At 65.2% G+C, this 55,939-nt stretch carries 55 protein-coding genes (1 of these 55 cut by a window edge); 15 read left to right on the forward strand and 40 right to left on the reverse strand.

The features are described 5' to 3' along the window. On the forward strand, window positions 1-198 hold a 198-nt coding region (locus tag U5A65_RS31225; protein WP_321948799.1), incomplete at its 5' end, for a hypothetical protein. Between the two features lie 145 nt (window positions 199-343). Here the strand turns inward: U5A65_RS31225 and U5A65_RS31230 are convergent. The 6 genes from U5A65_RS31230 to U5A65_RS31255 form a co-directional block, all read right to left on the reverse strand. Continuing rightward, on the reverse strand, window positions 344-1,435 hold the full coding sequence (locus U5A65_RS31230) for a porin (protein WP_321914933.1): 1,092 nt from the start codon (window positions 1,433-1,435) through the stop codon (window positions 344-346). A gap of 87 nt (window positions 1,436-1,522) precedes the next feature. After that, window positions 1,523-2,065 carry a hypothetical protein gene (locus U5A65_RS31235; RefSeq protein ID WP_321948800.1) on the reverse strand — a complete coding sequence of 181 codons (543 nt, stop codon included), beginning with the start codon at window positions 2,063-2,065 and terminating at the stop codon, window positions 1,523-1,525. Between the two features lie 301 nt (window positions 2,066-2,366). Then, window positions 2,367-5,420 (reverse strand): efflux RND transporter permease subunit, encoded by a 3,054-nt coding sequence (locus U5A65_RS31240; RefSeq protein WP_321948801.1) that lies wholly within the window; start codon window positions 5,418-5,420, stop codon window positions 2,367-2,369. After that, on the reverse strand, window positions 5,417-6,556 hold the full coding sequence (locus U5A65_RS31245) for an efflux RND transporter periplasmic adaptor subunit (RefSeq protein WP_321948802.1): 1,140 nt from the start codon (window positions 6,554-6,556) through the stop codon (window positions 5,417-5,419). The genes U5A65_RS31240 and U5A65_RS31245 overlap by 4 nt, the downstream gene beginning before the upstream one ends. Before the next feature lie 5 nt (window positions 6,557-6,561). After that, window positions 6,562-8,034 carry a TolC family protein gene (locus U5A65_RS31250; RefSeq protein ID WP_321948803.1) on the reverse strand — a complete coding sequence of 491 codons (1,473 nt, stop codon included), beginning with the start codon at window positions 8,032-8,034 and terminating at the stop codon, window positions 6,562-6,564. A 153-nt stretch (window positions 8,035-8,187) separates the two neighbouring features. Beyond that, the gene (locus U5A65_RS31255) at window positions 8,188-9,105 is read right to left on the reverse strand and encodes a class I SAM-dependent methyltransferase (protein ID WP_321948804.1); all 918 of its coding nucleotides are present in this window, start codon (window positions 9,103-9,105) and stop codon (window positions 8,188-8,190) included. Between the two features lie 366 nt (window positions 9,106-9,471). On the opposite strand from U5A65_RS31255, the gene U5A65_RS31260 reads away from it, so the two are divergent. Beyond that, the gene (locus U5A65_RS31260; RefSeq protein WP_321937558.1) at window positions 9,472-9,768 is read left to right on the forward strand and encodes a hypothetical protein; all 297 of its coding nucleotides are present in this window, start codon (window positions 9,472-9,474) and stop codon (window positions 9,766-9,768) included. Between the two features lie 430 nt (window positions 9,769-10,198). Here the strand turns inward: U5A65_RS31260 and U5A65_RS31265 are convergent, their stop codons facing one another. Continuing rightward, window positions 10,199-10,423 carry a hypothetical protein gene (locus U5A65_RS31265; RefSeq protein WP_321948805.1) on the reverse strand — a complete coding sequence of 75 codons (225 nt, stop codon included), beginning with the start codon at window positions 10,421-10,423 and terminating at the stop codon, window positions 10,199-10,201. Window positions 10,424-10,751: 328 nt separating this feature from the next. Between U5A65_RS31265 and U5A65_RS31270 the strand changes: the two genes are divergently transcribed. Beyond that, window positions 10,752-11,831, forward strand: coding sequence for an MBL fold metallo-hydrolase (locus tag U5A65_RS31270; RefSeq protein WP_321948806.1), 1,080 nt, complete (start codon window positions 10,752-10,754; stop codon window positions 11,829-11,831). A 137-nt stretch (window positions 11,832-11,968) separates the two neighbouring features. Here the strand turns inward: U5A65_RS31270 and U5A65_RS31275 are convergent, their stop codons facing one another. The 7 genes from U5A65_RS31275 to U5A65_RS31305 all read right to left on the reverse strand — a co-directional run bounded on the left by U5A65_RS31275 (window position 11,969) and on the right by U5A65_RS31305 (window position 21,875). Further along, window positions 11,969-12,910 (reverse strand): electron transfer flavoprotein subunit alpha/FixB family protein, encoded by a 942-nt coding sequence (locus tag U5A65_RS31275; RefSeq protein ID WP_321948807.1) that lies wholly within the window; start codon window positions 12,908-12,910, stop codon window positions 11,969-11,971. A gap of 10 nt (window positions 12,911-12,920) precedes the next feature. Further along, the gene (locus U5A65_RS31280) at window positions 12,921-13,670 is read right to left on the reverse strand and encodes an electron transfer flavoprotein subunit beta/FixA family protein (protein ID WP_321948808.1); all 750 of its coding nucleotides are present in this window, start codon (window positions 13,668-13,670) and stop codon (window positions 12,921-12,923) included. Window positions 13,671-13,737: 67 nt separating this feature from the next. Continuing rightward, window positions 13,738-14,892, reverse strand: a complete 1,155-nt coding sequence (locus tag U5A65_RS31285; RefSeq protein WP_321948809.1) for a CaiB/BaiF CoA-transferase family protein — start codon at window positions 14,890-14,892, stop codon at window positions 13,738-13,740. Window positions 14,893-15,027: 135 nt separating this feature from the next. Further along, window positions 15,028-16,701 carry an electron transfer flavoprotein-ubiquinone oxidoreductase gene (locus U5A65_RS31290; protein ID WP_321948810.1) on the reverse strand — a complete coding sequence of 558 codons (1,674 nt, stop codon included), beginning with the start codon at window positions 16,699-16,701 and terminating at the stop codon, window positions 15,028-15,030. A 43-nt stretch (window positions 16,702-16,744) separates the two neighbouring features. After that, window positions 16,745-18,535 carry an acyl-CoA dehydrogenase gene (locus U5A65_RS31295; RefSeq protein WP_321948811.1) on the reverse strand — a complete coding sequence of 597 codons (1,791 nt, stop codon included), beginning with the start codon at window positions 18,533-18,535 and terminating at the stop codon, window positions 16,745-16,747. 217 nt (window positions 18,536-18,752) lie between these two features. Continuing rightward, window positions 18,753-19,757, reverse strand: coding sequence for an AraC family transcriptional regulator (locus tag U5A65_RS31300; RefSeq protein WP_321914915.1), 1,005 nt, complete (start codon window positions 19,755-19,757; stop codon window positions 18,753-18,755). A gap of 123 nt (window positions 19,758-19,880) precedes the next feature. Continuing rightward, window positions 19,881-21,875, reverse strand: a complete 1,995-nt coding sequence (locus tag U5A65_RS31305) for an acetoacetate--CoA ligase (protein WP_321948812.1) — start codon at window positions 21,873-21,875, stop codon at window positions 19,881-19,883. A gap of 607 nt (window positions 21,876-22,482) precedes the next feature. Between U5A65_RS31305 and arcD the strand changes: the two genes are divergently transcribed. The 4 genes from arcD to arcC all read left to right on the forward strand — a co-directional run bounded on the left by arcD (window position 22,483) and on the right by arcC (window position 27,301). Then, a complete protein-coding gene (gene arcD, locus U5A65_RS31310; protein WP_321948813.1) occupies window positions 22,483-23,964 on the forward strand; it encodes an arginine-ornithine antiporter in 1,482 nt (493 codons plus the stop codon). A 13-nt stretch (window positions 23,965-23,977) separates the two neighbouring features. After that, entirely contained in the window at window positions 23,978-25,237 is a 1,260-nt protein-coding gene (gene arcA / locus U5A65_RS31315; RefSeq protein ID WP_415765940.1) for an arginine deiminase, read from the forward strand. 47 nt (window positions 25,238-25,284) lie between these two features. After that, window positions 25,285-26,295, forward strand: a complete 1,011-nt coding sequence (locus tag U5A65_RS31320; protein WP_321914911.1) for an ornithine carbamoyltransferase — start codon at window positions 25,285-25,287, stop codon at window positions 26,293-26,295. A gap of 76 nt (window positions 26,296-26,371) precedes the next feature. Further along, window positions 26,372-27,301: a carbamate kinase gene (arcC, locus tag U5A65_RS31325; RefSeq protein WP_321914910.1), complete on the forward strand. Its 930-nt coding sequence runs from the start codon at window positions 26,372-26,374 to the stop codon at window positions 27,299-27,301. A 127-nt stretch (window positions 27,302-27,428) separates the two neighbouring features. On the opposite strand, the gene U5A65_RS31330 is transcribed toward arcC, so the two are convergent. The 4 genes from U5A65_RS31330 to U5A65_RS31345 form a co-directional block, all read right to left on the reverse strand. Beyond that, entirely contained in the window at window positions 27,429-27,683 is a 255-nt protein-coding gene (locus tag U5A65_RS31330) for an RNA-binding protein (protein WP_110387579.1), read from the reverse strand. Window positions 27,684-27,769: 86 nt separating this feature from the next. Then, a complete protein-coding gene (ppk2, locus tag U5A65_RS31335) occupies window positions 27,770-28,591 on the reverse strand; it encodes a polyphosphate kinase 2 (protein WP_321914909.1) in 822 nt (273 codons plus the stop codon). A 133-nt stretch (window positions 28,592-28,724) separates the two neighbouring features. Continuing rightward, window positions 28,725-29,168 (reverse strand): PRC-barrel domain-containing protein, encoded by a 444-nt coding sequence (locus U5A65_RS31340; RefSeq protein ID WP_321948814.1) that lies wholly within the window; start codon window positions 29,166-29,168, stop codon window positions 28,725-28,727. 539 nt (window positions 29,169-29,707) lie between these two features. Further along, window positions 29,708-30,349 carry a GNAT family protein gene (locus U5A65_RS31345; RefSeq protein ID WP_321948815.1) on the reverse strand — a complete coding sequence of 214 codons (642 nt, stop codon included), beginning with the start codon at window positions 30,347-30,349 and terminating at the stop codon, window positions 29,708-29,710. Between the two features lie 185 nt (window positions 30,350-30,534). Between U5A65_RS31345 and U5A65_RS31350 the strand changes: the two genes are divergently transcribed. After that, on the forward strand, window positions 30,535-30,978 hold the full coding sequence (locus U5A65_RS31350) for a thioesterase family protein (protein ID WP_233881541.1): 444 nt from the start codon (window positions 30,535-30,537) through the stop codon (window positions 30,976-30,978). Window positions 30,979-30,990: 12 nt separating this feature from the next. On the opposite strand, the gene U5A65_RS31355 is transcribed toward U5A65_RS31350, so the two are convergent. From U5A65_RS31355 to U5A65_RS31365, 3 genes are all read right to left on the reverse strand, one after another. Next, window positions 30,991-31,308: a YnfA family protein gene (locus U5A65_RS31355; RefSeq protein WP_321914906.1), complete on the reverse strand. Its 318-nt coding sequence runs from the start codon at window positions 31,306-31,308 to the stop codon at window positions 30,991-30,993. Between the two features lie 77 nt (window positions 31,309-31,385). Then, window positions 31,386-32,189: a phosphonoacetaldehyde hydrolase gene (phnX, locus tag U5A65_RS31360; RefSeq protein ID WP_321914904.1), complete on the reverse strand. Its 804-nt coding sequence runs from the start codon at window positions 32,187-32,189 to the stop codon at window positions 31,386-31,388. 54 nt (window positions 32,190-32,243) lie between these two features. Next, on the reverse strand, window positions 32,244-33,404 hold the full coding sequence (locus U5A65_RS31365) for a 2-aminoethylphosphonate--pyruvate transaminase (protein WP_321937574.1): 1,161 nt from the start codon (window positions 33,402-33,404) through the stop codon (window positions 32,244-32,246). 138 nt (window positions 33,405-33,542) lie between these two features. Between U5A65_RS31365 and U5A65_RS31370 the strand changes: the two genes are divergently transcribed. Further along, window positions 33,543-34,400, forward strand: a complete 858-nt coding sequence (locus U5A65_RS31370; RefSeq protein ID WP_321914902.1) for a LysR substrate-binding domain-containing protein — start codon at window positions 33,543-33,545, stop codon at window positions 34,398-34,400. A gap of 20 nt (window positions 34,401-34,420) precedes the next feature. Here the strand turns inward: U5A65_RS31370 and U5A65_RS31375 are convergent, their stop codons facing one another. Then, a complete protein-coding gene (locus tag U5A65_RS31375) occupies window positions 34,421-34,642 on the reverse strand; it encodes a hypothetical protein (protein ID WP_158757792.1) in 222 nt (73 codons plus the stop codon). 287 nt (window positions 34,643-34,929) lie between these two features. On the opposite strand from U5A65_RS31375, the gene U5A65_RS31380 reads away from it, so the two are divergent. Beyond that, the gene (locus tag U5A65_RS31380) at window positions 34,930-35,601 is read left to right on the forward strand and encodes a phosphoribosyltransferase (RefSeq protein WP_321914901.1); all 672 of its coding nucleotides are present in this window, start codon (window positions 34,930-34,932) and stop codon (window positions 35,599-35,601) included. 67 nt (window positions 35,602-35,668) lie between these two features. Here the strand turns inward: U5A65_RS31380 and U5A65_RS31385 are convergent, their stop codons facing one another. Beyond that, a complete protein-coding gene (locus U5A65_RS31385) occupies window positions 35,669-35,965 on the reverse strand; it encodes a YciI-like protein (protein WP_321948816.1) in 297 nt (98 codons plus the stop codon). A gap of 215 nt (window positions 35,966-36,180) precedes the next feature. Here U5A65_RS31385 and U5A65_RS31390 point away from each other — a divergent pair, with 215 nt between their 5' ends. The 3 genes from U5A65_RS31390 (at window position 36,181) to U5A65_RS31400 (ending at window position 37,986) form a co-directional block, all read left to right on the forward strand. Continuing rightward, complete coding sequence (locus tag U5A65_RS31390; RefSeq protein ID WP_321937579.1) at window positions 36,181-36,507, forward strand: PsiF family protein; 327 nt, start codon at window positions 36,181-36,183, stop codon at window positions 36,505-36,507. 319 nt (window positions 36,508-36,826) lie between these two features. Further along, complete coding sequence (locus U5A65_RS31395; protein ID WP_321914898.1) at window positions 36,827-37,270, forward strand: hypothetical protein; 444 nt, start codon at window positions 36,827-36,829, stop codon at window positions 37,268-37,270. Between the two features lie 128 nt (window positions 37,271-37,398). Next, window positions 37,399-37,986: a YSC84-related protein gene (locus tag U5A65_RS31400; protein ID WP_321948817.1), complete on the forward strand. Its 588-nt coding sequence runs from the start codon at window positions 37,399-37,401 to the stop codon at window positions 37,984-37,986. Window positions 37,987-38,019: 33 nt separating this feature from the next. On the opposite strand, the gene U5A65_RS31405 is transcribed toward U5A65_RS31400, so the two are convergent. From U5A65_RS31405 to mltG, 10 genes are all read right to left on the reverse strand, one after another. After that, a complete protein-coding gene (locus U5A65_RS31405) occupies window positions 38,020-39,087 on the reverse strand; it encodes a glycosyltransferase family 4 protein (protein WP_321914896.1) in 1,068 nt (355 codons plus the stop codon). A 264-nt stretch (window positions 39,088-39,351) separates the two neighbouring features. Continuing rightward, complete coding sequence (locus tag U5A65_RS31410; RefSeq protein WP_321948818.1) at window positions 39,352-40,518, reverse strand: AAA family ATPase; 1,167 nt, start codon at window positions 40,516-40,518, stop codon at window positions 39,352-39,354. Between the two features lie 105 nt (window positions 40,519-40,623). After that, on the reverse strand, window positions 40,624-42,030 hold the full coding sequence (gene otsA / locus U5A65_RS31415) for an alpha,alpha-trehalose-phosphate synthase (UDP-forming) (protein WP_321914894.1): 1,407 nt from the start codon (window positions 42,028-42,030) through the stop codon (window positions 40,624-40,626). Between the two features lie 100 nt (window positions 42,031-42,130). Beyond that, on the reverse strand, window positions 42,131-43,423 hold the full coding sequence (locus U5A65_RS31420) for a mechanosensitive ion channel family protein (RefSeq protein ID WP_321937583.1): 1,293 nt from the start codon (window positions 43,421-43,423) through the stop codon (window positions 42,131-42,133). 185 nt (window positions 43,424-43,608) lie between these two features. Beyond that, window positions 43,609-43,971, reverse strand: coding sequence for a Rap1a/Tai family immunity protein (locus U5A65_RS31425; protein ID WP_028207010.1), 363 nt, complete (start codon window positions 43,969-43,971; stop codon window positions 43,609-43,611). Between the two features lie 94 nt (window positions 43,972-44,065). Beyond that, window positions 44,066-44,791, reverse strand: a complete 726-nt coding sequence (locus U5A65_RS31430; protein ID WP_321914890.1) for an ankyrin repeat domain-containing protein — start codon at window positions 44,789-44,791, stop codon at window positions 44,066-44,068. A gap of 67 nt (window positions 44,792-44,858) precedes the next feature. Beyond that, window positions 44,859-45,644, reverse strand: coding sequence for a TatD family hydrolase (locus tag U5A65_RS31435; RefSeq protein ID WP_321914889.1), 786 nt, complete (start codon window positions 45,642-45,644; stop codon window positions 44,859-44,861). A 41-nt stretch (window positions 45,645-45,685) separates the two neighbouring features. Further along, window positions 45,686-46,729: a DNA polymerase III subunit delta' gene (locus U5A65_RS31440; protein ID WP_321937587.1), complete on the reverse strand. Its 1,044-nt coding sequence runs from the start codon at window positions 46,727-46,729 to the stop codon at window positions 45,686-45,688. 87 nt (window positions 46,730-46,816) lie between these two features. Then, entirely contained in the window at window positions 46,817-47,437 is a 621-nt protein-coding gene (gene tmk, locus U5A65_RS31445) for a dTMP kinase (protein WP_321937588.1), read from the reverse strand. Further along, complete coding sequence (gene mltG / locus U5A65_RS31450; protein ID WP_321948819.1) at window positions 47,438-48,448, reverse strand: endolytic transglycosylase MltG; 1,011 nt, start codon at window positions 48,446-48,448, stop codon at window positions 47,438-47,440. A 77-nt stretch (window positions 48,449-48,525) separates the two neighbouring features. On the opposite strand from mltG, the gene U5A65_RS31455 reads away from it, so the two are divergent. Further along, entirely contained in the window at window positions 48,526-49,569 is a 1,044-nt protein-coding gene (locus U5A65_RS31455; protein ID WP_321948820.1) for a folate-binding protein, read from the forward strand. A gap of 91 nt (window positions 49,570-49,660) precedes the next feature. Further along, the gene (locus U5A65_RS31460; protein WP_321948821.1) at window positions 49,661-50,515 is read left to right on the forward strand and encodes an NRDE family protein; all 855 of its coding nucleotides are present in this window, start codon (window positions 49,661-49,663) and stop codon (window positions 50,513-50,515) included. A 7-nt stretch (window positions 50,516-50,522) separates the two neighbouring features. Here U5A65_RS31460 and U5A65_RS31465 read toward each other — a convergent pair whose 3' ends face one another. The 7 genes from U5A65_RS31465 to pncA form a co-directional block, all read right to left on the reverse strand. Continuing rightward, window positions 50,523-51,485, reverse strand: coding sequence for an alpha/beta hydrolase (locus U5A65_RS31465; RefSeq protein WP_321948822.1), 963 nt, complete (start codon window positions 51,483-51,485; stop codon window positions 50,523-50,525). A 23-nt stretch (window positions 51,486-51,508) separates the two neighbouring features. Continuing rightward, complete coding sequence (locus U5A65_RS31470) at window positions 51,509-52,390, reverse strand: SDR family oxidoreductase (RefSeq protein WP_321948823.1); 882 nt, start codon at window positions 52,388-52,390, stop codon at window positions 51,509-51,511. An 89-nt stretch (window positions 52,391-52,479) separates the two neighbouring features. Next, window positions 52,480-53,478, reverse strand: coding sequence for an NADP-dependent oxidoreductase (locus U5A65_RS31475; RefSeq protein ID WP_321937596.1), 999 nt, complete (start codon window positions 53,476-53,478; stop codon window positions 52,480-52,482). Between the two features lie 111 nt (window positions 53,479-53,589). Beyond that, window positions 53,590-54,036, reverse strand: coding sequence for a PaaI family thioesterase (locus tag U5A65_RS31480; protein ID WP_321914932.1), 447 nt, complete (start codon window positions 54,034-54,036; stop codon window positions 53,590-53,592). A gap of 89 nt (window positions 54,037-54,125) precedes the next feature. Next, window positions 54,126-54,428 carry a Dabb family protein gene (locus U5A65_RS31485; protein ID WP_321914880.1) on the reverse strand — a complete coding sequence of 101 codons (303 nt, stop codon included), beginning with the start codon at window positions 54,426-54,428 and terminating at the stop codon, window positions 54,126-54,128. A 174-nt stretch (window positions 54,429-54,602) separates the two neighbouring features. After that, the gene (locus U5A65_RS31490) at window positions 54,603-55,781 is read right to left on the reverse strand and encodes an acetyl-CoA C-acyltransferase (protein ID WP_321937598.1); all 1,179 of its coding nucleotides are present in this window, start codon (window positions 55,779-55,781) and stop codon (window positions 54,603-54,605) included. A 53-nt stretch (window positions 55,782-55,834) separates the two neighbouring features. Continuing rightward, window positions 55,835-55,939: the 3' portion of a bifunctional nicotinamidase/pyrazinamidase gene (gene pncA / locus U5A65_RS31495; protein WP_321948824.1), read on the reverse strand. The gene runs 531 nt beyond the window's last position; 105 of the gene's 636 nt are visible here — the last part of the coding sequence; the start codon falls outside the window, past its right edge — the gene reads right to left on this strand; its stop codon occupies window positions 55,835-55,837.

Below are 55,939 nucleotides of genomic sequence, written 5' to 3' on the forward strand. Positions count from 1 at the left end.
GCCCTGCAAGGCGGGCATCGGCCGCGATTCGACCGCAAATTTGCCCGGACCGTTGTAGACCAGTGCTTTCATGGCGCCTCCATCGACAAATGGAAATACGCCGGCTCGCCAAGCGCCCTCCTTTCGGTGCGCTGGCGTCCGGCGAGCCCGTCTTCCGCTGCAAGGTTTGCATATTTCGATGCACGGCGACTGCCGTGAGCGGAATCGAAAAAGCGACAACATCGCCCTTGCAATCACGATCGTAGTACTTACGACCGAGGGACCGCTATCCAATGTCCGATGGCCACGAAGTGATGGCGTGTACGTCTACGCGCTGCGCATGGTCTCGTTGCGCACGCGAACGCTAGAACAGATGCCGGATGCCGACCTGCACGCCGAATTCGCTCTGACCGGGTCCAGGCGTGAGGAACGAACCCGTCGTAATGCTGGCGCCCGCCATCTTGAACTGCGCGGTACCGTAGTTCTTCAATTCGGATACCGTGCCGTAGAGCCGCGTCCCCTTCGAAAGATCGTAGTTGACGATTGCCCCATATTGCAGGGCGTCGTTGCCAAGGTGCGTGCTGTCCTTGGTGTAGGCAGCACCCGCGCCCACGCTGAAGAACGGCGAGAACCGGTAGTCGGCCGAAAGCGAATACGTGCTGTGCCAGTCCCCGGCCGTGTTGCCAACCGGACCCACCGTCGGGTCATATTTGCCCGCGGGGTTGCTGAGCGCGTTGCCGGTGGTCGCGGAAATCACGTCGTTGGCGCGGAAGTAACCGACGTAGATACGCCCCCACCCGTAGTCGAGATTGCCGCCCGCCATGAATTCCTGCACACGGTTGGAGGCCGTGGCATTCGCCGCATTCAAATACGCGAGCGCGAGATAAACCGGACCCTGGGTGGTCTGCACGCCGGCCTGATACACCGCATTGCCCGCGAGCGTGCCGGGCTGTCCGCCCACTGAATAGTGCAGCTCGACCTGCGTGCCCACGAACTTCGGCGAGATCCACGCAATATCGTTGTCCACGCGCGCCAGCCAGTTCGCGAAGTTGTTGTAGCCCGAGGCGTAAGTGGCCGCGCTGAAGGCGTCCATATTGCCGCTCCAGGCGAACATCGGCGTGTTCTGCCGGCCGAAGCGCACCTCGCCGAACCCACCGCCCACACCGACCCACGCCTGTCGATCGAAGAAGCGATAGCTGTTCTGCAACTTGCCCGTGCCCGGATCGAAGCCGCTCTCCAGCGCGAAATTCACGCGGTAGCCCCCGCCTAAGTCCTCCGTGCCGCGCAAGCCCCACCGGCTCGTCATCAAGCCGTTATTGCCGAGCACGGCGAGCGACGTGGTCTTGCCGGCGACTTTCGTGTTCTGGTAGCCGGCGAACACGTCCAGCACGCCATAAAGCGTCACCGACGATTGCGCCATTGCCGGCGTACTGGCGATGATCGCCGCACTGATCACCGACAAACTAAGGATTCCTCTATTTAACGGCATCGTCATATTCCCCTGTTGTTGACTTTTTGATAGATCGGTGACGGTATTAAGGCGTCAGCGTGCGGGCCCGGTCGCGAGCATGCGCTTGACCACGAGTGCGAGCGGCACGGTGAAGCAAAAGTGCGACATGAAACCGCCGATGATGACGACCGGGTCGTAGTAGTTAGGATGGTTGTCGGATGCGATGCTGATCGCCACGTGCATGACGATCCAGGCAATGATCGCGTAAAAGAGCGCGACGAACGTGGCCTCGTAGCCGCGGCGGCGGAAATACGGCCAGATCGCGGCGAACAGCACGCCCCAGCCAATGGCGAAGAAGAAATGGATGGCAGTCCCGAGGAAATACGCCCAGATGCCGAGCGCCTCCTGTACGCCCTTGCCGAACACGAGGCCGGTGGCGTTGCGGGGAATGCCCGCAAGCGGCATGAGATGCTGGGCGCCAACCCAGATCAGCGCCTCGTAAATCCAGATGATCACCGCGCCCGTCAAGCCGCCGGCAATGCCGGCGCGCACAATTGCACCGAGAGTCGGCTTGCCGTCGATTGCCGTTCTCGTTCCTTGATATCCACCCTCACCTACGCTTGCATTGCCGCTCATCGCCATCTCCTCTTGTATTCCTGCACGAAATGATTTTTCGTCAAGATAGAAACGGTGAAAGCGGAAAACTACATCGGGTTAACGGCAAGCGAGGGGCGCTCCGCAAGCAAAAACGCGCGCGCAAGGCGTGCCCGTGGCTCACGACGAGCCGCGCAGCGCCAAGCTGGGCAAGGCTTCGCGCGGACTATCCCTCGAAGGCGGGAGTCCGGCAGACCAGGTTAGCGACCCGGCCGCCGATAAGAGAAATCGATACGGCGGAAACGACTTCGCAACGCCACGTCTGCAAACGCACTGCCGCCGCTCACCTGCCCTCCTTCAGCCTCAGCAGGAGGCGTAGCAGCACCGGAAGCACCAGCAGCACGAGCGGCATCTGCACGATCAGGCCCGAGATGATCGCAACGGCGAGCGGTTGCTGCATCGCGGAACCCTGGCCGATTGCGAAGGCAAGCGGCAGCAGCGCAAGAATGGCTGCGATGGTCGTCATCGCGATGGGCCGCAGGCGGTTGCGGCCCGCAGCCTGCAACGCCTCCTCGAGCGGCATGCCTTCGTCGCGCACGAGCCCCTGAAACTCGGAGACATAGAAGATCGCCACCTCCGTCACGATGCCGACGATCATCGTCATGCCCATCATCGCGGAGATGTTCAGCTCGATGCCCGTCACCCACAGGCCGATGAAAACGGCGCCGGTGGCGAGCAGCGGCATCGCCATGACCGCGAGCGCCACACGAAAGCGTTCGTAGAGGAACAGCAGCAAGCCGAACACCAGCGCCACGGCTGCGCCGAATACCGCGAGCAGGCCTCTGAACGCGATCTGCTGTTGCTGGTACAACCCGCCAAGCTCGTAATAGACGCCCTTTGGCAGCAACGCGGAATCGGCGAGCGCGCGCTGCACGTCGGCGATGGTCGAGCCGAGGTCTCGACCATCAATGCGCGCCGTCACCGCCACCATGCGCTTGAGGTTGTCACGGCTGATCTCGGGCTGGCCGCTCACATGCACCGGGTCGGCAACGCGCGACAGCGCGAACACATGCCCGTCCGGCGCGCGCAACGGCAGGCGTGCGAGTTCGGTGTCCGTCATTTGCAGCGCGCCTTGCGCACGCACGCGCACGCCGACCGTCTTCGGGCCGTTCTGGAACTGCGTGGCGACGTTGCCGTCCAGCAGATCCGAGACCTGCTGCGCGATGGCCTGCGGGTCCATGCCCTCGGCGGCCGCCGCATCGGGACGGATGCGCAGGTCGATGGCGTCGCCGGCAGGGTTAATGCCGTCGTTCACGTCGACGATGCCGCCAATCTTGCCGATGCGTGCGGCCACACGCTGCGCCGTCTTGTCGAGCACGTTTTGGTCGTCCGAGTAGATCTTGATCTGCACGGGCTGGGGAACCGCCGTGAGGTCGCCGATCAGGTCCTCCATCAACTGCGCAAGCTCGACGCTCACACCAGGCACGTTTGTTTCGATCTGCGAACGGATCTCCTCCATCACGGCGTCGATCGGCTCCCGGCTGCCCGACTTCAGCCGCACGAAAAAGTCACCCTTGTTGGGCTCGTTCAAGTCGCCGCCCAGTCCCGCGCCGGTGCGCCGCGAATAGGTGGCCACATTCGGATTCGCGCGAATGATCGCCTCGATTTGCTGCATCAGACGATCGGTTTCCGTGATCGACGTTCCCGGCTGCGTGTGATAGTCGAGCACGAAACCGCCCTCGTCCATCGACGGCATGAAGCCGCTCCCCACGCGCGTGAACGCAAGCGCCGACAGCAGCGCGAGCGGCACGACAAGCGCGAGCACCCACATGGGCCGCGCGCTCACGCGCGAGACGAGCCGCGCATAGGTCCGGTTCAGCCATGCGGCGAAACGCGTTTCGCGATGCTCCTCGGCGTCTTGCGGCGTGAGCCAGCGGTCGCAAAGAATCGGAATGGCAAGCCAGGTCACCAGAAACGAAATAAAGAGCGCGCTTGCCATTGTCACGGAAAGCGCCTTGAAAAACGCCCCCGTGACGCCCGAGAGAAACGCCAGCGGCACGAAGATGATCAGCGTTGCCGCTGAAGAGCCGGCGAGCGGCCGCGTGAATTCGAGCGCCGCGCTCATCACGCGGCCATGGAACGCCTGCGCGCCGGCTTCGCGCATGCGCCGCGCGATGTGCTCGATCATCACGATCGCATCGTCGATCACGAGGCCCACTGCCGCCGCCATCCCGCCTAGCGTCATGATGTTGAAGCCCATGCCGAACACGTCTAGCAGCAGAATCGTCGCGGCCATCACCACCGGCACGAGCGCCACGGCAATGAGCGTGATCTTCGTGTTGCGCAGGAACACGAAGAGCGTGAGCGCCGCGAGCACGATGCCAATCATGATGGCATCGCGCACGCTCGTGGCCGAGGCGATCACGAGTTCGCTCTGGTCGTACCAGTTCGCGAGCTTCACGCCTTGCGGCATCTGCGCGCCAAAGTCCTTGATGCGCGCGCGAATCGCTTGCGCCATCGCCACGCTGTTCGCGCCAGGCTGCTGAAAGACGTTGATCAGCACGGCGTCGTGACCATCGGCAGTCACGCGAATCCATTGCGGCACGGTCCCCCGAGCGACGGTGGCGACATCGCCGAGACGGATCTGCGTCGCGCCCGCGGAGGAAACGACTACGTTTTTCAGCGTATCGAGCCCGCTGAATGCCGAATTCGCTACGACGAGATAGAGCTTGTGGTGGTCCTCGATGCGGCCGGTGGCCATCAGCACGTTGCCCGCACCGATCGCGCGCGAGACATCGGCGACCGAAAGCTTGTACGCCGCGAGGCGCGCGGGATCGACGGCAACCTCGAGCTCGTCTCGCGCCCCGCCCGTCACGTCCACGCGTGCCACGCCCGCAACCGAGGAAAGCAGCGGACGCAACTGGAACTGCGCGAGATCGTAGAGTTGCGAGAGCGACAATCGCGACGACGTCAGGCTGTACGCGAGGACCGGAAACACCGTCGGATCCATGCGCCGCACCTGCATCGTGGTGCCGGGCGGCAGCGTGGCAAGGATCTCGGCGATGGCCGACTGTGCCTGCAACGTGGCTTGCGCCATGTCCGTGCCCCAGTCGAAATTCAGCGAGATCTCAGCCGCGCCGCGGCTCGTGCGGGATTCCACGTCGCGCACGTTCGGCACGCGCCGCAACGCCTCTTCCACCGGCATCGTGACGAGCGTCGCCATCTGTTCAGCGGGACGATCGCCCGCGTCGAGCGAGATCACGGCGCGCGGGAAAGACACGTTCGGAAAGAGCGAGATCGGCAGACGCAGCGCGGTGAGCGCACCGGCAAGCGCGGCAAGCGCGATCACGAACAGAAGCGAGCGCCGATGGCGCTGCATCCACTGGCTGAACGTCATCGCTTGCCGCCTTGCGCCACGCGCACGGCCATGCCGTCTTCGAGTTCGTAGTTGCCGACGACCACGAGCGGCCGCGAGGCGTCGAGCGCACCATCCACGCCGTACGTATTGCCATGCTCGACTTTCACGATCACATCGACGCGGTGCGCCTTGTTGTTCGGCGCAACCTGATACAGATAGCTGCCCTTCGCGTCCTGAAGCACCGAGGCGCGCGGCACGTTCCACCACGTGCCGGTCTGCGTGTCGATGTCGGCCCGCACGCGCGTGCCTGGCAGGAACGCGGTGCCCGTGAGCGGTACGTTCGCACCGACATTCACGAGCTGACTTTGCGCATCGATCACTGCGCCAACGAGCACGACGCGCCCTTGTGCACGCTGCGAACCGAGCGCGGCGGACAGCGGGCGCAACACGACGCGGTCGCCGGCGCGCAGCGTGAGCGCGTCGGCCGGTTCAACGCCTAGCGTTACGTTCGCGGCATGGCTCGCGGGACCATCGGTTGCAACAAGCTGGGCGAGCGCCGTGCCCGCCTGGATCTGGTCGCCCGGCACGGCGGCAAGCTGCGCGACCACGCCGGCCACTGGCGCGGTGACGGTTTTCGAACCCGCGGCAATGCCCGTCGCGCGTTGTGCGGCGAGCGCCTGCTGCGCATCGTCGAGCGCCTTTTGCGCGGCGGCCAACTGCGATTGCGTGGCAAGACCGTCGTGCAAAAGCGCGCCGGTGCGCGCGAGTTCGCCACGGGCGAGCGTCGCGGCGCTCTGTGCCTGGGTATAGGCGATCACGGCGTTCGGATCGGCTTGCACGACGAAGAGCGGCGCGCCGCGCGCGACGGTTTGTCCGGACTGTACGAGCACGCGCGTGACGCGTGCGAGATACGGAAGGCTGACGGTCGTGGCGTTCGAGGCGGCCGATGCAACCGAGCCGAAAGCGACAACGGTTTGAGAAACCGGCTCGCGCGTCACGTGCACGACCTGCACGGCAGCAGAAGGCGCAGGCGCGCTGCCCGTCGTGCCGGTGTCGTCTGCGCGCGCGGCATGCGGTGCGAACAGCACTGCGCTGGCAGCGAGCGCGGCCGCCCCGCCGAGTACGCAGACGGCGACACGCGTACGCGTGCCGCAAAGGAAGCGTTGGTCAGTCATAGGGATCAACGTGCGACGAAGGTGTTGGAGGACGCGCTCTCAGCAGTGGCGCCTCGCGCGGGTGGAGTCCGATACGGATCGGAAATCGCACTGCCGAGCAGCGCCTGGAGACCAATGCGTTGTTCCGCTAGCGCTTCGCGCGCGGTAGCGGCGTCGATACGACGCGCGAGCGCCGCGCTTTGCGCATCGACGTACTGCCCTAGCACGATGTTGCGCGCCGCATAGGCGTTGGCCGCCTGCGCGGCGGCGCGCTCGAGCCCCGGCAGCGCAGCGTCGTCCTGATCGAGCTGACGCGCGGCGATCGCGCTGTCCGCACGCAGGTGCGCGATATCCGCGTAAGCCGCGTTCAGGCGGGTCTGGTATTCGTCCGCCAGGCGCTGTCGCGTTGCTTGCTCGATGGCGATATTGCCGCGATTGCGATTGAATACCGGCAACGTGAGATTGATTGCGAAGCCGCTCGTGTAGATTTCCGAAGTGTCGCGCTGCCGTGTAAAGCCCACCGAGAGGCTCGGAAACTGGCTCAGGATTGCGGCGCGGTACTTCTGCTCCTGCGCTTCGTAGCCGGCCTGAAGCGCAATCAGATCGGGACGGCGCTGCGCCAGCATCGCAATGGCGGAATCGAGTGTGCCATCGGCTAGCGGCGTGACTGTCGCGTCGCCCGCAAGCGCCAGCGTCGTGTCGGGCGCGAGTCCGAGCAGCGCGTTGAGGTCGTGGTGCGTCTGCTCGCGCGCGCGTTGCATATCGGTGTATTGCTTGCGCGCGTCTTCGTATGCGGTGAGCGACGCAGTGACAAGGTCAGCCGTCACGTTGTGCTCGCTTGCCGCGCGCGCGGTGCGTTCGTAACGCGTGCGGGCCAGCTCCGTCTGCTGCCCGAGCAGCGGCAACACCTCGTCCTGGAAGCGCGCTCTCACGTATAGTTGCTTGGCCTGCGCCACGACCTGCCACTCCTGCCAGAGCAGACCGAGGTCGGTCTTGCGAACCGTGGCGTTGGCGGATTTCGTGTTCGCGCCACGCGTGAGAATCGCCATCACGTCCATGCTCAGGCCATAGCTGAACGCGCGCGAGAGCCCCACAGCGCCTGGATAGTCGCTGGAAATGCTCACCTGTGGGTCTGGCAGGAGTCCTGCCGAAAACGCCTGCGCTTGCGCAATGCCAAGATCGTCGCGCGCAAGTTTCAGGTCGGGATTATTGGCGACGGCCAGCATCGCGACGTCTTCGATGTCAAAGCCGTCCGTCGGATCGAAGCGATGTGCTGCAAGCTCGGGCAACGGCATTTTCGCGGGATCGATCTGAACCCGTGCAAGCGCGTCCTGCTTGATCAACGAAGGCCCGGTAGCCAATGGCTGCGCCATGTAGCTTGCGCATCCGGCAAGCAGCGCGGCGCCCGATGTCAAAGCGACGAGCGTGGCACGCGAGCTAACAGGAATGGAGAGACGAAAGACGCGCGGCAACGTCGCGCGAGACTGCGGACTGGGCAAAATGCACTCCTTGAGCCAATCCCGCGCTGCATGAATGCGCGAGCCTGAACCTGAACGCAGACACCACACGTTCGTGGCGTAGCGTCAGGCATGCGGCGCATTCTGCAGGGTATACGCTTATGCAATCCTTAAGCAGGCGTTCGGGTGCGATACCTACGGCTTTTTCGCCGTCAGATACGCAATGCGCTCCGCGCCGAGCTGCGCCCCGCTTTCGAAAATCGCACGCATGCGAGCTTCCAGGTACATGCGCTCATCGCCGGTAAACTCCTTCTCGAAGACCTCTTCCAGACTGGGCGCCAGCGGGTGAGGCGAGGTACGGCGAAACGTTTCCCAGGGAAGGCTGTCTTCCGTTCGCACTTCGATGTGCAATTCCAGATGAATGTCTGTGAATCCCGCGTCGATCGCGAAGCGCACAAGGTCGCGCTCACCGTAGTTCGTAATCGGCAGCGCGCGCGCTTTCTCCTCCGTGTCGGGGAACTGTGCCGCCCGGCATCGAAGCAGCAAGGGAAAGAACGGATCCTCAGTGTTGAATGCACGGGCATCGACCAGTTGCTTGAGCATGCAGACCTCAAGCGCTTCGTCGCGCAAAATCGGCTCCGCGATGGCAAAGCGAGCGCCTGGCTTGAGTATTCGATAGAGCTCTCGCATCGCAGCGGGCTTGTCTTCCACATACGCGAGAACCGCGCGCATCGTGGCGGCATCGACCGCGTCATTGGCAATGCCTTCCAGCTTCTCGGCGCTGCCGTGCGTGAATGCGCACTGCCCTCTCACACCCAGACTTCTGGCGGTCTCTTCCGTGTGCCGCAGCAACGCAGGCGAAACATCGGTCATGAGCACCCTCAGCGAGGCGCCGGCCCGTTCGATCGCGCGAAACCCCACGAGACCATCACCCGTGCCGATGTCGGCCAGTGTCATGCCCGGACGAAGGCGAACGTAATCCAGGACGCGGTCTGCGTATTTCGTGATCTCAGCACGGACCTCGTGCTCATGGGCGCGATCGCCGCCATGACGCTGCCGGAGCACCCATGTGGACCAGTTATCGTGAGTCACGTTGTTCGTAAGCGGCAGCAAGATAGATTTCCAGAGAAAACTTGAAAGATCTGCGGGATGGTAGCTTTGGATTCTGATGAACTCCTTATCGAAGCGATATTCCCGACGTGGAGTCCCTATTTTTTCGATGGCAAAGTTTTACCCGCCTTTTACCTGAATAAAAGTCGCTTTCATTCCAGAAATTGCGGGCGAAGGCTTCGACAGGCAGGCGTACCAAGGCTTGAGGGCGAGGCATTATGAATGGCGTCGACGCAAATTGAACCGTAGCTTATGCGAGCCTTAATTTGATTCCTTTTCACGAAATAAATACTGCTTAAGTATTTGGAAGGTGCTCCGATAAACCGTGCGCTGTTCGCGGTTTTTCTCTCTTTCTTTGGAGACCTTCTAATGACAATCCAGGCAGTTTCTAGCCAACCCGCCACTGCAACTGTGGCGAATACCGGCGCGCAGAACCAGCAGGCGACTGCCGCTGCGCAACCGGCCAGCACGACGCAGACGCAGTCCACTACGACGACACCGAGTTCGACGTCGTCGGCTTCCTATGCCGTCACGATCAGCAACGCCGCACGCGCTGCATTGGCCGAAGCCACCGAATCATCGGTGCAGACCGCGCAAGAAGCCAACCGCGGAGATCATCAGGCTCAACGCCTGCTTGCGAAGGAGCAGGCCAACAAGATTGGATGACGAGCGAAGCATGTGACAGAGGCTGTCTGACGACCGCTATGCACGCGCGTTTGTGATCCGCTTGCACGTCGCGCGAAAGCCGCGACGTGCAAGCCTGCCGCTTTTCAGCACAATCGCTACACACGCTCCTTACGAGGCAGCAAAAACATTCTGTTGCGATAACTATTCTTATCACAATGCATCGATAACTTATGAAAACTCGCCGCTCCAGAAACGTGCCAGAGTCGGCCGCCGCGTAGCCTGCAAGTGGCGTCCTGAACGCGAACCAGGGGATTGCCTGCGCCGCGGCCAGCCATGGCAGCCGCAGGACGAGCGAAGAAGACGGGGAATGATGTGAGCGGCGCCATGCGCCCGGCGGCGCCACGCAGAACTTCATCTGCTGCATGTGCCGCAAAGAGATTGCGCGAACGCGCTTATCGCATGCGCGATTTCAGGACGCGAACGCGAACGCCGCGTCTACCGGAAGATTTTCGAGCGCACGGCTGCCGTCGCGCAGCGCTTCGCTCTCGCCGTTGAAGGCCGTTTCGCTGTACGCGATGAGCTTGAAGCCACTACCCGCGCTGCGAGGGATGGTGATGCCCCAATGCCACCCTCCTTCCTGTTCGAAGACGTGCAGCTTTGGCGATGCATGCGATAGGTTTGATCGAGTCGTCATGTCACGCCCTCCTTTGCGAAAGCGTCGAGGTAGCCGGCAGACCAAGTCAGTGTAGGCATCATTTTGTTGCGGCGCAATAAATATCGACGTTGAGGGGCGATGCTACGCCATCCGGCGTCGTCATCTGGCAACAAAGCGAAACAGGCGGCAACGAGACGCAACAAGCGGAAACAAAAGTAAACAGGTGTGGGCAGTACGAAATCGTGCCTCAGGCTCGCGCGTCATGCACTCTGCCCCCCAAACGAAGGTGGGCGGCCACGCCGCGTTCGCGCTATCCTGCGCGATGCGCGCAAGTTTGCGCGCCCCATTTCCTTATGTGCCACGAAGCATGACCGAACGCACCGAAGACCTCTCCCACAGCCCGCAAACGGCGCTGCGCTACCCTTACGCAGAACCGCCTGCGCCCGGTTCGACCCTCGAGATCGCGCCGGGCGTGCGCTGGCTGCGCATGCCGCTGCCCTGGGCGCTCGACCACATCAACGTGTGGCTCATCGACGAGGCCGACGGTTGCGCTGTCATCGATACGGGCGCACGCACGGACGCTGCCACGGACGTGTGGCGCGCGATCCTCGCGCAAGGCGGCGAGGCGCGAGCGGCCTCCCGCGTGACGCGCGTGCTGGCCACGCATATGCACCCCGATCATGTGGGCATGGCCGGCTGGCTCACGCGTGCATTCGACTGCCGGCTCTGGATGACGCGCACCGAGTACTTCAACTGCCGCGTGGCCGCCGCCGACACGGGCCGCGAAGCGCCCGCCGACGCGCTCGACTTCTATCGCCGTGCGGGCTGGAGCGAGTCGGCAATCGATGTCTACCGTGCTCGTTTTGGCCGCTTTGGCCAGTATATCCACGCACTGCCAGAAAGCTTCCGGCGCCTGCAGGACGGCGAGGTCGTGCGCATCGGCGCGTACGACTGGCGCGTGATCGTCGGCATGGGGCATTCGCCGGAACACGCCTGCTTCTACTGCCCGGCGCTCAAGCTATTCGTTTCCGGCGACCAGGTGCTCCCACGCATCTCCTCGAACGTCTCGGTTTATCCGATCGAGCCCGACGCGGATCCCATGGCCCAGTGGTACGCCTCGTTCGACAAACTGCAACGCGAAGTGCCCGACGATGTGCTCGTGCTTCCCTCGCATAACGACTGCTTTTACGGGCTCCACGCGCGCATCGAGCGTTTGCGCCAGGGGCAGGACAAGAGCCTCGCACGTCTGCGCGCAACGCTCGCCGAACCACGCCGCGCCGTGGACGTGTTCGGTGCGCTGTTCGCGCGGCGCATTGGCGAGGACGATCTCGCGCAGATGAGCCTCGCGACCGGCGAGAGCCTTGCGTGCCTGAACTACCTGACCTACCGCGGCGAAGTGAAACGCGAACTGCGCGACGACGGCATGTACTGGTATTCACTCACGTAAAAAAACGCGGGCATAAAAAATGGCAGGCAAGGCGCATCGCACCCTGCCTGCCACAAGCCGCATCGACGGCACGCACCGGAAAACCCGGAAAATTTTCGGCGCGGCCAGTGACGCTTGCACTGGCCGCAACGCTTCGCCTAGAGCGTCGCCACCAGTTCAGGCACTGCCTCGAACAGGTCCGCTTCGAGGCCGAAATCGGCCACACTGAAGATCGGCGCTTCGGCATCCTTATTGATCGCCACGATCACCTTCGAGTCCTTCATGCCCGCGAGATGCTGGATCGCGCCGGAAATGCCGCACGCGATGTACACCTGAGGCGCGACGATCTTGCCGGTCTGCCCCACTTGCCAGTCGTTCGGAGCGAAGCCGGCATCCACGGCTGCGCGGCTCGCGCCAAGCGCGGCGCCGAGCTTGTCGGCGAGCGGCGTGAGCACGGCGTTGAACTTCTCGCTGCTGCCAAGCGCCCGACCGCCGCTCACGACGATGCGCGCATCCGCAAGCTCGGGCCGCTCGCTCTTCACCACAACGCGTTCGACGAACGCGCTCAGGCCGCTGTCCGCAACCGCTGCGACACTTTCGACCTGTGCGGCGCCGCCCTGCGCCGCTGCATCGAAGCCCGTCATGCGCACCGTGACGATCTTCACTGCTTCGGCGCTTTGCACGGTCTGAATCGCGTTACCCGCATAGATTGGCCGCTCGAACGTGTCCGCGCTCACCACGCGCGTGATCTCGGAGATCTGCGCGACGTCCAGCAGCGCGGCCACGCGAGGCGCGACGTTCTTGCCCGCACTCGTGGCGGCAAAAAGGATGTGGCCATAATTGGCGGCCACGGCCAGCACTTGCGCGGCGACGTTTTCGGCGAGCGAATCGGCGAGTGCCACGCCATCGGCGTGGAGCACCTTCGCAACCCCCGCAATGCGCGACGCTGCCTCTGCCGCGCCTGCCGCGTTGTGACCCGCCACCATCACGTGCACGTCATCGCCGCATTGGAGGGCGGCCGTCACCGTGTTGAGGGTGGCCGACTTGATCGAGACGTGGTCGTGCTCGGCGACGACCAGAACCGGTTTACCAGCAGTCATTTGCTTTCCTTCAGATCACTTTCGCTTCGTTCTTCAACTTCGCGACGAGCGTCGCGACGTCGGGCACCTTGACGCCGGCCGCGCGGCCCGCGGGCTCCGCGGTCTTGAGCGTGGTGAGGCGCGGCGCGACGTCCACGCCGAGTTGCGCGGGCGTGGTCGCGTCGAGCGGCTTTTTCTTGGCCTTCATGATGTTGGGGAGCGTCGCGTAGCGCGGCTCGTTCAGGCGCAAGTCGGTCGTCACGATGGCCGGCAGCGCAAGCTGCACGGTCTCGAGGCCGCCGTCGATTTCGCGCGTCACGCGTGCTTTGCCCTCTGCGATCTCGACCTTGCTCGCGAACGTCGCCTGCGGGCGCGCGGTGAGCGCGGCCAGCATCTGGCCCGTCTGGTTGCAGTCATCGTCGATGGCCTGCTTGCCGAGGATCATGAGTTGCGGCGCTTCCTTCTCGATCAGCGCCTTGAGGAGCTTGGCGACGGCGAGCGGTTCGAGCGCGGCGTCCGTTTCGATCAGCACGCCACGGTCGGCGCCGATCGCCATGGCCGTGCGCAGCGTCTCCTGGCAGGCGGCGGGACCGCACGACACGGCGACCACCTCGCTCGCCACGCCCTGCTCCTTCAGCCGCACGGCCTCCTCAACGGCGATTTCGTCGAACGGATTGATGCTCATCTTGACGTTCGCGAGATCGACGCCCGAGCCGTCCGCCTTGACGCGAACCTTCACGTTGGCGTCCACCACGCGTTTGATTGCTACCAACACCTTCATGTCTTCCTCCAGATCGATACATTCGATGCCGCTGCTCGATACGCACAATCGCGCCGTGCAGCGTCACTTACTCCTGATAACCGAGCCCATGCTCCCGCATGCGCGCAATCGTCCCTTCGTCGAAGCCCCAGTCGAGCAGCGCGGCAAGGCCCTGTTCGCCTCGCGCCGGTGCCTGGCGGCCGATGGCCGAAGGCGTAGCCGAGAAGCGCGGCGCGGGCGCCGGCTGCACGACGCCGTGCGCCTCGACGAAGCTTGCGCGCGCAACGTTGTGCGGATGCCTCGGTGCTTCGGAAAAGCCCAGCACGGGCGCGACGCAGGCGTCGCTTCCCTCGAACACGGCGCACCATTCGTCGCGTGTACGCGTGAGGAACGCCGCCTCGAAATGCTGCCGCAGCACGGGCCAACCGTTACGGTCGTGCTGCTTCGGCAGGTCGGCATGGGCAAGCCCGAGTTTGTCGAGCAACTGCGCATAGAAGCGCGATTCCACCGCGCCCACCGCCATGTAGTGGCCATCTTTCGTGAGATAGCTGTCGTACCAGGGCGTGCCGCCGTCGAGCAGATTGCTCTCGCGTGCTTCGCGCCAGTTGCCGGACGCGATCAGCCCCCACACGATCGAGCCGAGTTGCGCCGCGCCCTCGACCATGGCCGCGTCCACCACCTGGCCCGCGCCGCCGCGCTGCACGTTGCATAGCGCCGCCACCACACCGAGCGCGAGCAGCATGCCGCCGCCGCCATAGTCGCCCACGAGGTTCAGCGGCGGCACCGGCGCCTCTCCTGCGCGCCCGATGCCGGAAAGCACGCCCGATAGCGCGATGTAGTTGAGGTCGTGGCCGGCGCGCTGTGCGAGCGGCCCGCTCTGCCCCCAGCCGGTCATGCGGCCATAGACGAGTTTCGGATTGCGCGCGAGCGCCGCTTCGGGGCCGAGACCCAACCGCTCCATTGCGCCGGGGCGAAAGCCCTCGATGAGGACATCGGCCTCGGCAATCAGGTCCAGTGCGACCTGTGCCGCTTCGGGACGCTTGAGGTCGAGCGTGATCGAGCGGCGGCCGCGCCCCGTCACATCCACATGCACGCCATCGCGCTTCGGCCCGAGATCGTCGGGGGCAACGGGCCGGTTCACGCGGATGATGTCCGCCCCCATGTCGGCCAGCAGCATCGTGCCGAAGGGAGCCGGGCCGATTGCCTCGAACTCCAGCGCGCGAAAACCGCTCAATACGCCCATTCCCTGTCTCCGTTGCGTTGTTGCCGTCACGATGAACATACGGCAAACCGTCGCAGTTGAACCCACCCGGTAGCGGTGGGTGGAGCCGGCGCAAGGGAATGGTTCTACAAGGGGCGCGAACGCGCGGCCCCGCGCTTACATGTTCGGATAGTTCGGACCGCCGCCGCCTTCCGGCGTGACCCACACGATATTCTGCGTCGGGTCCTTGATGTCGCAGGTCTTGCAGTGCACGCAGTTCTGCGCGTTGATCTGCAGACGATGGTCGTCCTGCTCGTCCTTCACGAACTCATAGACGCCTGCGGGGCAAAAGCGCGCCTCGGGGCCGGCGTAAGTCGCGAGGTTGATACCGACGGGCACGCTCGCATCCTTGAGCGTCAAGTGTGCGGGCTGATTCTCTTCGTGGTTCGTGTTCGAGATGAACACCGAGGAGAGCCGGTCGAACGTGAGCTTGCCGTCAGGTTTCGGATACTCGATCGGCTTGCATTGCGAAGCCGGTTTCAGCATCTCGTGATCGCGGTGCTGGTGATGCAGCGTCCACGGCACGTTGCCGCCCAGCAGCTTCTGCTCGATGCCCACCATCAGTGTGCCCAGGTACAGGCCCTTGCTCATCCACTGCTTGAAGTTGCGCGCCTTGTACAGCTCCGTGTAGAGCCACGACTGCTTGAACGCTTCCGGGTAGGCCGCGAGTTCATCGCTCTGGCGGCCGGCCTGCACGGCTTCGAACGCCGCATCGGCCGCGAGCATGCCGGTCTTGATCGCCGCGTGGCTGCCCTTGATGCGCGAGGCGTTCAGGAAGCCCGCGTCGTCGCCCACGAGCGCGCCGCCCGGGAACACGAGCTTGGGCAGCGACATCAGGCCGCCTGCGGTGATCGCGCGTGCGCCATACGACACGCGCTTGCCGCCTTCGAGGTACTTGCGGATTTCCGGGTGCGTCTTGTAACGCTGGAACTCTTCAAACGGCGAAAGGTACGGGTTCTGGTACGCGAGACCGACGACAAAACCCACCATCACCTGGTTGTTGTCGGTGTGGTAGAGGAACGAGCCGCCATACGTATCGGATTCGAGCGGCCAGCCGGCCGTGTGGATCACGAGGCCCGGCTGGTGCTTCGCCGGATCGATCTCCCACAGTTCCTTGATGCCGAGGCCGTAGACCTGCGGGTCCGAATCCTTGCCCAGCTTGAACTTCTCGTTCAGTTGACGGCCCAGGTGACCGCGGCAGCCTTCGCAGAACAGCGTGTATTTGGCGTGCAGCTCCATGCCGAGCTGGAAGTTCTCGGTAGGCTCGCCGTCCTTGCCGACACCCATGTTGCCGGTGGCGACGCCCTTCACGGAACCATCGTCGTTGTAGAGCACTTCAGCAGCCGGAAAACCGGGGAAGATTTCCACGCCCAGCGCCTCGGCCTGCTGGCCCAGCCAGCGCGTGACATTGGCGAGGCTGATGACGTAATTGCCGTGGTTCTTGAAGTTGTCGGGCAGCGCCCAGTTCGGCACGCCCTTCGCGCCGGTCTCCGTGAGAAACAGGAACTTGTCCTCAGTCACGGGCACGTTCAGCGGTGCGCCCTGTTCCTTCCAGTCCGGCATCAGCTCGTTCAGGGCACGCGGATCCATGACCGCGCCCGAGAGGATATGCGCCCCGATTTCCGAGCCCTTTTCCAGCACGCAAACGCCGATTTCAGCGCCTTTTTCCGCGGCCAGCTGCTTCAGACGGATCGCAGCGGACAGCCCGGCGGGGCCACCGCCGACGATCACGACGTCGTATTCCATCGACTCACGTGGGCCGTACTGCGCAATCAGATCACTCGACGACATATCCTCTTCCTTGCTTGCTAACTGAGCGCCCTAAACCGCTCTATCAAAACTGCACTTCGCTCAGCGCGAGCACGCCAGCGTCGCCCTTTGCGGCCAGGATCGACGTTTCGAGGGCGCCTGCCTGCGGGAGAATGTGCTCTGCGTAGAACTGCGCGATCGCGATCTTCGCGCCGTGGAACTCGGCGTCGTTCGCGAGTTCGCGTTGCGACACGAGCAGCGCGCGCGCCATTTGCCAGCCGCACAGCACGATGCCCGCAAGCTTCAGATACGGCACGCTGCCAGCGAACACCGCGTTCGGGTCGCTCTTGACGTTCGCAACCACGTAGTCGACGACATTCGCCAGCGAACGCGCGCCCTTTTCCAGCTGCTCGCGCATCGATGCCGCTGCCGCGCCGCCGGCCTGCCCGAGTTCTTCGGCAGTGCGTGCGATCTCGCCAAGCAACGCCTTCGCCACCGCGCCGCTGTCGCGCACCGTCTTGCGGCCGACCAGGTCGTTCGCCTGAATCGCCGTGGTGCCTTCGTAGATCGCGAGAATGCGCGCGTCGCGGTAGTACTGCGCGGCGCCCGTTTCCTCGATGAAGCCCATGCCGCCATGCACCTGGACGCCGAGGCTCGTCACCTCGTTGACCATTTCCGTGCTCCAGCCCTTCACGATCGGCACGAGGTATTCGTAGATCGCGAGATTGCGGGCGCGCACTTCAGGGTCGGCGTGGTAGTGCGCGTTGTCGCTATAGGCCGCGGCGACATAAGCGAGCGCACGGGCGCCTTCGGTCATCGCGCGCATCGAGCCGAGCATGCGGCGCACGTCCGGATGATGAATGATGGTCGCCGACTGCTTGAGCGAGCCGTCGACGGGGCGGCTCTGCACACGCTCCTTCGCGTACGCCACGGCCTTCTGGTACGCGCTTTCCGCGACGCCCACGCCCTGCATGCCCACGCCAAAGCGCGCCGCGTTCATCATGATGAACATGTATTCGAGGCCGCGATTCTCCTCGCCCACGAGATAGCCGATCGCGCCGCCATGGTCGCCGTATTGCAGCACGGCCGTCGGGCTTGCCTTGATACCGAGCTTGTGTTCGATCGACACGCAATGCACGTCGTTGCGCGCGCCGAGCGAGCCGTCGTCGTTCACGAGGAACTTCGGCACCACGAAGAGCGAAATGCCTTTCACGCCTTCGGGTGCGTTGGGGGTGCGCGCCAGCACGAGGTGAACGATGTTCTCCGCCATGTCGTGCTCGCCCCACGTAATGAAGATCTTCGTGCCGAAGACCTTGTACGTGCCGTCACCCTGCGGTTCGGCGCGCGAGCGCACGAGTGCGAGGTCGGAGCCGGCCTGCGGCTCGGTGAGGTTCATCGTGCCGGTCCAGTCACCCGAGATGAGCTTCGGCACGTAGCGCGCCTTCAGTTCCTCGCTGCCCGCGGTGAGCAGCGCCTCGATGGCGCCGTCGGTCAACAGCGGGCACAGCGCGAACGAGAGGTTCGCCGCGTTGAGCATTTCGATGCAAGGCGTGGCGATCAGCTTGGGCAGCGCCTGGCCGCCGAACTCGGACGGATGCTGCAGACCCTGCCAGCCGCCCTCGACATACTGGCGGAACGCGAGCGCGAAGCCCGGCGTTGCCGTGACCTCGCCGTCGCGCCAGCTGCTCGGCGTGCGGTCGCCTTCCACGTTCAGCGGCGCGATGACTTCGCCGGAGAGCTTCGCGCACTCGTCCAGCACGGCCTGTGCGGTGTCGAAACCAGCGTCCTCGAAACCCGGCAGGGTTGCGACGGCGTCGATGCCGGCCAGCTCTTTCAGCACGAACAGCATGTCCTTGACGGGGGCGTTATAGCTCATGATCGGTCCTTCCAGTCACTCAGGGGTCAAAATGGATGCGCCGCCGGGCCAGGGATGTCTGGGTGGCCACGTTGCGGCAGTACAGGACGGATCGTAGCGGCAATCGGTCGCCATACCACTGTCCAAACCGGACCACATGGTGACAATTCTGGCCACGCTATTGGCCGCTGTGCCCACCCATCATGGGTGGGCGTGCGCGCTTTGTGGCGGGCGGCGCTCAGCCGCGGCGGCGATACGTGCCGGGCGTGCTGCCGGTCCAGTGGCGAAAGGCGCGATGGAAGGCGCTGGGGTCGTCGAAACCGAGATCGCCGCCGATGGCCGCGATCGTGTCCTGGGTGTCGGTGAGGCGCTGGATCGCCACGTCGCGGCGCAGTTCGTCCTTGAGCGCCTGGAACGTGGTCTCCTCCGCGGCGAGGCGGCGGCAGAGCGTGCGGACCGAGCAGTGCAGGCTGTCGGCCGCCGCTTCGATGGTCGGCAGGTCGGGCAGCTGCGCGGCAAGGTACTGGCGCACGTTGTGGCTCACGAGCTGCTCGCTGAACGTTTCGAAGATCCAGTCGCCGGGCGAGCGCGCGAGAAACGCGCGCAGGTTGCGCTTGCTCTGCCGGATCGGCATGTCGAGATAGGCCGCGCTAAAGCGCATCAGCGTGGCCTCGCTGCCAAAGCGCACGGGCCCATGGAAGAAGTAGCGGTGATCGAGCGCGTGCGGCGGCTGCGCACAGGCGAAATCGACCTGCAGAAGCGGAATGCGCTGGCCGATCAGCCAGGAACACACGCCGTGTGCGAGCTTGAGCGTCAGTTCCTGCCCGAGCGGCCCGATCGCGCCATACGCGGCATTGGCGCGTAATGCCACCTGGGCCACGAGCCCCTGGCGGCGCGATTCGAGCCGGAAATCGTCGAGCACGATGTGGAAAAACTGGTCGAAGCGATGCAGCGCGGTTTCGAGGTTGCGCGCATCGAGCAGGCTCAGGCAGAGAAACTTGAGCGTGCCGCTGCGCAGCGGCCGGCTGAAGATGCCGGGCATCTCGTCGTCGAGTTCGATGGCGAGCGTCTGGTAGAGCGTGGAGAACTGCTCTTCCGTCACCCGGCCACCCGGCTTGGCGAGCAGTTCCAGCGCGATGCCCGCCTCGTTCAGATAGCGGCGGATCACGGCGGGCTCGGCACCGGCGCCGGCGAGAAAGCCGTTGACGAGCGAGATAGGAACGGTGGCGCTAGGCGATGGCATGCGTTGACAATGGAAGGCCGCGGAAACGGGCCGACATAGGCGTCAGCCCGCGCGCGCCATTCTAAATCGGCGCGGCCGAAACGGCGCTGCCGCGCCCCGAAGTCTTGCGCTGTCGCGGGCCGCTTAGTGCGCTTCGCCCCTCGCCTGCGCAAATTCAGCAAACCACGCGAGACTTTCCGGGTTGGCCATGGTGTCCGGATTGGCCACCTTCTCGAGCGGCTGCCCGAGCAGAAGCCGCTTGATCGGCACCTCCATCTTCTTGCCCGAGAGCGTGCGCGGAACGGCCGCTACCTGATGGATCTCGTCGGGCACGTGGCGCGCCGAGAGCGCCTCGCGCACGCGCGCGCGAATGCGCTGCGCGAGCGCGTCGGTCAGCTCGACACCGGGGCGCAACACCACGAAGAGCGGCATTGACGAGGCGCGCCCCAGGTACTCCAGATCGACCACGAGGCTGTCCAGCACCTCCGGCACCGACTCCACTGCGCGATAGAGCTCGCTCGTGCCCATGCGAATGCCGTGGCGGTTGATGGTGGCGTCCGAACGTCCGTAGATGATCGCGCCGCCCCGGGGGGTGATGCGCAGCCAGTCGCCGTGGCGCCAGATGCCAGGAAACATGTCGAAGTAGCTTTCGCGGTAGCGGCGGTTCGCTTCGTCGCGCCAGAAGTAGAGCGGCATCGAAGGCATGGGCGCGGTACACACGAGTTCGCCGACTTCGTCGATGCGCGCGTGCCCGGCCTCATCGAACGCCTCGACTCGCGCGCCAAGGCAACGGCACTGCATTTCGCCGAGATAAACCGGCAAAGTCGGCACGCCTGCGAGGAAGCAGCCCGCGAAATCGGTGCCGCCCGAAATCGCGTCGATCCACACCGGCCCCACGTGCTCGAGTATCCATGCGTACGCTTCGGGGGGCAGCGGCGAGCCGGTTGAGCCGACCGCGCGCAGGCGCGAGAAGTCCGCCGCCGCGCGCGGCTCGACGCCGGACTTCAGGCATCCCTGGAAATACGCCGCCCCGGCGCCGAAGAACGTGACGCCCGTCTCGCCCACGAAGCGCCACAGCGTCTGCGCATCAGGGTACGTGGGGTTGCCGTCGTAGAGACAGAGCGTCGCCCCCGCGAGCAGGCCGCCCACCTGGCAGTTCCACATGATCCAGTTCGTGCTGGCATACCAGTGGAAACGGTCGCCGGGGCGCAAGTCGAGGTGCAGCGCAGTGAGCTTCACGTGCTCCACCACGATGCCGCCGTGCGAATGCACGATGGCCTTGGGCATGCCCGTCGTGCCCGACGAATAGACGATCCACAGCGGATGGTCGAACGGCACGCTCTCGATTTGCAGCGGGACGTTTCCCGCGACCGCGTCGCGCCACGCCGTCGCGTGCGGATACTCCTTCACGTTGGCGTCGGGATCGAGCTGCGGGACGAACACGAGGTGCGCCACGCTCGGCAACTCGCGCAGCAAATGGTGGATCAGTTCGCGCCGGTCGTGTGGCTTGCCGCCATAGCGATAGCCGTCCACGGCGAACAGCACCTTGGGCTCGATCTGCCGGAAGCGGTCGAGGACCGCGAGCGGGCCCATGTCGGGCGAGCACACCGACCAGATCGCCCCCACGCTCGCCGTGGCAAGAAATGCCACGACGGTCTCGGGCGTATTCGGCATGAAAGCCGCCACGCGGTCGCCGCGGGTCACGCCCATACGCCGCAGCGTGGCCGCGCAAGCCGCCACCTGGCGGCGCAGCTCCGCCCAGCTCAATTCGCGCGTGCGCCCGGCCGTCGGGCCGCTCTCGCTGCGCGACACGATCGCGGGTCGTGCCTCGCTCGCAAGCTGGAAAGCCCGTTCGACGTAGTTCAACTCGACGCCGGGAAACCAGCGCGCGCCGAGCATCGCGGCGTCGGCGAGCGCCACGCCGCGCGGCTCGCGCGAGGGAATCTGCGCCCAGTCCCAGAGCGCGCACCAGAAGGCGTCGACGTCCTCGACCGACCAGCGCCATAGCGCGTCGTAGTCGTCGAACGCCAGACCGCGCGTATCGCCGAGCCACTTCATGAACTGGGTGATGCGGGCCGATTCGACCTGCTTCGGCGTCGGAGTCCAGGCCGGAGGGGATGCGGTGAGCGTTTCGTTCATCTCGTTGCGCGGGCGCTTGCGGGTTTGTCTGACCTAATGGTGCCGGAGCCAGTGCGCCTCGAACAATTCAGGGAAACCAGTGGAAGACGCTCGCTTACATTCACTCACGGCGATGTCCGCTAACGTCACGCGTCATTGCATTGTCAATCCGTATTCATTTTTAATATTTCGAATAAAAGCCTGGATTGAATACGCTCGCGTGACCACCATTTTATTTCCGGACTCAATCAACGAATATTCCAATTCGTATGCTGTGTTGTACCGCACAAATCAACCAAATCTCGGATTCTCCTCACCGCGCACAACACCTGTTCTGCGGGGAGATCATGTTTATGACTTAGCCCGTACGCAATTGGCATATGAGCTGTCATAAAAATGCAATGCGCTAATGCCTTTAATTTCGCTAATTCCCGCCAATTCTCCTCTCCCTATCGGACCAAGGTCTTATTGTCAGATCGCGCGCCCACTATCAGATTGAGCGCGTAGCGGCGCGGGTTGCGCTCTCGCGGCATGCGACGCGCGCTGCAGACGCAGGCACAAAGCAAGTTGACGGGTTGGCGCGCAGCGCGAGATCTGCGGCCCTGCCGGCTCGTACAGGAGACCGCGCATGTCCGAATCGACGTCTACGCCTCGCCCCGCCGCAAAACCCGATAGCGCCGCCGCGCCAGCCGCCGCCAACAGGCTGCGCCTCGGCGCGCTCACCGCCCTCGTCGTGGGCTCGATGGTGGGGGGCGGTATCTTTTCGCTGCCGCAAAACATGGCGGCCAGCGCCGACGCCGGAGCGGTGCTGATCGGCTGGGCGATCACCGCGGTCGGCATGCTCATGCTCGCGTTCGTGTTCCAGTCACTGGCCGTGCGCAAGCCCGAACTCGACGGCGGGGTGTACGCCTTCGCGAAAGCCGGCTTCGGCGACTACATGGGCTTTGGCTCGGCGTGGGGCTACTGGATCAGCGCGTGGCTCGGCAACGTCGGCTACTTCGTTCTCCTGTTCAGTACGCTCGGCTACTTCTTCCCGGTCTTCGGCGAGGGCAATACGCCGATCTCCATCATCTGCGCCTCGGTGCTGCTCTGGGCGCTGCACTTTCTCGTGCTGCGCGGCATCAAGGAAGCCGCGATCGTCAACCAGATCACCACGGTCGCGAAGCTGGTGCCGCTGTGCCTCTTCATTATTCTCTGTGCGTTTGCGTTCCGCTCCAGCACCTTCACGGCCGACTTCTGGGGACAAATGAATCCCAAGCTCGGCAGCGTGACGAACCAGGTTCGCAACATGATGCTCGTGACCGTGTGGGTGTTCATCGGTATTGAAGGCGCGAGCATCTTCTCCGCGCGTGCGGAGAAGCGCAGCGATGTCGGCAAGGCCACGGTCATCGGTTTTGTTGGCGTGCTGCTTTTGCTCGTGCTCGTGAACGTGCTGTCGCTCGGTGTGCTCACGCAGCCCAAACTCGCCGCCCTGCAGAATCCTTCGATGGCAGGCGTGCTCGAAAACGTGGTCGGCCACTGGGGCGCGATTCTGATCAGCGTGGGGCTGGTCGTGTCGCTCGCGGGCGCGCTGCTCTCGTGGGTGCTGCTGTGCGCCGAAATCATCTTCTCGGCCGCGCGCGACCACACGATGCCAAACTTCCTGCGCAAGGAAAATGCGAAGCACGTGCCGGCCAACGCGCTGTGGCTCACGAACGGCATGGTGCAGATCTTCCTCGTCATCACGCTGTTCTCGAAGGGCACGTATCTCTCGCTCATCTATCTCGCGACCTCGATGATCCTGCTGCCCTACTTCTGGTCGGCGGCCTACGCATTCCTGCTCGCGCTGCGCGGCGAAACGTACGAAACCGACAGCGGCGAGCGCAGCAAGGACCTCGTCATCGCGGGCGTTGCCGTGATCTACGCGATCTGGCTCATTTACGCCGGCGGTCTCAAATACGTGCTGCTCTCCGCGTTGCTCTACGCGCCAGGCATCGTGCTGTTCGCGCGCGCAAAACGCGAAGTCGGCCAGCCCGTGTTCACGAACATCGAGAGGTTCGTTTTCGCCGCTGTGCTGATTGGCGCATTGGTGGCAGCTTTCGGCCTGTACAAGGGCTTTCTCACCCTCTGATTCGAGGAGTCTCATGATGAGTACGGACACTGTCGCCTTTGGCGTCAATTCCGAGGCGGGCAAGCTGCGCAAGGTCATGGTGTGCTCACCCGGACTCGCGCATCAACGCCTCACGCCCAGCAACTGCGACGAACTGCTATTCGACGACGTCATCTGGGTCAGCCAGGCGAAGCGCGACCACTTCGACTTCGTGACGAAGATGCGCGAACGCGGCGTGGAAGTCCTCGAGATGCACAATCTGCTGACCGAAGCGATTCAGAACCCGGAAGCGCTCAAGTACATCCTCGATCGCAAGATTCGCCCGGAAACCGTGGGCGTTTCGCTGGCCGGCGAGGTGCGCAGCTGGCTCGAAGGGCTGGAGCCGCGCCGCACCGCGGAATTTCTGATTGGCGGCGTGGTGGCCGAGGATGTTCCGGACAGCGACCAAAGCAAGATCCTGAAGGAGTTCCGCAGCTACCTCGGCTATTCGAGCTTCGTGCTGCCACCGCTGCCCAACACGCTTTTCACGCGCGACACGACATGCTGGATCTACGGCGGCGTATCGCTGAACCCGATGTACTGGCCGGCGCGGCGGCAGGAGACGCTGCTCACCACGGCGATCTACCGCTATCACCCGCAGTTCGCCGGCAAGGACTTCGAGGTCTGGTACGGCGACCCCGACGAGGACCATGGCGCGGCCACGCTGGAGGGCGGCGACGTGATGCCGATTGGCAACGGCGTCGTGCTGGTCGGCATGGGCGAGCGCACGAGCCGCCAGGCCATCGGGCGTCTGGCGCAGAACCTTTTCGCCAAAGGCGGCGCAAAGCGCGTCGTCGTGGCGGGCCTGCCCAAGTCGCGCGCAGCCATGCACCTCGATACGGTGTTCAGCTTCTGCGACCGCGACCTCGTGACGATCTTCCCGGAAGTCGTCAACGAGATCGTGCCGTTCTCGGTTCGCCCCGACGACAAGAGCCCCTCGAAGCTCGACCTGCGCCGTGAGGAAAAGCCCTTCGTGGACGTGGTGGCCGAAGCGATGGGCCTGAAGGCCCTGCGCATCGTCGAGACGGGCGGCAACGCGTTCGCGGCCGAGCGCGAGCAATGGGACGACGGCAACAACGTGGTGTGCCTCGAACCCGGCGTCGTGATTGGCTACGACCGCAACACCTATACGAATACGCTGCTGCGCAAGGCCGGCGTGGAGGTCATCACGATCACGGCGAGCGAACTGGGCCGCGGGCGCGGCGGCGGCCACTGCATGACGTGCCCGATCGTGCGCGACGCCATCGATCTCTGAGCGCCGCACCAAACCGCAACCCACTGCATTCGCAACGGAGAAACGACATGGCTTTCAATCTGCGCAACCGCAGCCTGCTTAGTCTGATGCATCACAGCACCCGCGAGCTGCGTTATCTGCTCGACCTCTCGCGCGACCTCAAGCGCGCCAAGTACACGGGGACCGAGCAGCAACACCTCAAGGGCGTCAATATTGCGCTGATCTTCGAGAAGACTTCCACGCGCACGCGCTGCGCGTTCGAAGTCGCGGCCTACGATCAGGGCGCGAACGTCACCTACATCGATCCAACCTCCTCGCAGATCGGCCACAAGGAGAGCATGAAGGATACGGCACGCGTGCTGGGCCGCATGTACGATGCGATCGAGTATCGCGGCTTCAAACAGGACATCGTCGAGGAACTGGCGAAGTTCGCGGGCGTGCCCGTGTTCAACGGCCTGACCGACGAATACCACCCCACGCAAATGCTCGCCGACGTGCTCACCATGCGCGAGCATTCCGACAAGCCGCTCACGCAAATCAGCTACGCGTATCTCGGCGACGCGCGCAACAACATGGGCAACTCGCTGCTGCTCGTCGGCGCGAAGCTCGGCATGGACGTGCGCATTGCGGCGCCGAAGTCGCTCTGGCCGCATGACGATCTCGTGGCGGACTGCAAGAAGTTCGCCGAGGAAAGCGGCGCGCGCATCCTGCTCACCGAGGACCCCAAGGCCGCCGTCAAGGACGTCGATTTCATCCACACCGACGTGTGGGTCTCGATGGGCGAGCCCATGGAAGCCTGGGGCGAGCGCATCAAGGCGCTGCTGCCGTACCAGGTGAACATGGCGCTCATGAAAGCGAGCGGCACGCCGCATACGCGCTTCATGCACTGCCTGCCCGCCTTCCACAACAGCGAGACCGTGATCGGCAAGCAGATCGCCGACAAGTATCCCGAGCTCAAGGGCGGTGTTGAGGTCACGGAGGAAGTGTTCGAGTCGCCGCTGAATCTGGCCTTCGAGCAGGCGGAAAACCGCATGCACACGATCAAGGCGATTCTCGTGTCGACGCTCGCCGACATTTGAGCCACGCCGCTCGACGGGGCGCGTGTGCAGTGCGCGCGCCCCACTTCACCGATACGCCTAACCTTGGGAGTCAGACATGCGAATCGTGATTGCGCTCGGCGGCAACGCGCTGCTGCGTCGCGGCGAGCCGATGACGGCGGAGAACCAGCGCGAAAACGTGCGCCTCGCGGCCACCCAGATCTCGCAGATCGCACAGGGTAACGAACTGGTGATCGCGCACGGCAACGGGCCGCAGGTCGGCCTGCTCGCGTTGCAAGGCGAAGCCTACAAGGACGTGCCCAGCTACCCGCTCGACGTGCTCGGCGCGCAGACCGAAGGCATGATCGGCTACATGATCGAGCAGGAACTCGGCAATCTCCTGCCGTACGAGGTGCCCTTCGCGACCATTCTCACCCAGGTCGAAGTGGACGCGAACGATCCGGCGTTCCAGCATCCGAGCAAACCGATCGGCCCGGTCTACACGAAGGAACAGGCGGAGCAGCTTGCCGCCGAACGTGGCTGGGCCATCGCGCCGGATGGCGACAAGTTCCGCCGTGTCGTGGCGAGCCCGCGGCCGAAGCACATCTTCGAGATCCGCCCCGTGAAATGGCTGCTGGAGCGCGGCACGATCGTGATCTGCGCGGGCGGCGGCGGCATTCCGACGCTTTACGGCGAAGGCCACAAGCTGGGCGGCGTGGAGGCCGTGATCGACAAGGATCTGTGCTCCGCCCTGCTCGCGCAGGAGCTGGAAGCAGACATGCTCATCATCGCCACCGACGTGGACGCCGCTTACGTCGACTGGAGCAAGCCCTCGCAAAAGGCGATTGCAAGCGCGCATCCCGACGAACTGGAGAAGCTTGGCTTTGCGGCCGGGTCGATGGGACCGAAGGTCATGGCGGCAGCCGAGTTCGCGCGTAACACCGGCAAGGATGCAGTGATTGGCGCGCTGCCCGATATCGTGGCGATTACCCAAGGCAAGGCGGGCACGCGCGTGAGCACGGAGAAGCCGGGGTTGATCTTTTATTGACGCCGGCCTGAGTTCAGGCCTGACTTCGGCCCGAGTTCGAGCGCCCTGAAACGGCGCCTGAAAACGCAGGGCGCGCACCGCAGCTGACAAAGCCGTGGTACGCGCCCTGTTGAGTGTTGGCGCCCGCCTACTCCTCGCGCGCCGGCGGCATGACCTGAGCGCTGATGGTGTGATCGCGCCAGAACAGGTTGTTGATGCGGCCCTGCAACCTGCGCAGCCCCTCTTCGCTCGCCGCGTGGAAGGTGAGCAAGGCGCCGGGACGCCCCGCCCCCTCGATGCGCTGAATCGCGTCGTACGGCGGAAAACCGTAGCGCTCCAGAAACTCGTTGATTTCGGCGTCCGTGACGTGTTCGTCGATATTTCCCAGCAGCAGTTCGGCCATGGTCTACCCCTCGTGAGCGTTCAATCGTGATGATAGTGTGGTTTGATCCGCCGCGACGAGAAGCCGCGCCGGATCGCGCGCGCCGCTCAGTACTTCTCCTGCACGTACCGGTAGGGGTAGTCCGGGTCGCGGTAACCATGTGGCTTCTGGCGATCGGGCAGCGTGACCTTCTCGCGCGGCAGCGCCTTGTACGCAATGGTGTTCAGAATATGATTGATGACGTTCAGGCGCGCGCGTTTCTTGTCATCGGATCGGACAACGAACCATGGGGATTCCGGCGTATCGGTCATGTCGAACATTTCGTCGCGCGCGCGTGAATAGTCGTACCAGCGGCTATACGACAGCAGGTCCATCGGCGAAAGCTTCCAGATCTTGCGTGGGTCGTTGATGCGCCCTTCGAGGCGCCGCGTCTGTTCTTTCTGGCTCACTTCGAGCCAGAACTTGATGAGGATCGTGCCCGAGTCGATGATGGCGCGCTCGATGAGCGGCACGCCGCGCAGGAATTCCGTCGCCTGTTCCGGCGTGCAAAAGCCCATCACGCGCTCAACGCCCGCACGGTTGTACCAGCTGCGGTCGAACACCACGATTTCACCGGCAGCGGGCAACAGCGGCAGGTAGCGCTGAAAGTACATTTGCGACTTTTCGCGCTCCGTGGGCGCGGGCAGCGCGAATACGCGAAACACGCGCGGGCTCACCCGTTCGGTGAGCGCCTTGATCGTGCCGCCCTTGCCTGCGCCGTCGCGCCCTTCGAACAGGATGCATACCCGCAGGCGCTTCTGGACCACCCACTCCTGCAAGCGAACGAGTTCGCCATGCAAGTGCTCGAGCTCCTTTTGATAGGCTTTTTCGCTGAGTTTTTCCGCCGGCTGCGTTGCGCTCGCGGCCTTGACTTCCTCTTTCTTCGCCATTGAATTGCTCCCCGCTTCGGACGCCTCCCACGAGGCATCCTTCCACTATGGTGTGTGGACGTGGCGCGCGCAATAGGACTTTGGACTAAGGCGCTGGCCGGCTTGACCTCCAGCAAGCGCGCCCGCGCGCGCGTCAATCGTGCGCGTAGTTGAACTCGGGCATGGCCTTTAGCTGCGCCTTATCGGTCTGCAGTACGATCTGTTTCCTGTCGATGCGCAGATCGTTGAACGGTACGGCCACGAGATGCTTGCCCATGCCGAGGAAGCCGCCCACGGAGAGAATGGCGAAGGCGCCTTCGTCAGGCGATTCGAGCACGATGTCGTCGATTGCGCCGATCTTGCCGCCGCTATTGTCGTAGACATCGGAGCCTACGAGCTTCGACGCGCGAAAGCCTGTGCCCGACTGCACCGTGGCCATGCGCTGCACGGCGATCGATTGCGGTGCGCCCTGCGCGAGCGCGGCAGAAGGCGCGCCCAACGTGCACCCAAGCGCGCACGCAAGCGCGACGACGCATGCCGATGTGTGCCGGCATGCCCGGTCACGCGACTTCAGCGGGCGATTCGATTGTGTCGTCATGGTATCCCCCTCCCTTGTGCAAATGGACGATGAATACCGCGCCAATGCAAGCGCTGTACCCGGGGGCCCACGTTCACCATGAGGAGTCGCTTACGGAGTACGGTTGCGCCTACACGGCGCGCAATCGCGCCGGGACCAGCGCGGCGCGGCGGATGTCCCACTGCTGCCCGCGCGGATAGCCGCGCGCCACTCACAGATGACTGCAAAGGTCCGTGCGCGAATCGCGGCAACGTGCGTTCCAGGAGCGTGTTGTGCGGCACGGCGCTTGCGCTTCGCAGGGCAAATGGATTTGCGTGGATTCGCGGTGCCGCAGCGCATCACGCACACGCATCCTGCAACGCGGAGAGGTCTATGCGTTCGAACTTCCTTCTTGCCGCTCGCTTTTTGCGTGGTCCCGAGGCCCATCTGCCGACAGAGGAGCCCGATAATCCGCGTCGCCCACCGCCCCCTCCGGTTTCGGACCCCGAGCCGCCGCCGGTACCCGAAGGCGATCCGCCGACTGAAGCGCCACCCGAGCGGCTGCGCCGACGCGGCAAGGCTCAGCCGGCGGCTTGTAACCGCCGCAACAAGCCAGCCTTCACCTCGGGCCACTCGTCCTCGATGATGCTAAAGCGCATGGAATCGCGCTTGCGGCCATCCGGCATGATGCGTTCACGGCGCACCACGCCCTCTTCTTTCGCACCCAGGCGCAGGATTGCGGCACGCGACTTTGCGTTGAGCACGTCGGTCGTGAACTGCACACGCACGAAGCCGAGCGTTTCGAAGGCGTAGCTGAGCATCAGAAACTTCGCCTCGGTATTCACGACAGTGCGCTGCGCCGAGGCAGCGAGCCACGTCGAGCCGATTTCCAGCTTGCGGTTCTCACGGTCGACCTTCCAGAAACGCGTGCTCCCCACCACGCGATCACTGGCGCGCAGCCGGATCGTGAACGCAATGACGGTGCCGGCACGCACGCCATCGAGCGCACGGGCAATCCAGGCATCGACGGTAGTGGCACCAGGCACCACCGTCACCTTGAGGTTCCAGAGTTCGCCGTCCGCCGCCGCGGCGACGAGGCGTGGCGCGTCTTGCGCGCAGAGCGGATGGAGCGCGACCGTGCGGCCGTTTAGTGTGGGCAACTCGTTCGGCGCGGGGGGCGTATCGGCGGCGGTGCGGGATGCGGGGCCAGCTATGTCGGTCATGGCGGGAATCGATGAATATGGCGAGCGCGCAAGGTAGTCTCGGGCGAAAGGCTCACGCATTCTAGCGCCGGGCTGGCACCGGGGGCGACGCGTCAGCCGTTACAATCGCGCCTGCCAACGCGCCCCGGCGCCCATGCCCTACAAGCCCGCTGGCGTCGCCCGTCCCCAATTTTTCGCATCGCATCATGGCCCGCATCGAGCTCCACTTTCCCGAAGACCAGTTCTATTACTCGACGCACCTCACAGTGCGCGTTACCGACATCAATTCGGCCAATCACCTCGCGAACGATTCGATGATCTCGATGATTTCCGAGGCGCGCGCGCGTTTTCTGTTCGACGCGGGCATCGAGGGCATGAAGGACGCGCACACGAGCATCATCGTGACCGATCTGGCCACGACCTATCGCGCCGAAGCCTACGCGCGCGACGCGCTCTGCTTCGAAGTGGGCATCATGGATTTCAACAAGTACGGCGGCGACATCATCTTTCGCATTACGCGGCCCGCCGACGGCGCGCTCATCGCCATGGCGAAATCCGGCTTCGTATTCTTCGATTACGAAGCGAAAAAGGTCGTACCGATGCCGCAGGCCTTTCGCGACAAGTTTCCGCAGGTCAATACCGTCGGTTGAGGTTCGCGCCGTTCAACGCGGCTGGAACATGATGAGCGCCATGCCGGCCAGCGTGAAGCCGATGCCGGCCCAGTCCCAGGGGCTTGGCCGGATCGCCTCGACGGCCCAGAGCCAGAGAATCGCCACGCACACATAAACGCCGCCATAGGCCGCATAGGTGCGCCCGGCGGCCGTGGGATGCAGCGTGAGCAGCCAGGCGAAAAGCGCAAGCGAAACAGCGGCCGGCAACAGAAGCCACGCGCTCGCGCCTTCGCGCAGCCACCGGTAAGGCAGATAGCAGCCGACGATCTCGGCGAGCGCGGTCACGACAAAAAGTAGAAACGTCTTCATGGGCGGCGGCCAATGACAGGGGCGCCCATGTTAGCGCAGGCGACGGGGTCGCCTGCAAAAGCCGCGCGAGATACAGCTTACGGCCGCTCGCCGCGGGCAAGCCGCGATTCGATCTCGTTCACCACGGGCAGCAGGTCGGCGACGCTGTCGATCACATAGTGCGCGCCCGCCGCGCGCAGACGCTCTACGGCCGCGGCGCGCCGGCGTGCGAATTCATCGGGGGCGAGCGCGTGGACTTCTTCCTCGGTCAGGCCGAAGGCGTTGCCGCTCACGGCGACCCCGACCGCCCACGTGCCGCCGTTGATGCCCTCTTCGATGCCGACTTCGGTGTCGTCCACCTTGATCGCATCGCGAGCGAGCCACACGCCGAGTTGCGGCAGCGTGCGGTAGATCATGTAGGGCGATGGCCGGCCCTCGGGCGTGTCGCCGGTGCAGACGATGCTGTCCGGCTCGAAGCCCTGTGCCTTCGCGCCCGGCACGATCTGGTCGATGATCTCCCGCGTGTAGCCGGTGGTCGAGCCGATGCGCACGCCATCGGCGCGCAGCGCGGCGGTCACGGCCGCCACGCCTGGAATGACGTCGCTGTACTGCGCGGCCACGGCAACGTTCTTCGGCACGAAGACGTCGTACACGGCGTCGATATCGGCCTCGCCCGGCGCGTGGCCGTAGCGCGCTTCCCATGCCGCCGCGACGCGCGGCAGCGCCATCAGCGCCGCGATGTGCGGACGCTTGGCCATGCCCATCGGCCCGCGCGCCTCGTCGATCGTGACCGGCACGCCGAATTGCTCGAAGGTCTCGACGAAGGCGCCCATTGGCGCGCGCGAGCCGTAGTCGACCACGGTGCCCGCCCAGTCGAAGATCACTGCCTTGACGTGTTTCATTGCATGCGTCCTGCCAAATAATCGGTGGTCTGTACTCTTAACAATAGGCGCGCATCAAGCGGCGAGCGCTTCGCGTGCGCCGAGATCGACTGGCGCGGGCGCGGCACTCGCCACGCCGAGCGCGCGCAGCGCTTCGCCGCATGCGGCCACGACGCGGCGCATGACGGTTTCGTCGAGCGCACCGATGCAGCCGATGCGAAAACTCTCCACACTGGTCAGCTTGCCCGGATAGATGATGAAACCCTGTGCCTTCATGAGCTCGTAAAAGCGCGTGAAGTCGAATGCGGGATCGGCCGGCGAAAAGAACGTGACGATGATGGGCGAGCGCCAGGATTCGGTCAGCAGCGGCTCGAAACCGAGCTCGCGCATGCCCTCGACGAGCACGTCGCGGTTGTGCGCATAGCGTGCAAGTCGCCCAGGCTGACCGCCTTCGAGCGCGTGCAGCCGCAGCGCCTCGATGAACGCGGCCACGGCATGCGTGGGCGGCGTGAAGCGCCACTGGCCGGTGCGGTTCATGACATCCCACTGGTCGTAGATGTCCAGCGCGAGCGAGTGGCTCACGCCCTTTGCGCGGCTCAGGACTTCTTTTTTCGCGATCACGAAGCCGAAGCCCGGCACGCCCTCGATGCACTTGTTCGCCGACGAAACGAACGCGTCGCAAGGCAGCGCGCGCACGTCGAGCGGAACGGCACCGAACGCGCTCATCGAGTCGATCAGGAGGCGCCGCCCCTGGCGCGCCGTCACGGCCGCGATCTCCTCGATCGGGTTCAGAATGCCGGAGCTGGTCTCGCAGTGCACGACGACGACATGCGTGATGTCCGGGTTCGCGACCAGCAGGCGCTCGACGTCCGCGGCGCGAGGCGGCAGGTAGTCGCCGGTATCGTGCACGGTGTGCTGGCGGCCCAGGTAGCGCAGCGTCGTGGCAATGCGCTTGCCATACGCGCCGTTGGCGAGCACGAGCGCGTGGCCATCGCGCGGCACGAAGCTGCCGAGCATCGCCTCGACACAATAGCTGCCACTGCCCTGCAACGGCACGCAGTCATAGTCACCACGCTCGTCGCCCGCGATCTGGAGCAGCGCGGCGCGCAACTGCGCGGTCATGGCGCGGAAGTCGGCGTCCCACGAGCCCCAGTCGCGCTGCATCGCGGCCTTGGTCGAGGCCGCGGTGGTGAGCGGTCCGGGGGTCAGGAGATACGGCTCGGCGGGGGTGGTCATGCGGGCTCCGGTGGGCGTCAGGGCTGTCAATGGCGACACGTTAGCGCAGCGCCATCCATCGGTAAAATCGATATAATCGATGTCGATATAAGCCTGACTTATCCCTTGCCGTTTCCCCTGTTACCGGAGCGCTTCGACATGCAATACGCGCAGTTGCGTGCTTTTCACGCGGTCGCCGAACACGGCGGGTTCTCACGCGCCGCGCAGGCGCTCTCGCTCACGCAGCCGGCCGTATCGGACCACGTGAAGCGGCTCGAACAGGATTTCGGGGTCAAACTCTTCGAGCGCGGGCCGCGCGGCGTGGAACTCACGGAACTCGGGCGGCGGCTATTCGCGGTGACGCGTCAGATGGTGGGCTGCGAGCGCGACGCGCGGCGGCTGCTCGAAGCGGCGGGCGCGCTCGAATCGGGCGAACTCGCCCTCGCCGCCGACGCGCCGGACCTCGCGATCAAGTTGATCGGCGCGTTCAGGCGGCGCTATCCCGGCGTGGTGATCAAGCTCTCGATCGCGAACGCGACTGAATGCATGCGCCGCGTGCTCGCGAGCGAAGCCGACGCCGCGATCACGGCCGCGCGCCAGGTGCACAGCCGGTTGCAGGCGCGCGTGCTGCGCGAGGAACCGCTGGTCGCGGTGGTGCCCGCGGAGAGCCCCGCCGCGAAGAAGCGCCGCATGACCTATGAGGAACTCGTGCGCGAACCCATGGTGTTTCGCGAAACGCATTCGGTCACGCAGCAATTGCTCGAAGCCGAACTCGTGCGCAAAGGCTTGCAGGTCCAGCCCGTGCTCTATGTGGATGGGCGCGAGGCGCTGCAGACGGCCATCGCGCAAGGCGTGGGCGTGGGCGTGATCGCGCATGCGGAATTCGGCGAGTCACGGCGCATTCGCATGCTGCCGCTCGTGGACTGCCAGGTGCGCATGGTCGAATCGCTCACGCGCCTCGCCGACACGTCCTCGTCGAACCTGCTCGACGCGCTCTTTGCCACGCCGCTCGATTAAGGAGCGCGATGACCGGGCCTTCAGGAGACCACGATCGCCGTGCCGACCGCATGGAGCAGATCGCGCAGCGTCTCGGCCTGCTCCATGCGCGCGCCGTGCCGCAGGTGTATGCGCACGGCTCGGCCCGCGATGCCGTCGACCGGGCGCGCGAGCCATAGCTCGACGGCAAGCCCGAGGCCGTCAGGCGCATCGGGCACGACCGGTTCGACGACGCGCGGATTGAAGGAGGCGGATTCGGACATGGCGAGACCTCGTCGGTAGCGGGATCGACTTCATCGTAGCGAGGCAGCACGAGCGCGCCAAACGAGAAATCCGCGTATGCAAATGAATGCCGCCAGGCTTTGGATCGCGCTGGCAGTGGCATGCGCGAGCCGCTCGCACCATTCGCACCATTCGCACCACTCGCACGGTGTGCGGCGTGCTGGCTGCGTGCGCGGCGTTGCTTTACGAGCAGCGTGCGCCTGTGAGTGGCAAACTGAACGCATCGTTGTGCGGCGGTTTGCCCGCAACGGAATCGGAGGATCTCCTCATGGAACGCCCCTTTACCGACCGCCGCGAGGCGGGCCGCTTGCTCGCCGGTCCGCTCTCGGCCTACGCGGGCAGACGCGACGTGATCGTGCTCGCGCTCCCGCGCGGCGGCGTGCCGGTAGGCTATGAAATCGCGAAGGCGCTGCACGTGCCGCTCGACGTTCTGCCCGTGTGCAAGCTCGGCCTGCCCTGGCAGGCGGAACTCGCCATGGGCGCGCTGTCGTCGAACGGCGCACAGTACGTGGACAGCTCGCTCGTGCGCAGCGCCGGCGTGAGCGAAGCGCAGTTGCAAAGCGCCATGGCGCTCGCGCGTATCGAGCTTGGCCGGCGCGAGGCGCGCTATCGCGGCGAACGTGCGCCGCTTGCCGTGGCGGGCCGGGTCGCGATTGTCGTCGACGACGGGATGGCCACAGGTGCGTCGCTCAAGGCCGCGGCGCTCGCACTTGCCACGCTTGGCCCGGCGCGCATTGTCGCGGCGCTTCCGGTCGCGCCCGCCGGCTCGCAAGAGCGCCTGAGCGGCGCCGTGGACGAATTCGTTTGCGCACGCATGCCCGAGGCGTTCTACAGCGTCGGCCAGTTCTACCTCGACTTCGATCAGGTCAGCGACGAGACCGTACGCGACCTGCTGGCGCTAGCGGCCGCTGAGGACGCAAACGGCGAAGCGCCAGTCTGAACCTCGCCCGCTGTTTGTGCTCGCAGTCGATCGCACCCAGCCGCGCCCTATTGCACCCTGGCGCACCCTATCGCACCGGATTCGAAGCCGCTTCGCCCACCACCGTTTGCCAGGGCCGCACGCGCCACCGCTTCACTAGCCCTGAGCGCACATACGGGTCGGCGCGCGCGAACGCTTCTGCGGCGGCCGGGCTTTCGCCCTGGAAAAGCAGCAGCGCGTTGTCGACGGGATCGGCAATGGCTCCCCCGAGCAGTAGTTCGCCGCGTTCGGCGGCGGCCCAAGCGAGCGCCAGATGCGCGCTGCGGTGTTCGGGGCGGCGTTCGAGATAGTCGTCTGCAAGCTCGTACATCAAGAGGTAATGCATGCGTGTTCTCCGTGCTGTTGCGGCCGCGTCGGACGAGGTTGGCTGAGTCGACGGCCGATAGCGAACATTGTGCAGCAGCGCGCGCGTCAACCGAACACATCGCCGCATCGTTTTAATGGCGGCTTTGCCATAATGGCGGCGCACGCAAGACGCACCGTCCACAAGCGGCCAGGCCGCACGGTAACTCAGAACGACCAAACTCAAGGGAGTGAACGATGAAGATGCAATCCGTCATTGCTGCAATCGTGCTGGGCGGCGTGCTGGCCGCGCCGGCGTTCGCGCAAACCGCCGCGCCTGCTGCGCCCGCCGCGCCCGCTGCGAACAGCCAGCAAAACAAGATGAAGGCGTGCAACGCCCAGGCCGGCGACAAGAAAGGCGATGATCGCAAGGCTTTCATGAAGCAGTGTCTTTCGGCTGCCGGTGTTCCGGCTCCGACGATGACCCAGCAGGAGCGCATGAAGGCGTGCAACGCCCAGGCCGGCGACAAAAAGGGCGACGACCGCAAGGCTTTCATGAAGACGTGCCTTTCGACAAAGAGCTGAGCGAACCGAATTCAGGCACCCTTCTGAACGGCAGGTCCCACGCGCCGCAGCGTTTGCTGCGGCGCGTTTTTTTATGCGTCGGTTTTGTGCGCTGCAGCGTTCGCTCGATCTGCGCGCGCCCGGGTCTTCGGTTGTGCGAATCATCGTGGAAGGAGGCGAAGTCACCTGAAAACGCGCGGATTTGCGTAATCCAGCGCATTCAGCCTGGTCGTTTTTCTCCTATGATGGCTGGAGCGGCGGCCCCTGCCTGCGAAATCACCTATTAGCCATCGGGCAGCCGAGTTGACGTTGATGCCAAAGGCATCGAACGGAGGCGCAGATGGCATGGAGACACAAGAACCGCTGGTTTCGCCGCTGGCTGATGGTGATCACCTTCTGGCTTGTCCCGGTGATGATCGTCGCGGTGCGCGAGGTTCAGGACGAGATGGCGTACAACCGCGCGGACTTGCAGCGCGCGCTGACGACCTGGACCTTCACCGACGCCGAGCGTGACGCCGGCGCCGCGCTACGCTGCCACGGCACGCCAGACACCGCGCGTGCGGCCGGTTGCCCCGCCGCAGTGCTCGCGGCGAACGCGCAGCGCCAGCAGGAAGCGCGCGATGAATACGCGGTACGACGCACCACGCTCGCGGGCTATTTGTGGCACGCGTTCGTCGGTTACTGGGTCGTGCCCGCTGCGGTGCTGCTCGCGTTCGGCGTGCTGATCGGCGGCGTGAAGCGCGCCCTGCGGCGGCCCACGGCCAAACCGGTGCCGGAGCACTAGCTTCTTTCGTGCATGCGCCACCGCGCAGCGTTTGTGCTGCGCAGCCTCAAAGTGCGGAGCGGGACGTTCAGGTATAACAAACGGACGCCGTGACATCACGGCGCCCGGAAACCAGAACGGAGAATAAAATGGCCGTATCCCGCTTCATTTTGAAGGCTTCTGTCGCTATCGCCGTCGGCGCCGCGGCACTCTCGGGCTGCACCACCACCGGCAGCCAGGCACCGAACGCCGCGACCAACGCGTCGCGCGCCGACTCAATCAACTCCGACGTCGACGCTACGCTTTCGCGTCTCTATCAAACCGTGCCAGGCTCGCGCGAACTGGTCAGCAAAGCTCGCGGCATCCTCGTGTTTCCGCGCGTGATCCAGGCGGGCATTGGCGTAGGCGGCGAGCACGGCGACGGCGCGCTGCGCGTGGGCGGCAGCACGGTTGGCTTCTACAGCACGTCGTCGGCTTCGGTCGGCGCAACGCTCGGCGTGCAGTCGAAGTCGGTCGTCTATCTCTTCATGACGGAAGACGCGCTCGCGAAATTCCGCAATTCGAGCGGCTGGTCGGCAGGCGGCGACGCATCGGTCGCGCTCGTGAAGGTCGGCGCGAACGGCTCGATCGACACCACCACGGCCACCAAGCCCGTGCAGGTCTTCGTGCTCACCAACAGCGGGCTGATCGGCGACCTCTCGCTCGGCGGCACGAAGATCACGAAGCTCGACCTTTAAACGCGCGTAAGCGCGCCCGTTACGTCCGCGGGCTCAACTCGCGGACGTATCGATCACCTTGAAGCGCGAGCGCTTGTTCGCGCGAATCACGGCCTCATACGCCTGCACGTACTCCTGCGCCATGCGGTGCGAGGTGAAACGCTCTTCGAAGCGGCGCCGCACACCGGCACGCGTCACGCGCGAGATGCGGTTCACCGCCGCCACGGCACCAATCTCGTCCTCGACGATAAAACCCGTCACACCCTCTTCCACCACCTCCGGCACCGCGCCGCGATTGAACGCGACCACGGGCGTGCCGCATGCCATCGCCTCGATCATCACGAGGCCGAACGGCTCCGGCCAGTCGATCGGGAACAGCAGCGCATGCGCGCCGGAGAGGAATTCGGCCTTCTGGCTGTCGTTGATCTCGCCCACGTACTCGACGTGCGGCAGCGCGAGCAGCGGCTTGATGTCGCGCTCGAAATACTCGCGGTCCGCTTCGTCGACCTTGGCGGCGATGCGGATGGGCAACCCACAACGCCCGGCAATGCGTATTGCCGTGTCGACGCGCTTTTCCGGCGAAATGCGGCCGAGAAATGCAAGATAGCGCTGCTCCACGGGCTGCGGCGTATAGAGCGTCTCGGGCAAGCCGTGGTAGACCGTGCGCAGCCAGCGCGCCTGCGGCATCGGCTGACGCTGTGAGTTCGAGATCGAAATGACGGGCGCGGTGTTGAACGTATCGAACACCGGCTGCTGTTCGGGCAGGTCGAGGCGGCCGTGCAGCGTCGTCACGAACGGCGTTTCCTGGCGCTTGAACACCGAAAACGAGTAGTAGTCCATATGGAAGTGCAACACATCGAACTGGTCGGCCTGACGGCGCACCATTTCCATGAGGAGCATGTGCGGCGCGATGCGGTCGCGAATGCCGGGGTCTAGCCGCAGCGCGCGCGGCCACACGGGCTCGAGCTTCGCGCTCGTGAGCGAATCGCCGCTCGCGAACAGCGTGACGTCGTGCCCGAGTTCGACCAGCGCTTCGGTGATGTATGAAACAGCGCGCTCGGTGCCGCCATAGAGCTTGGGCGGGACCGATTCGGTCAGCGGGGCGATCTGCGCAATTCTCATCGAGTGTCTCCAGGAAACGGGGCCGCGTTGCCCGTTCTTGCGGTGCTGGACATTCTAAGGCAGCCGGACCCGGCCTCCGCGGCCCGGGCTTACCCCGGGTAAGCACGGATTGTTGCGGGGTTGGGTCCGGTCAGGCCTGCGCGACGGGCAACTGTCCCATTCGGCTATCCCCATTATTCGGCAAGCGGGCGACGTGCGCCGTCAGTCTTTCAATTTCTATACGGTGTTACATGCCGAAACAATCCCTGCGTTTGCCCTGCCGGCCTACCTGGCGGGCCATTTCCATGCCGGCGCGTCGAGCGTGTCCGGATCGGCGAATCCGGTTGCGCCGAGGCGCCGCTCGAGCACGACGGACTGGCTGCCCGCCTCGCGCTCCAGTGCCGCCACGAGCCGCGCCGCGTGCGAGACCACGATGACCTGTGAGTGCCGCGACGCCCGCGCGATGAGCCGTGCAAGCGACGGCAGCAGGTCCGGGTGCAGGCTCGTCTCGGGCTCGTCGAGCACCAGCAGGCCGGGCGGCCGCGGGCTCAGCAGCGCCGCCGCGAGCAACAGGTAACGCAAGGTCCCGTCCGAGAGCTCCGCGCCGCGCAGCGGCCGTAGCAACCCCTCCTGGCGCAGCGCCACCTCGAAACGGCCCTCGTGATTCACGATCTCCACGCGCGCGCCCGGAAAGGCGTCGCCAATGGCGGTGTCGAGCGCCTGCCCATCGCCGATCTCGCGGATCGTTTGCAGCGCGGCGGCGAGGTTGGCGCCGTCGTCGGCTAGCACTGGCGAATGCGTGCCGATCTGCACCTGGCGCGCGCTCGCGTGTTCGTCGGTGCGGAAGTGGTCGTAGAAGCGCCACGAGCGGATCTGCTCGCGCACGGCGATCATTTCAGGCGCGCTGCGCGGGTCGGCGTACTCGGTCATCATGCTGTCGAAGCTCGCCACGGGCTGCGCGAGCGTCGTCCATTCGCCCGATGCGTCGCGGATGCGGATCATCGGCCCCTGGCGGTCCACGAGCAGCGCCGAAGGCCGCAGGATCGGTCCGCTCCAGATGCACTCGCGCTTGATGACCGGGTCCAGCGAAAACTGCGAGGTGGACGAAGGCAACGGCAATCCCAGGTCGATCGCGTAGCCAAAGGCGTCGCCCGCGAAACCAAGGCGCAGGCTCACCGCGTCTTTGCGCACCGTGCCCTGCACGGCGTACTCACCCGCTGCGACCGCGCGCGAGAAGCGCTCGGGGCCCGCCCATAGCGTCGATTGCAGGCCGCCTTCGCGCGCCAGCGACGGAATCACGCCGCCGCGCGCCGTGAGCGCGAGCAGGCGCAGCGCGCGATAGAGATTCGACTTGCCGCTGCCGTTCGGGCCGGTCACGACGTTGAGCGCGCCCAGCGGCACGATGAGTTCGCGCAGCGAGCGGTAATTGGCGATGGCGAGCGTAGTCAGCATGAACGTGCGTGGCGAGTGCCTTGGGTGATGCCTTGGTGGTGCCTCGATAAGCCACGCATCATACGCAATCGTTCAGCCACGCGAACCGCCTGTGCCCTGCATCCGTCAGCGCGGCTGGGGCACTGCCGCGAGATCGCGCAGGAAGCTGTCGCGCCACACGCCCAGATCGTTGCGTCTGAGCGCCTCCATGTTGGTCTGATAGCGCGCCTGGCGTTCTTCGAGCGGCATCGAGAGCGCGCGCTCCAGCGCTTCCGACATACCGGCCGCATCGTGAGGATTCACGAGCAACGCACCGGAAAGTTCAGCCGCGGCGCCCGCGAAGATCGAGAGCACGAGCACGCCCGGATCGGCGGGATTCTGCGCGGCCACATACTCCTTGGCGACGAGGTTCATGCCGTCGTGCAGCGGCGTCACATAGCCGATTTGCGACTCGCGAAAGAGCGACATCAGTTTCCAGCGGTCGTACTGCTGGCTCAGATAGCGGATTGGCGTGTAATCGAGGCTCGAATAGCGGCCGTTGATGCGCCCCGCCTCGCGCTCCAGTTCCTCGCGTATGACCTTGTAGCTCGCGACGTCCGAGCGTGTGGGCGGCGCGATCTGCACGAGCGTGACCTTGCCGCGCCATTCGGGCGATGTTTCCAGCAACTGCTCGAACGCGTGGAACCGCTCGACGAGCCCCTTGGAGTAGTCGAGCCGGTCCACGCTCATGATGAGCTTGCGCCCTTCCAGACTCTGCTTGAGATCGAGCACGTGCTGGCGGCTTTCATAGCGCGCAGCCTGCTCGGCGATTTCATCGGGAAACACGCCGATGCGGTAGACACCCGTGCGCAGTTTGCGGCCGTACGCTTCGACCTCCCCATGCTCCGGATTCTCCGCGCGCGCTCCCACCTTGCCGCGCGCCTCGCGCGCAATGTAGTCGTGAAACGCCTGCTGGTCGTTTTGCGTCTGGAAGCCCAGCAGGTCGTAGCAGCACAGCGATCTGACGAGTTCCTCGTGCGGTGGAATGGTCTGCAGCACTTGCGGCGAAGGAAACGGAATATGCAGGAAGAAGCCGATACGGTTGCGCACGCCTTCCGAGCGCAGCGCTTCGGCGAACGGAATCAGGTGATAGTCGTGAACCCAGATGTTGTCGTCCGGGTGAAGCAGCTTCATGAGCTTGTGCGCGAGCCACGCGTTCACGCGCCGGTAGCCCGCATATTCGTCGCGCTCGTAGCGCGCAAGGTCGTTGCGGTAGTGGAAGACCGGCCACAGCGTGGCGTTCGAGAAGCCGCGGTAGTACTGATCGTAGTCCTTGCGCGTGAGGCCGACCGTTGCGAAGGTGACGGGGCCGTCTTCGACGAGCGTCGGCCCCGCGTTCGCCACCGTCTCGCTCACCACGTCGCCACTCCAGCCGAACCACACGCCGCCCGCGTCCTTCAGCGCGCCGAACACGCCAACCGCGAGCCCGCCCGCCGAGCCTTTGGTTTCGGTCGGCGTCGCCACGCGGTTCGAGACGACTATCAGTCTGCCCATCTTGCCGTTCCTCCTCCTGTCCTCGCACTGCTGCATCGACTGCGCAATGGATTGCCCGAGCAGCATGCCGCCGTTGTGCTCAGGTGACCTTCGCTGCGGTTCAGGCTCCCTCGCGGCGACTTTCAGTCGCCGGCTCACGGGCGCTGGCGGCTTCGGTCGCGTTGGCGTCCGCCGCCGCCGCCTGGCGACGCACCTCCAGTTCCTCGCTATCCCCCGGCACGCGTGTGCCCGTCACGGGATCGGCCTCAGTATGAGCCGCCGTGCTCGCCGCAGCCTGCCGCGCCGGGCGCCGCACGAACGACGACACGTCGCCGCTGCTGCTTTCGAGTTCCGCGGAAACCTCGGCGCGCGCACGCGGCAGGAACTGCGGATAGTGCTCGTTGACGAAATCGAGCAGCCCTTCGCGCACGCGGCAACGCAAATCGAAGTTCAGGCCCGAGTCGCGCGAACTCACGAGCACGCGCACCTGCATGGCGCGCTCGTTGGCGTCGGTGACCTGTAGAACCTGCACGCGGCGGTCCCATTCGGGCGCGCCGTCGACGATGCGCGCGAGCGCCTCGCGCAGCGGCGCGAGCGGCATGCGGTAGTCGAGCCACAGAAACACCGTGCCGATGATCTGCGAACTGCTGCGCGTCCAGTTCGCGAACGGATTCTCGATAAACCACTGCAGCGGCACGATGAGCCGCCGCTGGTCCCAGATCCGCACCGAAACGTAGGTGCCCGTGATTTCCTCGATGCGCCCCCACTCGCCCTGGATCACGACCACGTCGTCGAGCCGGATCGGCTGCGAGAGCGCAATCTGCAAACCGGCGATCAGATTCCCTAGCACGGGGCGTGCCGCGATACCGGCAACGAGACCGGCAACGCCCGCCGAAGCGAGCAGGCTCGCACCGATCTGCCTCACGTTCGGGAAGGTCATGAGCGCCGCGCCCACCCCCACGATGATGATGAGCACCATCACCGTGCGCGCGAGCACGCGGGCCTGGGTGTGAATGCGGCGGGCCTGGAGGTTGTCGGCGATGTCGAGCGGATGCGCGGCGATGATGGCCTCGCCAATCGCGGCCGCGCAGCGCACCGAAAGCCAGGTGATCGCGGCGATCAGCGCGAACGCGCACAACTCGCGCAGGCCGTCGATGTGCCTGAGCGTGTCGGGCGCCTGCCACCAGACGAACTCGATCGCGAGGATGGCGAGGACGGCCAAAGCCGGCTTGCGGATATAGCGCAAGAACCCGCTGACGCGCGGATACGGGCGTGCGATGCGCAGCAGGACGCGGCCGCCGACCCAGTGCATGGCGAACGCGAGAACGAGCGCGAGCGCGCTCACGAGCAACGTGCCGAGCCAGTCGTGCAACGGCGCGTCGGTAAAACGGGAGAGATCGTCGAGTGTCGGCATCTGCGGCCAGTTCCTCCTGAGCATCCTGAGCAAAAAGGTGACTCTTGGAAACGGCACGGGCGCCAGGCCCGCGGACGGCCACGGCGACGGTTCAACTGGCCTCGCAGCGGCCTCGATGATGAGTGGCGCGGCGAGAGAAGGCGCCGCGCCGTGCTACCTGTTACATCTACAACAACCGACTGGCCTCAGCTGCCGTTGCCGGTCTTGCAGGGAAACGCCTTGCCAAGCCCGAGCGAAATGGCGGTGCTGGCGTTATAGCCTGCCACGTTCGGGTTGTCGGCGATGTACTTGCGCACCGCGTCGGTCAGTTGCGCGGAGCGCGCGTCGGGCGGCAGGCAGAAGTATTGACCCACGCGCGGCCCGGTAGTGCCGCCAATGGCGTCGATCGTGTTGAAAATGCCGTCGGCGGCACCTTCGATATAGGCAGCGCACGCACTGCGCGAAGCCACGTCGGTCTTCGTGCAGAGCCGGTTGAGGTCGCTTGCCGTGAATGCGAAAGCGGAGAGCGGCAACGCCATCGCGCCCGCACAGATCAGAACCCGCAGCATGGTTCTCCTTGAATTGTCGTGGGGAGCGGCGCCGCGAGCATGTCGAGCGCCGCCGGTCGGCCGCGTTGGTCCAGTGCGGCCGCCTTCATCCCCATTATTTTGCACTGTTTTGCGGCGCTGCCGGGGCCGCCGTGGAGAGGCCAGCCTGCGTCATGCGCGCCGTCAGGTCCTTGATCGCGTCCGGCGCCTTGTACTGGCGCGCGAAATCGAGCGCCGTCATGCCGATCTGGTTCTTGGCGCCGAGCGTCGCGCCGTGCTCGAGCAGCATCTGGAGCGTCGTGAGATGGTCGCCGCGCGCGGCCATCATCAGCGGCGTCGTGCCGTTGGGCGAGAGCGCGTTGACGTCGGCCGAATAGCCGATCAGGAGCTTCGCAACGTCGTCGTTGCCGTTCGCGGCGGCGTAGTGCAGCGGCGTCCAGCCCTTCTTGTTGACCTCGGCGCCCTTGGCGATGAGCAGCTTCACGAAGTCCACGTCGCCGTTCAGCGAGGCCAGCATCAGCGCGTTTTCGCCTGCACGGTCTTCGGCGGCGATGTTCGTCTTCGGGTTGTCGAGCAGCACCGCCCCAACCTTGTCGGACTTCTCGCGCGCCGCGATCACGAGGAGCGGCATGCCCTGGTCGTCCGTGGCGTTCGGGTCCATGCCGTTTGCGAGCGCTTTTTGCACGCCCTTGTCGTCGTCGAACTTGACGCTCTTGATGAGCGAGTCGATCGGAGCGGCGTGGGCCGCGGCGCCAAACAGCGTGGCGGCGACGCCGAGCACGAGCGCGGCGGCGGTACGGCGGACAGGGTTTGCGGCGTGCGGAAGCGGTTTCGAGTTCATGTCAAGCCTTAACGTTATCTGCTATGTCGTTGATATTTAACACCATTGACAGCATGCGGTTTGCGATTCAAGCCTGAGGCTGGATCTTGAAGAGCCGGAAAAAGTTCTGTGTGGTGACAGCGCCGAGTTCGGCGTCCGGCAACCCGCGTTGCTGGGCAATGAATCTTCCGACATGGCTCACGTACGCAGGTTCATTGGGTTTGCCACGAAATGGCACTGGCGCAAGGTATGGCGAATCGGTTTCGATCAAAAGGCGCTCGATCGGCACGCGGCGCGCGACCTCCTGCACATCCGTCGCGCTCTTGAACGTCACGATGCCCGAAAGCGAGATGTAAAAATTCTGCGCAAGTGCGCGCTCGGCAATCGCCCACGGTTCCGTGAAGCAATGCATCACGCCGCCGGGCTCGCCCGCGCGCTCTTCTTCCATGATGCGCAGGGTGTCGTCGGAAGCCGCGCGCGTATGGACGATGAGCGGTTTGCCCGTGGCGTGCGCCGCGCGAATGTGGGTGCGAAAACGCTCGCGCTGCCATTCCATGTCGGCGATCGTGCGCTCGCCCAGGCGATAGTAATCGAGCCCCGTTTCGCCGATCGCGATCACCTTCGGATGCTCGGCCAGCTCGACCAGTTCGGCCACGCTGGGCTCGCGCATGTGCTCGTGGTCGGGATGCACGCCCACCGACGCGTAGACGTTCTCGTAGCGGCTCGCGATGTCGAGCACCGAAGGCAGCGTTTCGAGGTCCACCGACACGCACAGCGCGTGCGTGACGGCGTTCTCGCGCATGTTCTCGAGCACCTGCGGGAGGCGGTCGCCGAGGCCCTCGAAGTTGATGTGGCAATGTGAATCGACAAACATGGGTGGTCCTGCGATGAAAGATTCAGGCCGGAGCGCGAGCGTCAGGCGAACAGTTCACGATAGCCGAGAAAGAGTTCCTCGAACACGAGGCGCGCATTCAGCGGATGGTTTTCCACGGCGCGCTGGCGCGTGACCGTTTTCAGGTAGCGCGCCAGCGCCGCCGCGTCGAGCTTCGCGGCGCAGCGCGCGAGGCCGTTCGTGGCCTGCGGGAAATAGCGCGGACGGCCTGCGGTGTGCTGGGCGAGCAGATCGTAGACCCAGCGCTGCAGCCAGCCGAGCACGAGCGGCACCGGCAGCTTTTGCAGCGTCTCGCCACAGGCAAAAGCGTCGCAAGCCGGGCCCGCCGCGAGCTGGGCCAGCGTCCAGTCGCGCAGCGTGCGGTTTTCGTCGTTCGCGAGCGCGAGCGCCGCGAGCGGCGCGCCGCCGGCTTCGGCGAGCAGCGCCGGCGCGTCGTCCACGCCCTGCTGCGCGAGCCAGGCCGTGGCGGCTTCGGGCGCGGGCGTGCCCATGGGCCACTGCCGGCAACGGCTGATGATGGTCGGCAGCAGGCGGTCGATGCGCGCCGATACGACGAGGAACACCACACCCGCAGGCGGCTCTTCGAGCGTCTTCAGCAGCGCGTTCGCGGCGGCGACGTTCAGCGCCTCGGCCGGGTACAGCACGACCACACGCAGGCCGCCGCGGTGCGAGCCCACGCCTGTGAAGTCGAGCAGCGCGCGCACCTGCTCGATGCGGATTTCCTTGCTCGGCGCGCGGCCCTTCTTGCCTTCTTCGCCGTCACCCTTGTCTGCTTTCTCAGCCTTGGCGTCGTCGTCGCCGGCCTGGCCGATTTCACCCGCCAGAGCCTCCGGCACGACGATCCGGTAATCCGGATGATTGCCCTGAACAAACCAGTTGCACGCCGCACAGGCGCCGCACGGCTCGCCGTTGGCCTGCGGCGCTTCGCAGAGCAGTCCCTTCGCCAGATGCTGGGCGAACTGGAGCTTGCCGATACCCGCCTGGCCGTGCAGCAGCAGCGCATGCGGCCAGTGGCTGCGCAGTTGCTGCAGGCGTTGCCAGTCGTCGGTTTGCCAAGGATAGATCATCTTTAAAATCAATTGGTTAGACGACTTTCACGAGAAGTTACACAAAAATCGTGCAGCCATATAAAAGCACCAAATATCGCTTTGAAATCAGAGTGTTGCAATCACTTGCTCGAGCTTGGCGCGAATCGCGTCGATACCCTGCGACGAATCGATGATCGCGAAACGGTACGGCGCCTCTTCCGCACGGCGCAAGTACTCGGTGCGCGTGCGATTGAAGAACGCGTCGGATTCGCTTTCGAAGCGGTCGGGCTCGCGCGCCGCACCTCGCCGTTCGCTCGCCGTATCGGGCGGCAGGTCGAACAGTACGGTGAGGTCTGGCTGGAACCCGCCCTGCACCCAGCGCTCCAGCGTTTCGAGCTTGTCGCGCGGCAGCCCGCGGCCGCCGCCCTGGTAGGCGAAGGTGGCATCGCTGAAGCGGTCGGACAGCACCCAGTCGCCGCGCGCGAGCGCGGGCTCGATCACCTTGGCGAGGTGCTCGCGGCGCGCCGCGAACATCATCAGCGCCTCGGTTTCGAGGTCCATCGGCTGATGCAGCACGAGATCGCGGATCGATTCGCCAAGCGGTGTGCCGCCGGGTTCGCGCGTCATGACGACCGTTCGGCCCGAGGGCGCGAGTTTCTCGACGAGCTGATCGCGAAACCAGGCGAGATGCGTGGTCTTGCCCGCGCCGTCGATGCCTTCGAACGTGATGAATCGGCCCCGCGCCATTTAGTTACCCCGGATGTATTTGTCGACGGCCTTGTTGTGGTCGACAAGATTGTCTGAAAAAACGCTGCTGCCGTCGCCGCGCGCCACGAAGTACAGCGCGGCCGTCGATGCCGGATTGAGCGCCGCCTCGATCGCCGCGGCGCCGGGCAGCGCAATGGGTGTTGGCGGCAACCCAAGGCGCAGGTAGGTATTGTAAAGAGTGTCCGACTGCAGATCGCGCTTGCGCAAATGCCCCGCGTAGGTGTCGCCGAGGCCGTAGATCACGGCCGGGTCCGTCTGCAGCGGCATGCCCACTTTCAGCCGGTTCGAGAACACGGCCGCCACGAGCGCGCGGTCGGCGGCGCGGCCCGTCTCTTTCTCCACGAGCGAAGCGAGCGTCAGCGCCTCGTAGGGCGACTTGAGCGGCAAGCCAGGCGCGCGCGCGCTCCACGCTTCAGTCAGACGCGTTTGCATCAGATGGTAGGCGCGGCGATAGACATCGAGATCGCTCGCGCCCTTGTCGAAGAGATAAGTGTCGGGGAAAAACAACCCTTCCCCGCTGCCGTTCGGCGCGGCCGGCGCGCCGATCGCGGCAAGCAGCTCAGCATCGGTCATGCCGGCCGTGTCGTGCCGCAGCGCGGGGTTCGCGTCGAGTTCGGCGCGCATGTGCTTGAAGGTCCAGCCTTCGATGATCGTGGCCACGGACTCGTTCACGTCGCCGAGCGCCATCTTCTGGAGCACGTCATACGGCGTGACACCCGCCTTGAACTCGTAGTTGCCCGATTTGAGCTGGCTCTGCAGGCCGAGCGCCCGCGTCATGAGCACGAAAAGCTGCGTTTGCACGGGCACGCCGCCGCGCCGCAATTGCAGCGTGACGCTGCGCACGGTGCTGTGCGGCTTGATGGTGACGTCGAGCTGTGGAGCGGCAAGTTCGAGCGGCGTGGTGGCCCAGCGCCATACGCCGCCCGCCGCGGCGGCGCCAATCACGACTAGCGCGGCGCCGGCAACAAGGCATTTCTTCAGGAGGGACATGGAAACACGACTCAGGGGGACCTCATATAATAACTGCTTGCCTTCGCTAAAGTCAGGATTGACTGTTCCCCGAATCCATGAACTCACCGCTCGATCCCGCTTCCACGCTCTCCGCTCCTGAATTTTCCCCTGCCGATGCGCCTCCAGGCGCGGCCGACTTCGACGCCGTTCTGCAAGGGGGCGCCTACGCGATCCTGCCGCAGTTCGGCGTGATCGACGCCAATGGCGACGACGCGGCGACCTTCCTGCACAGCCAGCTCACCAACGACGTCCAGCATCTCGACGTAGCCGGTGCGCGCCTTGCAGGCTACTGCTCGCCCAAGGGGCGTCTGCTTGCCTCGTTCCTCACCTGGAAGACGGGCGACACGATCCGCCTCCTGATCTCGAAGGACGTGCAGGCAACGGTGCAAAAACGCCTGTCGATGTTCGTGCTGCGCGCCAAGGCCAAGCTCACCGACGACACCGACAAGCTGCTCGTGGTGGGCCTTGCGGGCGACGTGCGCGGCGCGCTCGCGAGCGTGTTCGACGCCCTGCCAGACGGCGTGCACGTGAAAGTGGACGACCCCGCAGGCACGCTGATCCGCGTGCCCGACGCGGCCGGCGTGCTGCGTTATCTGTGGGTCGGCCCTAAGGAAGCCGTGCAGGCGCGCCTCGAGAAGCTCGACGGTGCGGTGCAGCGCGTGTCGCCGGCGGTGTGGGACTGGCTCGACATTCGCGCGGGCGAGCCGCGCATCACGCAGGCCGTGAGCGAGCAGTTCGTGCCGCAAATGGTCAATTACGACGTGCTGGGCGGTGTGAATTTCCGCAAGGGCTGCTATCCGGGCCAGGAAATCGTCGCGCGCAGCCAGTATCGCGGCACGATCAAGCGCCGTACCGCGCTCGCCAATGTGGCCGCGAGCCTGGACGCCGCGCATGCCGGCGTCGAACTGTTCCATTCGGACGACCCGAGCCAGCCGTGCGGCATGGTCGTGAACGCGGCAGCCGCGCCCGAGGGCGGCGTCGATCTGCTCGCCGAAATCAAGCTTGCCGCGCTCGAAACGGGCAGCGTGCATCTCGGCGCCGCGGACGGCCCCGCGCTGCGCGTGCTGCCGCTGCCGTACGCGTTGCCTGCCGAAGTTTGACGCCGCACACCGCGTCCATTGCGAGTGAGGCGCCCCGCGTCTCTCAACGCGTGGGCGCGGCCCCACTCCCGACCCTGCAAGGGCCCACCCCATGTGCCTGATCGTCTTCGACTGGCGTCCGCGCGCGAACGCTGGCGCGCTTTTCACGCTCGCGGCCAACCGCGACGAGTTCCTGCGCCGCACCGCCGATCCCCTGCACTGGTGGAACGCCTCGGACGACATCACGTCGCCGGGCAGTTCGGCAACGGGCGTGCTGGCGGGCCGCGATCTCGTGGGCGGCGGCACCTGGCTTGGCATGACGCGCAGCGGCCGCTTCGCCGCGCTCACGAACTATCGCGCGCCGAACGACATGCGCCCCGACGCACCCACGCGCGGCACGCTCGTCTCGCGCTGGCTCACCGGCGCGCAGGATCTGCCCGATACGCCGCTCGGCTATCTCGACGAAATCGCGCGCTCGGGCGACCTCTACAACGGCTTCAATCTGATCGTCGGCGACTGGGCGAGGCGCGAGCTTGCGTGGTACTGCAATCGCGCGGACCGTGCGCCCGCGTTGCTGCCCGAAGGCACGCACGGTATTTCGAACGCCGTGCTCGACACACCGTGGCCCAAGCTCGTGCGCAAGCGCGCCGAACTCGCGCAACTCGCAGGAGGCGACGCGCAGGTGCCGCTCACACGGCTCGTAGAGATGATGCGGGACCCGCAAGTCGCGCCCGACCGCGACTTGCCCGCTACGGGTATTTCACTGGAGCGCGAACGCGCGCTTTCCGCGGCCTTCATCGAAACGCCCGATTACGGCACGCGCGGCACCACGGCGCTGCGTGTCACGCTGCGCGGCGCCCTTCTGGATGTGGAAGCGATAGAGCGCAGCGACGACGACGGCTCGCACCGTGTCGCGCGCCCGGGTGCCTTCGAGCGCCACGAGACCTACACGGTCGAAAGAGGCTAAGCGCGCTTTAGTCGCCCGTGCCGAGCGCCGCACGCAGCGCGTGGACAGCCTGCAGCTGGGCGCGCCGCGCCTCGTCGATGAACGCGCCCATCTTGATGAACTCGTGAATCACGCCGTCGAATCGCTCGAGCGTGACCTCGTTGGCTGCATCGCGCAGCTTTTGCGCATAGGCCACGCCTTCGTCCACTAGAGGATCGAACTCGGCCACACCGATCCATGCCGGAGCGACGCCGCGAAAATCCGGCTCGCCGCGCATGCCGTCGAGCGGCGCAAAACGCCAGTCGTCGCGATCCGAGTTGTCGCGTACATAGTGATCGAAGAACCACTGGATAGTCGGTGCGGTCAGCAAATGGCCATCTGCAAGACGCTTGTGCGATTCGGTCTGCTGATGCGCGCTCACGGCCGGATAGAACAGCAGCTGCAGCACGGGCGCGATACCCGCGTCGCGCGCCAGCACTGCGCAGACCGTAGCGAGCGTGCCGCCCGCACTGTCGCCGCCCACGGCGAAGCGTGAGTCATCCAGCGCAAACTCGGCCGCGTGCGCGTGGAGCCATGTGTAGGCGTCGAACGCGTCGTGCACCGCCGTCGGGAAACGATGTTCGGGCGCGAGCCGGTAGTCCACCGAAAACACGGCGCAGCGTGCATCGCGCGCGAACATGCGGCAAAGCGCATCGTGCGTGTCGACGCTGCCGATCGTGAAGCCGCCGCCGTGATAGTAGACGAGCACAGGCAGGGGTTCCGCCCAGGTCGGTTCGACCGGCAGGTAAAGCCTCGCGCGGATCGTTGCGCCGTCGCGCACTGACACCTGCAGGTCTTCCACGCCATGCATCGGTGCAGCGGGGATTTCGAGCACCGTCGCGCCTTTTTCATACTCGGCGCGCGCCGCCTGCGCCGTCTGCTCGTGATACGGCGCGCGGCCCGTGCGGGCCACCATGTCGAGCACGAGTGCGATCTTCGCGGTGAGAGGCATGGCACGGACCCCGTGCGCCGCTTTTATTGCGGCGTTTTCTTGACTTCAGGTTTGAGCGAGAGCGGATCGGTCGGATTGCGCAATGTTTCGATATCCTCATGACGCAGCTTCACCGAAGCGAGAATCTGCGGATGCGTGAGGATATAGAAACGCCCTTCCCGCACGGCGTCGAACGTCACTTTCGCGACGTCGTCGGGCGTGAGCTTGCCGGAGCGCACCGCGCGCTGCAACTGCAGATCGGCGGCCTGCTGCGAGCGCGTGAGCGGCGTTTCGTTGCGCAACTCGCCGGGGCGGCTGCGCTCGGCATTCGCAATACCGGTCGGCACGAAGGCGGGGCACAGCAGCGAGCAGCTCACGCGGTCGCTCACGTTCTTCAGGTCGTGATAGAGCGTTTCGGTCAGCGAGACCACCGCATGCTTCGACGCGTTGTACACGCCCATGGCAGGCGGCGATAGCAGCCCCGCCACCGAAGCCGTGTTGACGATATGCGCGCGCTCGCCCTGTTCGAGCATGAGCGGCGTGAAGCTGCGCACGCCGTTGGCCACGCCCATCACATTCACGCCGAACACCCAGTCCCAGTCCTTTGCGCTGCTCTCCCACACGAAGCCGCCGGTGCCAACGCCTGCGTTGTTGAAAAGCAGATGCACTTTGCCGTAGGCATCGAGCGCGGCATTCGCGAGCGCGTCGACCTGCGCGGCGTCGCGCACGTCGGTACGCACGCCGATGGCCTGTGCGCCGCCTTCGCGCAGTGCATGGACGGTTTCGTCGAGCAGCGCCTGATCGACATCGGCAAGCACGAGCTTCATGCCAAGCGCTGCGGCCTGCTGCGCAAACGCGCGGCCAAAGCCGCTTGCCGCGCCCGTGATGACGACCACGCGGCCGTCGAACTCAAACGGTTCGGACATTGCGAATCCTGCGGTGAAGGTTGCGGTGAATACTGCGCACGGAAAAGCGAAGCGCCCTTTCCGGGCGCTTGCTTCTATCAGTGAAACCGTTAAATCAGCTTGACCAGCTGCTTGCCGAAGTTCTGGCCCTTGAGCATACCAAGGAACGCGCCCGGCGCATTCTCGAGCCCTTCGGCCACGCTCTCGCGATACGCGAGCTGCTGCTTCGCGACCAGCGTACCCAGTTCCGTGAGCGCCTGCGGCCACACTTCCATGTGCTCGCTCACGATGAAACCCTGCACGAGCAGGCGCTGCGTGAGCAGCAGTTGCGGATACTTCAGCGGCATCGGCTCGCCGTCGTAGCCCGCGATCATGCCGCACAGCGCGATGCGCCCGAACGCGTTCATGCGCGCGAGCGTGGCGTCGAGCACCGCGCCGCCGACGTTCTCGAAGTAGCCGTCCACGCCGTCCGGCGTCGCCGCCTTGAGGTCCTGATAGAGATTGCCCGCCTTGTAATCGACGCAGGCGTCGAAACCGAGCGTCTCGACGACATAGCGGCATTTGTCCGCGCCGCCGGCAATACCCACGGCACGGCAGCCCGCGCGCTTCGCGAGCTGGCCGACCACACTGCCCACCGCGCCGCTCGCCGCGCTCACGACCACGGTTTGCCCGGCCTTCGGCTCGATGATGCGATTCAGGCCGTACCACGCGGTGACGCCCGGCATGCCCACGGGCCCGAGGTACGCGGCAAGCGGCACGTGGGTCGTATCGACGACGCGCAGGTCGCTGCCGTTCGACGTGCCGAACTCCTGCCACCCGAACATGCCCACGACCTTGTCGCCGACCTTGAACTTCGCGTTGTGCGATTCGACCACCTCGCCCACCGTGCCGCCGATCATCACCGAGTCGAGCGGCTGCGGCGCCGCGTACGACTTGCTGTCGCTCATCCGCCCGCGCATGTACGGGTCGAGCGAGAGGTAGTGGTTGCGCACGCGCACCTGGCCCTCTTCGAGCGGTGCGAGCGGCGTTGTGACGAGGCGGAAGTTATCGACGCTCGCGGCGCCTTCCGGGCGCGAAGCGAGCAGGATCTGGCGATTGGTCTGGGTCATGGCGTCCGTGTTGCTTTGTTGGGCACGGCGAGGCGTTGCACGCCTGCCGCGCAAGAGAACCGTGATCGGGTGCGCGCGAGCAAAGCCCTCGCTCGCGCCCGATCACGCGTATTAACCGTCGCTCGGGCCCGGCCGCGCGCTGGGATCGCTGCGCAAACGCTGACGCGTCACGTCGCGGCCCACCGCAAGCCGGCGCATGTACTTGAAGGTGCCGAGCGCCTTGGCGACGAAATGGCCTTCGCTGTCGCGAATCTCGCCTTCGCAATAGGCCATGGTGGTGGAACGGTGCAGCACGCGGCCGCTGGCGCGCAATTCGCCGCGCCCCGGCTGCATGAAGTTCACTTTCATTTCGACGGTGACGACACCCACGCCGTCGGCGGCGACGCTGCGGGCCGCCATCGCAAGTGCGATGTCGGCAAGCGTCATCGTCACGCCGCCGTGCGCGACGTCCCACGTATTCAGATGCCGCTCGGCGAGCGGCAACACGACTTCGCTTGCCCCGTCGCGCGCGCTCACGAGCTGCGCGCCGAGATGCTCGACGAAGGGACTTTCAATGATAGTGAGCGACGTTTGCGGGTGTTGCTGCGCTTCGCCTTCTGGCGCGCCGCCGCCCGGGGATTGATCTGCGGTACCGATCATGATGCGCGTCAGACCACGTAATCCACGCACTGGCGCGACTCGACCACAAGCTTCGCGAACTGCTTCACAACGAGATGCTCAGGATGGTCCTGATAACCGTCGAGTGCGGCCTGATCGGCGAAATCGGAAACGAGCACGAGGTCGAACGTGGAAGCGAGACCCGGCGCGGCCACACCGACTTCGAGGTGCAGCGTGCCCGGCACGAGGTTGCGGCAGCCTTCGAGCAATGCCTTGAACTTCACGACATTCTCGGCACGCGTCGCACCTTCGGCCGACTCCTTTAGCTTCCACATCACGATATGACGAATCACGAACTCACCTCTTCTGTCTGCATGGGAACAGGCGCCGCACCGTGCGCGCGCCGACAGCCGTCATGATACCTGCAGCGGCCTGGGCGCGAGGGCGGCCCGGCGCACGTCAACGCGCGCAAAGCGGTGGCCTGGCCGGGACAGCGGCGGACGCTTGCGAATCCGCCGCGCCCTGCGTCAAACGACTTCGAAGAGGCCTGCAGCGCCCTGCCCGCCGCCGATGCACATCGTCACCACGACGAACTTCGCGCCGCGGCGCTTGCCTTCGATGAGCGCGTGGCCCGTGAGGCGAGCGCCCGACACGCCATACGGGTGGCCGACGGCAATCGCGCCGCCATTCACGTTCAGGCGGTCGGCGGGAATGCCGAGCTTGTCGCGGCAATACAGCACCTGCACTGCGAACGCTTCGTTCAACTCCCACAGGCCGATGTCCTCGACCTTCAGGCCCGTCTGCTTGAGGAGCTTGGGCACCGCGAAGACGGGACCGATGCCCATCTCGTCCGGCTCGCAGCCCGCCACGGCAAAACCGCGGAAGATGCCGAGCGGCTGCAGGCCTTCGCGCTCCGCGACCTTCGCGTTCATCACGACGCAGGCGCTCGCGCCGTCCGAGAACTGGCTCGCGTTGCCGGCGGTGATGACGCCGCCCGGCATCGCCGTGCGGATCTTCGACACGCCTTCGAGCGTGGTGTCGGCGCGGATGCCTTCGTCGGCGGCGATCGTCACTTCCTTCGTGACGAGCTGGCCGGTGGCCTTGTCGGCGACACCGGCGAGCACCGTCATCGGCACGATTTCGTCGTTGAAGCGGCCCGCGGCCTGCGCGGCCGCAGCGCGCAACTGCGACTGCACGCCGTACTCGTCCTGGCGCTCCTTCGAGATTTCATAGCGCTTCGCGACGTTCTCGGCCGTTTGCAGCATGCTCCAGTAGATTTCGGGCTTGTGCTGGTTGAGCCAGCCTTCGGCCATCATGTGGCGGTTCATCTCGTTCTGCACGCACGAGATCGACTCCACGCCGCCCGCGACGAACACGTCGCCTTCGCCCGCGATCACGCGTTGCGCGGCGAGCGCGATCGTCTGGAGTCCGGACGAACAGAAACGGTTCACCGTCATGCCCGCCACGCTCACGGGCAGGCCCGCGCGCAGCGCGATCTGGCGCGCGATATTCGCGCCAGTCGCGCCTTCGGGATTCGCGCAGCCCATGATCACGTCTTCCACGCGCGCGGGGTCGATCTTCGCGCGCTCGACGGCGGCTTGCGTCACATGGCCGCCCAGCGTGGCGCCGTGCGTCATGTTGAAGGCGCCCTTCCAGGACTTGGCGAGGCCCGTGCGGGCGGTCGATACGATTACGGCGTCAGTCATGCGATGTCTCCCACTACGAATATTGAATCCAGAGGATGTCTTTGTTCGAACGTTCAAGCGGACAATGCGAGCACCTCGGCCGACTGCGCGCGCTTCACGCCGGCGGTGAGCAACTGCTCCCACGCGGCGGCAAGCGAGCCGTTCAGGTCGATGGCGCG

The organism is Paraburkholderia sp. J10-1, from assembly GCF_905220165.1.
Classification (GTDB): Bacteria; Pseudomonadota; Gammaproteobacteria; order Burkholderiales; family Burkholderiaceae; genus Paraburkholderia.

Excerpts from the sequence above, each read along its gene's own strand:
- U5A65_RS31235 (WP_321948800.1), bottom strand. The coding sequence starts at position 2,065 with ATGAGCGGCAATGCAAGCGTAGGTGAGGGTGGATATCAAGGAACGAGA.
- U5A65_RS31240 (WP_321948801.1), bottom strand. The coding sequence starts at position 5,420 with ATGACGTTCAGCCAGTGGATGCAGCGCCATCGGCGCTCGCTTCTGTTC.
- U5A65_RS31245 (WP_321948802.1), bottom strand. The coding sequence starts at position 6,556 with ATGACTGACCAACGCTTCCTTTGCGGCACGCGTACGCGTGTCGCCGTC.
- U5A65_RS31260 (WP_321937558.1), top strand. The coding sequence starts at position 9,472 with ATGACAATCCAGGCAGTTTCTAGCCAACCCGCCACTGCAACTGTGGCG.
- U5A65_RS31265 (WP_321948805.1), bottom strand. The coding sequence starts at position 10,423 with ATGACGACTCGATCAAACCTATCGCATGCATCGCCAAAGCTGCACGTC.
- U5A65_RS31270 (WP_321948806.1), top strand. The coding sequence starts at position 10,752 with ATGACCGAACGCACCGAAGACCTCTCCCACAGCCCGCAAACGGCGCTG.
- U5A65_RS31275 (WP_321948807.1), bottom strand. The coding sequence starts at position 12,910 with ATGACTGCTGGTAAACCGGTTCTGGTCGTCGCCGAGCACGACCACGTC.
- U5A65_RS31280 (WP_321948808.1), bottom strand. The coding sequence starts at position 13,670 with ATGAAGGTGTTGGTAGCAATCAAACGCGTGGTGGACGCCAACGTGAAG.
- U5A65_RS31285 (WP_321948809.1), bottom strand. The coding sequence starts at position 14,892 with ATGGGCGTATTGAGCGGTTTTCGCGCGCTGGAGTTCGAGGCAATCGGC.
- U5A65_RS31290 (WP_321948810.1), bottom strand. The coding sequence starts at position 16,701 with ATGTCGTCGAGTGATCTGATTGCGCAGTACGGCCCACGTGAGTCGATG.
- U5A65_RS31295 (WP_321948811.1), bottom strand. The coding sequence starts at position 18,535 with ATGAGCTATAACGCCCCCGTCAAGGACATGCTGTTCGTGCTGAAAGAG.
- U5A65_RS31300 (WP_321914915.1), bottom strand. The coding sequence starts at position 19,757 with ATGCCATCGCCTAGCGCCACCGTTCCTATCTCGCTCGTCAACGGCTTT.
- U5A65_RS31305 (WP_321948812.1), bottom strand. The coding sequence starts at position 21,875 with ATGAACGAAACGCTCACCGCATCCCCTCCGGCCTGGACTCCGACGCCG.
- arcD (WP_321948813.1), top strand. The coding sequence starts at position 22,483 with ATGTCCGAATCGACGTCTACGCCTCGCCCCGCCGCAAAACCCGATAGC.
- arcA (WP_415765940.1), top strand. The coding sequence starts at position 23,978 with ATGATGAGTACGGACACTGTCGCCTTTGGCGTCAATTCCGAGGCGGGC.
- U5A65_RS31320 (WP_321914911.1), top strand. The coding sequence starts at position 25,285 with ATGGCTTTCAATCTGCGCAACCGCAGCCTGCTTAGTCTGATGCATCAC.
- arcC (WP_321914910.1), top strand. The coding sequence starts at position 26,372 with ATGCGAATCGTGATTGCGCTCGGCGGCAACGCGCTGCTGCGTCGCGGC.
- U5A65_RS31330 (WP_110387579.1), bottom strand. The coding sequence starts at position 27,683 with ATGGCCGAACTGCTGCTGGGAAATATCGACGAACACGTCACGGACGCC.
- ppk2 (WP_321914909.1), bottom strand. The coding sequence starts at position 28,591 with ATGGCGAAGAAAGAGGAAGTCAAGGCCGCGAGCGCAACGCAGCCGGCG.
- U5A65_RS31340 (WP_321948814.1), bottom strand. The coding sequence starts at position 29,168 with ATGACGACACAATCGAATCGCCCGCTGAAGTCGCGTGACCGGGCATGC.
- U5A65_RS31345 (WP_321948815.1), bottom strand. The coding sequence starts at position 30,349 with ATGACCGACATAGCTGGCCCCGCATCCCGCACCGCCGCCGATACGCCC.
- U5A65_RS31350 (WP_233881541.1), top strand. The coding sequence starts at position 30,535 with ATGGCCCGCATCGAGCTCCACTTTCCCGAAGACCAGTTCTATTACTCG.
- U5A65_RS31355 (WP_321914906.1), bottom strand. The coding sequence starts at position 31,308 with ATGAAGACGTTTCTACTTTTTGTCGTGACCGCGCTCGCCGAGATCGTC.
- phnX (WP_321914904.1), bottom strand. The coding sequence starts at position 32,189 with ATGAAACACGTCAAGGCAGTGATCTTCGACTGGGCGGGCACCGTGGTC.
- U5A65_RS31365 (WP_321937574.1), bottom strand. The coding sequence starts at position 33,404 with ATGACCACCCCCGCCGAGCCGTATCTCCTGACCCCCGGACCGCTCACC.
- U5A65_RS31370 (WP_321914902.1), top strand. The coding sequence starts at position 33,543 with ATGCAATACGCGCAGTTGCGTGCTTTTCACGCGGTCGCCGAACACGGC.
- U5A65_RS31375 (WP_158757792.1), bottom strand. The coding sequence starts at position 34,642 with ATGTCCGAATCCGCCTCCTTCAATCCGCGCGTCGTCGAACCGGTCGTG.
- U5A65_RS31380 (WP_321914901.1), top strand. The coding sequence starts at position 34,930 with ATGGAACGCCCCTTTACCGACCGCCGCGAGGCGGGCCGCTTGCTCGCC.
- U5A65_RS31385 (WP_321948816.1), bottom strand. The coding sequence starts at position 35,965 with ATGCATTACCTCTTGATGTACGAGCTTGCAGACGACTATCTCGAACGC.
- U5A65_RS31390 (WP_321937579.1), top strand. The coding sequence starts at position 36,181 with ATGAAGATGCAATCCGTCATTGCTGCAATCGTGCTGGGCGGCGTGCTG.
- U5A65_RS31395 (WP_321914898.1), top strand. The coding sequence starts at position 36,827 with ATGGCATGGAGACACAAGAACCGCTGGTTTCGCCGCTGGCTGATGGTG.
- U5A65_RS31400 (WP_321948817.1), top strand. The coding sequence starts at position 37,399 with ATGGCCGTATCCCGCTTCATTTTGAAGGCTTCTGTCGCTATCGCCGTC.
- U5A65_RS31405 (WP_321914896.1), bottom strand. The coding sequence starts at position 39,087 with ATGAGAATTGCGCAGATCGCCCCGCTGACCGAATCGGTCCCGCCCAAG.
- U5A65_RS31410 (WP_321948818.1), bottom strand. The coding sequence starts at position 40,518 with ATGCTGACTACGCTCGCCATCGCCAATTACCGCTCGCTGCGCGAACTC.
- otsA (WP_321914894.1), bottom strand. The coding sequence starts at position 42,030 with ATGGGCAGACTGATAGTCGTCTCGAACCGCGTGGCGACGCCGACCGAA.
- U5A65_RS31420 (WP_321937583.1), bottom strand. The coding sequence starts at position 43,423 with ATGCCGACACTCGACGATCTCTCCCGTTTTACCGACGCGCCGTTGCAC.
- U5A65_RS31425 (WP_028207010.1), bottom strand. The coding sequence starts at position 43,971 with ATGCTGCGGGTTCTGATCTGTGCGGGCGCGATGGCGTTGCCGCTCTCC.
- U5A65_RS31430 (WP_321914890.1), bottom strand. The coding sequence starts at position 44,791 with ATGAACTCGAAACCGCTTCCGCACGCCGCAAACCCTGTCCGCCGTACC.
- U5A65_RS31435 (WP_321914889.1), bottom strand. The coding sequence starts at position 45,644 with ATGTTTGTCGATTCACATTGCCACATCAACTTCGAGGGCCTCGGCGAC.
- U5A65_RS31440 (WP_321937587.1), bottom strand. The coding sequence starts at position 46,729 with ATGATCTATCCTTGGCAAACCGACGACTGGCAACGCCTGCAGCAACTG.
- tmk (WP_321937588.1), bottom strand. The coding sequence starts at position 47,437 with ATGGCGCGGGGCCGATTCATCACGTTCGAAGGCATCGACGGCGCGGGC.
- mltG (WP_321948819.1), bottom strand. The coding sequence starts at position 48,448 with ATGTCCCTCCTGAAGAAATGCCTTGTTGCCGGCGCCGCGCTAGTCGTG.
- U5A65_RS31455 (WP_321948820.1), top strand. The coding sequence starts at position 48,526 with ATGAACTCACCGCTCGATCCCGCTTCCACGCTCTCCGCTCCTGAATTT.
- U5A65_RS31460 (WP_321948821.1), top strand. The coding sequence starts at position 49,661 with ATGTGCCTGATCGTCTTCGACTGGCGTCCGCGCGCGAACGCTGGCGCG.
- U5A65_RS31465 (WP_321948822.1), bottom strand. The coding sequence starts at position 51,485 with ATGCCTCTCACCGCGAAGATCGCACTCGTGCTCGACATGGTGGCCCGC.
- U5A65_RS31470 (WP_321948823.1), bottom strand. The coding sequence starts at position 52,390 with ATGTCCGAACCGTTTGAGTTCGACGGCCGCGTGGTCGTCATCACGGGC.
- U5A65_RS31475 (WP_321937596.1), bottom strand. The coding sequence starts at position 53,478 with ATGACCCAGACCAATCGCCAGATCCTGCTCGCTTCGCGCCCGGAAGGC.
- U5A65_RS31490 (WP_321937598.1), bottom strand. The coding sequence starts at position 55,781 with ATGACTGACGCCGTAATCGTATCGACCGCCCGCACGGGCCTCGCCAAG.